General features: G+C 37.3%; 37 protein-coding genes, 4 tRNA genes, 3 rRNA genes and 2 pseudogenes (2 of these 46 only partly in view). 13 read left to right on the top strand and 33 right to left on the bottom strand.

Annotated features, from left to right (window positions below; all coding sequences use genetic code 11):
• The 9 genes from ACNC7R_RS02670 to ACNC7R_RS02630 all read right to left on the bottom strand — a co-directional run.
• Nucleotides 1-909, bottom strand: the 5' end (the start) of a protein-coding gene (locus ACNC7R_RS02670) for a glycoside hydrolase family 127 protein (RefSeq protein ID WP_417939470.1). The gene continues 1,116 nt to the left of window position 1, outside the view; only the first 909 of its 2,025 coding nucleotides appear in the window; its start codon is at nt 907-909; its stop codon lies beyond the left edge, outside the window.
• Between the two features lie 92 nt (nt 910-1,001).
• A complete protein-coding gene (locus ACNC7R_RS02665; protein WP_417939469.1) occupies nt 1,002-3,467 on the bottom strand; it encodes a pectate lyase family protein in 2,466 nt (821 codons plus the stop codon).
• On the bottom strand, nt 3,464-5,794 hold the full coding sequence (locus ACNC7R_RS02660; RefSeq protein WP_417939468.1) for a DUF5703 domain-containing protein: 2,331 nt from the start codon (nt 5,792-5,794) through the stop codon (nt 3,464-3,466). The genes ACNC7R_RS02665 and ACNC7R_RS02660 overlap by 4 nt, the downstream gene beginning before the upstream one ends.
• A 289-nt stretch (nt 5,795-6,083) precedes the next feature.
• A complete protein-coding gene (locus ACNC7R_RS02655; RefSeq protein ID WP_417939467.1) occupies nt 6,084-7,514 on the bottom strand; it encodes a sialate O-acetylesterase in 1,431 nt (476 codons plus the stop codon).
• 131 nt (nt 7,515-7,645) lie between these two features.
• Entirely contained in the window at nt 7,646-11,032 is a 3,387-nt protein-coding gene (locus tag ACNC7R_RS02650; protein WP_417939465.1) for a glycosyl hydrolase, read from the bottom strand.
• Between the two features lie 89 nt (nt 11,033-11,121).
• Nucleotides 11,122-14,430 carry a glycoside hydrolase family 2 TIM barrel-domain containing protein gene (locus ACNC7R_RS02645; RefSeq protein WP_417939464.1) on the bottom strand — a complete coding sequence of 1,103 codons (3,309 nt, stop codon included), beginning with the start codon at nt 14,428-14,430 and terminating at the stop codon, nt 11,122-11,124.
• Between the two features lie 174 nt (nt 14,431-14,604).
• On the bottom strand, nt 14,605-15,729 hold the full coding sequence (locus tag ACNC7R_RS02640) for a glycosylase (protein WP_417939463.1): 1,125 nt from the start codon (nt 15,727-15,729) through the stop codon (nt 14,605-14,607).
• Nucleotides 15,730-15,873: 144 nt separating this feature from the next.
• Nucleotides 15,874-17,499, bottom strand: coding sequence for a hypothetical protein (locus ACNC7R_RS02635; protein WP_417939462.1), 1,626 nt, complete (start codon nt 17,497-17,499; stop codon nt 15,874-15,876).
• 225 nt (nt 17,500-17,724) lie between these two features.
• Nucleotides 17,725-19,908: an alpha-rhamnosidase gene (locus tag ACNC7R_RS02630; protein ID WP_417939461.1), complete on the bottom strand. Its 2,184-nt coding sequence runs from the start codon at nt 19,906-19,908 to the stop codon at nt 17,725-17,727.
• Between the two features lie 254 nt (nt 19,909-20,162).
• Here ACNC7R_RS02630 and ACNC7R_RS02625 point away from each other — a divergent pair.
• Nucleotides 20,163-20,660: pseudogene (locus tag ACNC7R_RS02625) on the top strand (MFS transporter); the annotation flags it as partial.
• Between the two features lie 285 nt (nt 20,661-20,945).
• On the opposite strand, the gene ACNC7R_RS02620 reads toward ACNC7R_RS02625, so the two are convergent.
• The 9 genes from ACNC7R_RS02620 to ACNC7R_RS02580 form a co-directional block, all read right to left on the bottom strand.
• Complete coding sequence (locus ACNC7R_RS02620; RefSeq protein WP_417939460.1) at nt 20,946-21,812, bottom strand: hypothetical protein; 867 nt, start codon at nt 21,810-21,812, stop codon at nt 20,946-20,948.
• 50 nt (nt 21,813-21,862) lie between these two features.
• Complete coding sequence (locus ACNC7R_RS02615; protein WP_417939459.1) at nt 21,863-23,377, bottom strand: right-handed parallel beta-helix repeat-containing protein; 1,515 nt, start codon at nt 23,375-23,377, stop codon at nt 21,863-21,865.
• Between the two features lie 260 nt (nt 23,378-23,637).
• Nucleotides 23,638-23,943 (bottom strand): hypothetical protein, encoded by a 306-nt coding sequence (locus tag ACNC7R_RS02610; RefSeq protein WP_417939458.1) that lies wholly within the window; start codon nt 23,941-23,943, stop codon nt 23,638-23,640.
• A 221-nt stretch (nt 23,944-24,164) separates the two neighbouring features.
• Nucleotides 24,165-24,719, bottom strand: a complete 555-nt coding sequence (locus ACNC7R_RS02605; protein ID WP_417939457.1) for a hypothetical protein — start codon at nt 24,717-24,719, stop codon at nt 24,165-24,167.
• 281 nt (nt 24,720-25,000) lie between these two features.
• Complete coding sequence (locus tag ACNC7R_RS02600) at nt 25,001-25,561, bottom strand: transcriptional regulator (protein WP_417939456.1); 561 nt, start codon at nt 25,559-25,561, stop codon at nt 25,001-25,003.
• Nucleotides 25,558-25,899, bottom strand: coding sequence for a type II toxin-antitoxin system HigB family toxin (locus ACNC7R_RS02595; protein WP_417939455.1), 342 nt, complete (start codon nt 25,897-25,899; stop codon nt 25,558-25,560). Before ACNC7R_RS02595 ends, ACNC7R_RS02600 begins: the two co-directional genes overlap by 4 nt.
• Before the next feature lie 221 nt (nt 25,900-26,120).
• Nucleotides 26,121-27,701 (bottom strand): sodium:solute symporter, encoded by a 1,581-nt coding sequence (locus tag ACNC7R_RS02590; RefSeq protein WP_417939454.1) that lies wholly within the window; start codon nt 27,699-27,701, stop codon nt 26,121-26,123.
• Entirely contained in the window at nt 27,698-28,762 is a 1,065-nt protein-coding gene (locus tag ACNC7R_RS02585; protein WP_417939453.1) for a Gfo/Idh/MocA family protein, read from the bottom strand. The genes ACNC7R_RS02590 and ACNC7R_RS02585 overlap by 4 nt, the downstream gene beginning before the upstream one ends.
• An 80-nt stretch (nt 28,763-28,842) precedes the next feature.
• On the bottom strand, nt 28,843-31,365 hold the full coding sequence (locus ACNC7R_RS02580) for an L-rhamnose mutarotase (protein ID WP_417939452.1): 2,523 nt from the start codon (nt 31,363-31,365) through the stop codon (nt 28,843-28,845).
• 403 nt (nt 31,366-31,768) lie between these two features.
• Between ACNC7R_RS02580 and ACNC7R_RS02575 the strand changes: the two genes are divergently transcribed.
• Entirely contained in the window at nt 31,769-33,457 is a 1,689-nt protein-coding gene (locus ACNC7R_RS02575; protein ID WP_417939451.1) for a glycoside hydrolase family 28 protein, read from the top strand.
• 70 nt (nt 33,458-33,527) lie between these two features.
• The gene (gene pelA, locus ACNC7R_RS02570) at nt 33,528-34,736 is read left to right on the top strand and encodes a pectate lyase (RefSeq protein ID WP_417939450.1); all 1,209 of its coding nucleotides are present in this window, start codon (nt 33,528-33,530) and stop codon (nt 34,734-34,736) included.
• An 86-nt stretch (nt 34,737-34,822) separates the two neighbouring features.
• Here pelA and ACNC7R_RS02565 read toward each other — a convergent pair whose 3' ends face one another.
• From ACNC7R_RS02565 to ACNC7R_RS02535, 7 genes are all read right to left on the bottom strand, one after another.
• A complete protein-coding gene (locus ACNC7R_RS02565) occupies nt 34,823-35,209 on the bottom strand; it encodes a hypothetical protein (protein ID WP_417939449.1) in 387 nt (128 codons plus the stop codon).
• Nucleotides 35,210-35,252: 43 nt separating this feature from the next.
• Nucleotides 35,253-36,086, bottom strand: a complete 834-nt coding sequence (locus ACNC7R_RS02560; protein ID WP_417939448.1) for an amidohydrolase family protein — start codon at nt 36,084-36,086, stop codon at nt 35,253-35,255.
• Nucleotides 36,087-36,091: 5 nt separating this feature from the next.
• Nucleotides 36,092-36,889: an SDR family oxidoreductase gene (locus ACNC7R_RS02555; protein WP_417939447.1), complete on the bottom strand. Its 798-nt coding sequence runs from the start codon at nt 36,887-36,889 to the stop codon at nt 36,092-36,094.
• A gap of 193 nt (nt 36,890-37,082) precedes the next feature.
• Entirely contained in the window at nt 37,083-38,096 is a 1,014-nt protein-coding gene (locus ACNC7R_RS02550) for a zinc-binding alcohol dehydrogenase family protein (protein WP_417939446.1), read from the bottom strand.
• 1 nt (nt 38,097) lies between these two features.
• Nucleotides 38,098-38,952, bottom strand: a complete 855-nt coding sequence (locus ACNC7R_RS02545) for a fumarylacetoacetate hydrolase family protein (protein WP_417939445.1) — start codon at nt 38,950-38,952, stop codon at nt 38,098-38,100.
• 96 nt (nt 38,953-39,048) lie between these two features.
• On the bottom strand, nt 39,049-39,813 hold the full coding sequence (locus tag ACNC7R_RS02540) for an SDR family NAD(P)-dependent oxidoreductase (RefSeq protein ID WP_180907605.1): 765 nt from the start codon (nt 39,811-39,813) through the stop codon (nt 39,049-39,051).
• Between the two features lie 17 nt (nt 39,814-39,830).
• A complete protein-coding gene (locus ACNC7R_RS02535) occupies nt 39,831-41,018 on the bottom strand; it encodes a glycoside hydrolase family 88/105 protein (RefSeq protein WP_417939444.1) in 1,188 nt (395 codons plus the stop codon).
• A 285-nt stretch (nt 41,019-41,303) separates the two neighbouring features.
• Here ACNC7R_RS02535 and ACNC7R_RS02530 point away from each other — a divergent pair, with 285 nt between their 5' ends.
• The 8 genes from ACNC7R_RS02530 (at nt 41,304) to ACNC7R_RS02495 (ending at nt 50,181) form a co-directional block, all read left to right on the top strand.
• A complete protein-coding gene (locus ACNC7R_RS02530; protein WP_417939443.1) occupies nt 41,304-42,443 on the top strand; it encodes an ABC transporter substrate-binding protein in 1,140 nt (379 codons plus the stop codon).
• A gap of 4 nt (nt 42,444-42,447) precedes the next feature.
• Entirely contained in the window at nt 42,448-43,590 is a 1,143-nt protein-coding gene (locus ACNC7R_RS02525; RefSeq protein ID WP_417939442.1) for a CaiB/BaiF CoA transferase family protein, read from the top strand.
• 4 nt (nt 43,591-43,594) lie between these two features.
• On the top strand, nt 43,595-44,731 hold the full coding sequence (locus ACNC7R_RS02520) for a CaiB/BaiF CoA transferase family protein (RefSeq protein ID WP_417939441.1): 1,137 nt from the start codon (nt 43,595-43,597) through the stop codon (nt 44,729-44,731).
• Nucleotides 44,732-44,733: 2 nt separating this feature from the next.
• Nucleotides 44,734-45,957 carry an extracellular solute-binding protein gene (locus ACNC7R_RS02515; protein WP_417939440.1) on the top strand — a complete coding sequence of 408 codons (1,224 nt, stop codon included), beginning with the start codon at nt 44,734-44,736 and terminating at the stop codon, nt 45,955-45,957.
• A gap of 2 nt (nt 45,958-45,959) precedes the next feature.
• Nucleotides 45,960-47,024: a Gfo/Idh/MocA family protein gene (locus ACNC7R_RS02510; protein WP_417939439.1), complete on the top strand. Its 1,065-nt coding sequence runs from the start codon at nt 45,960-45,962 to the stop codon at nt 47,022-47,024.
• 199 nt (nt 47,025-47,223) lie between these two features.
• Nucleotides 47,224-47,664 carry a MaoC/PaaZ C-terminal domain-containing protein gene (locus ACNC7R_RS02505; protein ID WP_330911414.1) on the top strand — a complete coding sequence of 147 codons (441 nt, stop codon included), beginning with the start codon at nt 47,224-47,226 and terminating at the stop codon, nt 47,662-47,664.
• 20 nt (nt 47,665-47,684) lie between these two features.
• Entirely contained in the window at nt 47,685-48,989 is a 1,305-nt protein-coding gene (fucP, locus tag ACNC7R_RS02500; protein ID WP_417939438.1) for an L-fucose:H+ symporter permease, read from the top strand.
• An 88-nt stretch (nt 48,990-49,077) separates the two neighbouring features.
• On the top strand, nt 49,078-50,181 hold the full coding sequence (locus ACNC7R_RS02495; RefSeq protein WP_417939437.1) for a pectinesterase family protein: 1,104 nt from the start codon (nt 49,078-49,080) through the stop codon (nt 50,179-50,181).
• A 57-nt stretch (nt 50,182-50,238) separates the two neighbouring features.
• On the opposite strand, the gene ACNC7R_RS02490 is transcribed toward ACNC7R_RS02495, so the two are convergent.
• Nucleotides 50,239-51,006, bottom strand: a complete 768-nt coding sequence (locus ACNC7R_RS02490) for a response regulator transcription factor (protein ID WP_417939436.1) — start codon at nt 51,004-51,006, stop codon at nt 50,239-50,241.
• 106 nt (nt 51,007-51,112) lie between these two features.
• Here ACNC7R_RS02490 and ACNC7R_RS02485 point away from each other — a divergent pair, with 106 nt between their 5' ends.
• Both ACNC7R_RS02485 and ACNC7R_RS02480 read left to right on the top strand, forming a co-directional pair.
• The gene (locus ACNC7R_RS02485) at nt 51,113-51,865 is read left to right on the top strand and encodes a DUF1349 domain-containing protein (protein WP_417939435.1); all 753 of its coding nucleotides are present in this window, start codon (nt 51,113-51,115) and stop codon (nt 51,863-51,865) included.
• A 287-nt stretch (nt 51,866-52,152) separates the two neighbouring features.
• A pseudogene (locus ACNC7R_RS02480) lies at nt 52,153-52,329 on the top strand (transposase); the annotation flags it as partial.
• Between the two features lie 146 nt (nt 52,330-52,475).
• On the opposite strand, the gene ACNC7R_RS02475 reads toward ACNC7R_RS02480, so the two are convergent.
• From ACNC7R_RS02475 to ACNC7R_RS02445, 7 genes are all read right to left on the bottom strand, one after another.
• Nucleotides 52,476-52,561 (bottom strand) — tRNA-Leu (locus ACNC7R_RS02475).
• Nucleotides 52,562-52,567: 6 nt separating this feature from the next.
• A tRNA-Phe gene (locus ACNC7R_RS02470) sits at nt 52,568-52,640 on the bottom strand.
• Nucleotides 52,641-52,689: 49 nt separating this feature from the next.
• Nucleotides 52,690-52,799: ribosomal RNA gene (gene rrf / locus ACNC7R_RS02465) — 5S ribosomal RNA — on the bottom strand.
• Between the two features lie 175 nt (nt 52,800-52,974).
• Nucleotides 52,975-55,856: ribosomal RNA gene (locus tag ACNC7R_RS02460) — 23S ribosomal RNA — on the bottom strand.
• A gap of 164 nt (nt 55,857-56,020) precedes the next feature.
• Nucleotides 56,021-56,094: transfer RNA gene (locus ACNC7R_RS02455), tRNA-Ala, on the bottom strand.
• A 91-nt stretch (nt 56,095-56,185) separates the two neighbouring features.
• Nucleotides 56,186-56,259 (bottom strand) — tRNA-Ile (locus ACNC7R_RS02450).
• Nucleotides 56,260-56,388: 129 nt separating this feature from the next.
• Nucleotides 56,389-57,671 (bottom strand): 16S ribosomal RNA (locus tag ACNC7R_RS02445) (it continues 231 nt past the right edge of the window).
• The 16S, 23S and 5S rRNA genes sit together here with 4 tRNA genes alongside, the layout of an rRNA operon.

Genomic DNA, 57,671 nt, shown 5'->3' with positions numbered 1-57,671 from the left:
TAATTCTAAATTATCCAGTAATTTTTTCTCTCCGGTTTCAGCATATAAATCGGCTACACCGGCATACAAATAATTCGCTCTTACCGCATGACCCATTGCTGTTGTCTGCTGTCTGAACGGAATCCTGTCCTGATTATCATCTGTTCCGTCATCTGTAGTTCCTCTAATGTCAATCAGATTATTAGCTAATTCGAGATATTTCGGATTTTTCGTGGTGCGGTACATTTCAACAATTCCCATATAATGCGAAGGGCAAATGGCATTTCGAGCCAATTCTGGTGATGCTTTTTTGTAGAAGTCATATAAGAAGTCTGCAACACCTTTGGCAATATTCAGGAAATTTGTTTTGCCCGTGGCACGATAATGAATGCAGGCTGCCGTCATCAAATGCCCCATATTGTATTTTTCGAAACCTAATTGTTTCTTCACTTCTTCCGGACCAAGAGTCCCCCAGCGTTCATCGATCAAAACCGGAGTGTGCAAGTAACCATCTTTGCGCTGTGCCTTTTCGAAAAGTGCAATCGCTTTATCCATTTCTACATCCAGCTTTTTATCTTTAGTAACGGCATACGTTGCTGCCATTCCCTCAAAAATCTTATAAAAGTCCCCATCATGAAAAGAAGGCCCTTTGAAAGTTCCTTTGCTTATTCCGGCAGCAATTTCGAAATTTTTGTATGCATGGGAAACCTCATCGTTATGATACAAATCCAACATGTACGGAAGCGTATTTTTGGTTTCTACATCAAACTGTTCTTTCCAGAAGCCACTCGTCCATTTGACATCTTGTAAACCTACACTTTGTAATTTCGAATAAGGGCTTTCTGAATTCGCTACTAAACCTTTGTTTTGACCAATCATAAAAGTGCTTATAAACAAAAGTCCCAGAGAAACATTTAATAAATTTTTCATTTCATTATTTTTTTTGAACCATATAAGTAATTGAAGTTCATTTAAGCTAAACTTATATTTTCTTATATTACTTATATGGTTTGATTTTTATTTTACTTCACAAGAAAATTAATCGTTCTGCTCATTGTATCTCCATCGGCATCTTTAACTGTCAGGACAAAAGAGGCCAATCCTGGCTCAATAGGCGTAAACTGAACTTCTTTTCCTTTTAAGACTACTCTTCCATTTGTAAGATCCGAAAAGGTAAATACCGGACTTGCTTCGTATCCTTTAAAATAATCCGCAGCATTTAAAACGGTTTGCTCTCCTAATTTCACAAAGAAATGCGGCTGTGCCATCCAGTCTAAATAATTGTCCAATTGCGTAAATCCGTCTTCGTCTAAATCCGTATTAGCATCTGAGAAATCTCCTGCTTTTGAATTTTCATTTAAACCAAAAGCCTGCTCCCACCAGTTTGGTAAACCATCATGATCCGTATCCCAGTCTGCCGGACGGGTTTCTGATGGAAAGTTTGGCCATCCTCCTGCATCTTCTTCATTATCAATCATTCCGCCTAAACCGCTTTTACTTCCTTTATAGGTAAAAGTTCCTTTTAAAGTTTCCTCTACAATTCGGTTATCATGCTTATCAAAAAATGGCTGATTCGCACCAACATCCGAAAGTACATTTTTATAAGCTCCATCTGCTGACTGCGTATTTACATAAGACTCGAAGAAAGGTTTATCTACAAATGTCTCATAGTCAACTTTATCGTTGTTAGTAATCGTTGTTTTTCTGCCTTTTTCCTGAGATTTTTCATCAAAATAACCCGGCATTACATTTCCGTCAAAGAAATAACGCTGCATTCCTTTTCCAACACCTTCGTGCTGTGCATTTAGTGCTACGAAAATTCCAGTTGAAGCTCCGGGTTTATAGAAATTATTGACGAAATTAACTTCATTTGCTCCACCGTCAGTAGTTCTTTTCCCCCAGTTGTAAACGACATTGTTTCTAATGTCAAGTCTTCCTGTATAAAAGCCGTCACCACTCAAGCCTCCTCCAATACTCCAGTTTCTTCCGTAGTTATGTGCTAACAAATTATGGTGAAAACTTCCGATATCACCCCCAATAGTCGCTGCATAACCGTGCATTTTTCCGGCTTCGTATTTATCATGCCCAGCTACATTTAAAGCTTCTGAAATTAAAGTTCGCTGTAACGTGATATGATGCGCACCACGCGAACTAAACGATTCATCAATGGTCCAGCTGATAGAACAGTGATCGATAATACTATAATCAGCACCTGTTAATCCCATTCCGTCAAAAGTAGTTCCGCCTCCGATTCTTACTTTTAAAAATCGAATTACGCCATCATTCCCAGTTAAACCAATTGGCGCACGGCTAATCGTAATTCCTTGGCCAGGAGCTGTCTGTCCTGCAATAGTGATATAAGGCTGATTGACTACTAACCTTGATTTCAACTGAATGTCGCCTGAAACATTAAACACAATAGTTCTCGGCCCGATTTGCTGATTAATGGCGTCACGTAAACTTCCAGGTCCGTCATCGTTAAGGTTGGTTACTTCAACAACTTTTCCGCCGCGGCCTCCAACAGCAAAACGGCCATAACCTTCAGCTCCCGGAAAAGCAAGCTGAGCCGGTTTAAATGACCAGACATTTCCTAATGTAACGTTTCCTTTAGCATCTACTTCATCAACACGCCAATAATACGTTGAACCGCTGTATAAATCAGAAACCAAAAATGTTTTGTCAGTCAGTTTCCCTTTAAATTCTTTTGAAGATTCAGTAGCATTTGCCACCGCATTTTTATCTTCTCCAAAAAACAATTTATGTGCCACTGCATTTTTTGAAGCATCCCATTCCAATAAAATCTTTTTGTCAGATGTTACAACATGCTCATTTGCATTTTCCGGTTTTGGAGAACGCGCCTGATTCATTAAATTTGGCGTATCAAGTTCAAAACCATTAATCACAATCTGCTTTACAATATCGGGATTAGTTGCAGGTTCAATTTCAAAACGAACTACTACATCTTTTCCTTTTTCAGCATTGAAAGTGATATAAGCCATTGCGGCATCAATTTTTGCATTGGCTCTCTGACTTGCATTTACCGTTTCCTGAAGTTTCCCGTTAACAAAGATTTTTATAGGTGATAAAGTTTTTCCGGCGACAACATCAAAAGCATTGTGAAAGGTTAAAAGCGTGTGTTTTCCTGGTCTCAACCCGCTGATTTTCATTTCTAAATTTTCAGCTGTAACCAGTCCGTCAGCCCCTAATTTATTGTAAAACGGAGCATTGATCCCTACTTTATACCATTTAGAACTAAAATCCCCTTTCAGTTTAAATATTACACCATTAAACGTTTTTTGGTCTTCTTTCATTTCATTTACCACCCACGAATCATAGCCCGGAGCATGAACTTCTTCCAGTCTTCTCTGGAAAAAATCAAAATCGACTTTTATGATTTGTTTTTCAGCTGTTTTTCGAACTGATTGTGCCTGTACATTTGCTGATAAAAGCGTTGCCAAAACAGCAGCACTTACTAATTTTTTAATCATCTTGCGGTATTTTTTTCTGTTTCTGTTTCCCCTAACAGATTAATAATGTGTGTTTTTCTCTCTTCTGGAACTACTTTTAAAACCTTTAATTCTCCATTAATCAATTCGGCTTCAACCGTAGTATTATGTTTAGCGTGTAATTTAAAATGAACGTTCCATTCTTTTGGCCATGCTGGAAAAAGATAGATTTTTCCGTCTGCTTCCTGCAACAGCATTTCCTGCATGCCAATCATTCCCGAACCGCCCCAGTTGTGATCTGGAACCCAGTCAAAACCCGGTCCCCAAAATGCGGGAAAACGTCTTTCCGAATTCGCCATCTTGAGCAGATTGTATTTTTTTGCTTCATCAGTCACACCTAAACGTGCGGCAAAAATATTGTCCTGTTTCCACCCCACATGGCTTCTGAATTTTAAAGCATCCGAATCGTATTTCCATGTATTTAAGGCCTTTTGTAAATCTGGTTTCCCAACGCCGTAAATTCCCCACGGATAAACTGGATACAATTGTGGCACTTCCGTATTATTAACTCGCTCCCAAGTTTTAGCAGGAAGCAAGACTTTATGATTTTCAATTTGTCCAAAATTCAAAGGCGGAATTCTATTTTGAAATGCTTTTAAATAGTCAACCTCTTGTTTTGACAATTTATCCGTCGAAAGGGTTAAAAGGCTTTCTGTAATAACTTGCAAAGCCGAAATTGTGCTATTGGCATTATTCGTCATTTTATACGTTTCAGCAGCTGAACCCGGAAAAAGAATTAATTTACCGTTTCCATCTAAAGCCTTTCGGCCTCTTTGTTTGGCTAAATATTGGTAATGTTCATCAAAAAACCGAAGACAACTTATGATAAAGGGATTGTATTTTTGAATGTCTTCTCCTGCATATTCCCTCTGCTGAAGCATCATTTGACAGAATTCCAAAACAGTGTCCCATTCGTATTCAAGCCAGGCGTTATATTCCATGCCCGGATCATAATCTGCGGGACGTTTCCATTCGTATTCTGCCGGATTTGGCAATCCGAAATTTTCTAATTGTTCTGTAAAAGAAGCACCGTTGTGTTTCCAATAGACTTTACTGCGTAATTCGGCATTTTTTTGAAGACTTACATAATAATCCAACTGCGATTTCATCATGTCAAAATCACCGCTTTTTACCATCGGAAAATAAACCAATCGCTGGTTTTGAGCTGTCATCGTTCCTCCGCCCCAATTTCTAAAATCGGGTGTAAAATTCAAGTCTTTATTGGTGTGAACAGGATCAACCGTAAACAATCCGCCGTTGAATTTTGTTGGATATTTCCCGTATGCATTGCATCCGAGCATGTATCGGAACAATTGATAATTCTGTCCGATTTGATACACCGAATCTTTCTCAATCGATTGATTTTTTTGTGTAAAAATAAAACTGCGGTTCCAGAAATTATTCCACCATTTTATCGTGTTTTTTTCGGCTTGTTTTGAAGTGTTTTTATTGGATAAAACCAAACTTTTTAACCCATTATCCCAAGTAGAAAAATCTGATTGATTGCCATTTAAATAAATTTCTAATGACTGTTTTTTGGATGGTTTTATACTTGATAAATTGAAACCTTTAAACTCGGTATCCTGATATTTCCCTAAATAAGTCCCATCTGCTTTTAAGTTATCGCCTTTCATGAATCCTCCGAAAGTTAAATTGGCAATCGGATTCATCATTTGGTCTTTAACCGATTCCATTTTTTGCTGTTTAACCGCTACATCAAAAACCGTATTTTCTCGATTTCTGTGGTAAAATTTGATACCGTTATTTTCAAAAGCAATCGAATCTTTAAAATTGATAATATCGCCCTGAGGTGCCCATTTATAGGAATTGGCATTGTTTTCTTTTCCTTTGGAAACACGATTTTGATGACGCCAGTTTTCATAAGAAGCCGTCATTTTCAACGGATTTTTACTTTCTAAATCAACATGAATAATCGGTTTAAAAACATCCACCCAAAGTTTGATTTTAGTATCATTCTGTCTAACCAAAACATAACCCTCTTTCAGTTTCAGTTTCTGATGAAAACCTGCCGAACCATCAAACGGATTGGGACTTAAAGCAATTTTTACTCTTCCTAATTTCAGTAGAGTATTATGTTCGTCGAAAGTTCCGCTTCGCGAAAAATAGAAATACAAATTTCCCTTTTCAACCCAGACATTCATACCAATGTCACCTCCACCCAAAGGCATAGATTCGGATGAATTATTGCTTTGCGTTGTCCAGATTTGATTGTAATTATCAAGCACAGGGATTTGCGCTTTGAGGCAAAGCGTGGTGAAGAAAAGTATAAACAGTATATTATTTTTCATTTTTTACGTTTCCCTGGAAGGTTTCCAAAACCTTGTAGGTATATATTTTTTTAAATTTTCTCTCGCGGATTTAGCTGATTAAGCAGATTTAATTTTATCTCCAAAATCTGCCAAATCTGCGAGAGTTATAAATTAAGCCTCCTTAAATCTTTGTCGAGCTACTTGCGGAGATTTGCTTCGCCTATTCGCTATCGCTCGGGTCTTCTTCGTCGAAATGACAAACCAGGCGTTAAACTCGTACTTCAAAATACCTACAAGGTTTTTAAAACCTTGCAGGAGCAACCGTGTATTACCATTCATCCGTTCTAAATGAAGAAACCGGTAAACCTCCCGCACTAAACAATTCTGCTTTTGCGAAGTCTTTCCACAAATAGCGTACCGCAACTGGTTTGACAACTTTATCCGAAGTCAGAACCACTGATTTTCTTCTCACTACCGTTTTTGCAGGATAAAAAACTTTGTCTTCTCCTGCTATTTCAAAACCTAAAACTTCTTTATCATAAGACGTAATTCCGTTTGCTACATCATCAAAAGAAACGGTTACTGAACCGTCTTTAATTTCCATCGACTTATATTTCGGACTTTCAAATTCGAAACCTTCCATTCCGTAGGTTCTTGCCAAAGCCTGAAAAGCCAGACGATTTCCTCCTTTTTCCTTGTCCATTGGGTGAATGTTGTTTTCTTCTCCAACATCCATTAAAACGGCCATTGCCGAATTCGGAATTTCCTTCGAAGCCTTAAACTGCGCCTCTCTCAAATAAGCCGAATTGTATTTTTCCTGATAATCATTTGGGTGAAAAGAAGCATAATTAAACGGTGCGATCTGAGCGAAATAAAAAGGAAATTCTCCCTGATTCCAGATTGTTCTCCAACTGCTTACCATTTTCTTCATTAAAGCAGTGTATTCATTTGCTCTTTCGTAATTCGATTCTCCCTGATACCAGATACAGCCTTTGATTCCGTAACCAATTACAGGCGAAAGCATTCCGTTAAACAAAGTTGTTGGAACACGATTTGGATCTTTTGCCAATTCTTCTTTTGTGGTCGGAATTTTAGCGCTGGCAAAATCTTTCAGCATTTCCTGGTTCATCCACGCCTCCATACTTGAACCACCGTACGAAACATGAATCAACCCAACCGGAACATTTAAAACTTCCTGCAATAGCGATCCAAAATACCAAGCCGTAGCACTAAAATTGGATGTTGATTTCGGAGAAGCTTCTTGCCATTTTCCTTCAAAATCGTCTTTTGGTTCTAAAACCGTTGCTCTAGGAATAGTGATCAAACGAATGTTTTTATTGGTAGATCTTACAATGATTTCGTTTCCGTTTTTTACGGGCTGTCCCTGAAATCCTTTTAATGGCATTTCCATATTCGACTGTCCGGAACAAAGCCATACTTCTCCCAACAAAACGTTTTTTATGATTACTTTTTCGTTTCCTTCTGAAACTTCAATGGTGTATGGCCCACCAAAAGTGGAAGTTTGTAATGCTGCTTTCCATTTACCAGAAGCATCGGCTTTTACTTTGTAAATTTTAGAATTCCACGATGTTTTGATTGTAATGTTTGCATTCTTTTCTGCCCAGCCCCAAATTGGTGCCTTTGATTTTTGCTGCAACATCATATTGTCTGTAAACAATGCTGGCATTTTGATTTTTGCATTTATTTGAAGGCTTGCTAAAATCATTGCTACTACAAGAATGTATTTGATATTTTTCATTTTATATTTTTTCTATTTTAACTTCCTTTTCAAACCTTTTACGGTGCAAAAGTCATTGTGAGTAACGAAGCAATCTCAGTAGTTACTCTCTTATGTGATTGCCTCGTTCCTCGCAATGACTCACATCCTGATTATTTCTCCTTCACAATCGTAACTGGTCCTAATAATCCCGCTTTCAACAACGGATTTCCTTCCAATCTAAATGGTGCTGTTGTCCACGTTAATCTTTCTTCTTTTGGCAATTTTTGATCACCAATTAAGCGGTTTGCCCATGTATTCGTGACTTTTATTACGATTGTATTTTTTCCTTTTTGTAATACCTGTGAAATATCAGTTTTAAATGGGAAAGTCCAAAGTGTTCCGCAATCTTTTCCGTTGATTGAAACTTCTGCGATGTTGGCAGTTTCACCCAAATCAAGCCAGATTTTACTGGTGTCTTTCCCTTTCCAGACAAACTCTTTTTTGTAAATAACAGTTCCTGAATAATATTTTATCTGCTCATTTTCTAAAGTAGTCCAGTCAAAAAGTTTATTGATTTTTACGACTTCTTTCGGTCCTTTAAATTCCGGATCAAACTGGAGTTCCCAGTTTTCATCTAAAACCTGAACTTTTTCAAATTCAGACACTTTTCCCTGAGCTAAGACTTCTTTGGTTTCTTCTTTAAAAATCACGAAACCAGATTCGTTAGCAGCTAAAGTTAACAGAACAATTGTTCTGCCATTCTCGATTTTCCAATTGGCTAATGCCGAGGTCTTATCGGTAACTGGATTGTACCATTGCGGCACTTTTCCAGCTATTCTGAAAGAAGTCTCAAATGTTCTTTCTTGTTCTTTTTGATTCGAAAGAAAATAGATTTCTTCGTTATCTGCTTTTCGGTGCGCCCATGCAATCGTTTCTGAATCAGCTCTGTTTAGATTTGGAAAATAAACGTCTTGTGTAATTCCGATTGAGGTAAAATCATTTTCTAAATAAGGCAATCTGACAACAGTTCCTTTTCCGATTTTCCAAGAAGACGAATTCCCATTTTTCCATATTTCATTAATCACATGCTGCCATTTCTTTTGATCGGGTTCAGATTGAATTCCGGGCTGAATCGTTGGTTTTTCATCCACAAAAATGGTTGCGCCATCTTTTAGCAATTGTAATATTTTTTCGGCGGAAGCCAAAGACAAAATCTTATTTGGCGCCATTTTATGACTCCCTGGAAATAGTAAAACTCCGTATTCAATTCCGCCTTCAAAAGTTACTTTTCCGTTTACTACTTTCGCTCTATTGATTAAAACATCAGCATTAAAAGAATCATATTGATAACCATTTAGCGGATTAATCCATTGCGATAAATCGGTGATGTTTTTAGAATAGGTCACTTCTTTTGGCATTTTTGCTGTTGGCTGACCTTCATTTTCTAAACGGATTTTCTCACTTTCGAGTCTTTCTTTTCCAAAAACATTTGGAATAAAAGGTATCAAACGATCTGGAACGAAAGAACGAGAAGGAAAATCTTCACCAATAAAAACTGCCAGATCAATTACTGGTTTTCCTTTTTGCAATTGAAATTGTACTCTTTGGCAGTAATCAAACCAAGCTTTTCCGGGTTTCCACCAAGTTTGGTCCCTTTGGAAAAAAGTTCCGATGTCGTCTAAAGTCATTCCCGGCTTTCTGTCTGTCCACGGATTATGTACAAAAACGTGATAGAATAGTCGGTTGATTCCCAAAGCATAATTTCTGTCGGCTGTCGTTTTAAGATTTCCCGGATGTTCGTCCCAATCCATTCGCAAAGCCGTGAAAGATTCTGCCTGAATAATATCTTTTCCATAAATATGTCCGCCCGAAATGGCATCCACCATATCAAAAGGTTTGTCGTGCGTTGGGCTTTTCAACCAAAATTCACCCCCTGGATAATCAACATATTTATAATGAAGCAATGCGTCACTCATCATGGTTGGTGCAACATTTTCAGAACTTAACTTTACCTTATATTCTTTAGCAATCTGAGCTACAGTTCCGTAGAAATGATCTGCTACTAAATCTCCAATTGTTTTACGAACATCATATAAAACTTTTTCTGAGAAATCAGCACTTTCCAAAGGAATTCCGGCCATAACTGGAAGATAATCTATAAGATCATAACCGCGTCTCTTTTTAAATTCAGACTGAAAAACCGAAGACCAGTTTTGGCTTCCACATTCCCAGCTGTCAAAATGCAGGATTTCTAAAACTCTTGAAGCTACTTCAGGGCCAGAAGAACGTACCGCTTCTCCAAACCAATGATCTAGTTGAAAACGAATTAATTCCGAATTAAATTTATCCACTTCCAATCCTTTTCCTGCTCCACCAGTTGCATTTTCATGTCCTGTAGCAGTATGTCCCATTCGGATAATTTTCCATTTCCCTTTTGGAACTTTCCAATTTAAATTCCCATCAGCATCAACAAAACTCGAAATATTGATGATTTCTGATTTTTTGAATGCATCTACATTCGGAATTTGTTTTTCAGTTGTTTCTGGAGTCAAACGCCAGATTGCTCCTGATTTTCCTTCATAATTATTAATCAACGACTGATTCGAAAGTGTAATTTTACTTACTTTCAAATTTTGTTTCCACTTTGCAAAATCCAAATCTTCGGCGCCTGGTTCCGTTCCAACTGGATCATACACAAACCTGAAATATTTTGCTGTAACTGGAATAATAGCATGCGTGTTTGGGAAATCCATATCCTGCCAGCCGTGACGCGGTGCAATGAGTCTTTCGTGGAATTTAAAATGAACGCCGTCATCACTGACTTCGACAATCAGACGTTGTGCCTGATAATCTCGTCCTTTGGTTTCAATTACAATCGATTTGCAGGTAAAAGACTGTTCAAATTCGTATTGAATCCAACCGGCATCGGCAAATTTGAAGTTCTCCTCTTTTTTAGGATCAGCTAAAAACGAAGCATCTGTATTGTTGGATGTCGTTACTTTTGGCAGTTGCATCTGCGAAGTAATTTGGTACTCTTTTATCGGAATCGCAAAAGTGGCAATGTCTTTATAATAGTCTTTGTGATGCGCTGGAACTGGTAATTTTGAAGTAACTTTTTTACCTCCCAAAACTTCCGTCGTTGACCAGACTACTTTCTGCATTGCCATTTCTGGTGTAATCCACGGTCCACCTGCAACGGCAAATCCGTCTGCTCCGTGAAAAGCGAGTTTCAAACCTAAACGATCTGCTTCATTAAACGCCCAACTAATCATATCCCAAAATTCGGGTGTCAACTGTAAAATTGGCGGGTCTATCAACGGAGGATTTGCCGGCCCTTTAATGGTCATTAAATACGCACCCGCAATTCCGTTTTGTTTCATGGCTTCTAAATCGGCTGTGATTCCTGCTTTAGAATAAGCCGATTTCATCCAATACCAATACACCCAGGTTTTGGAGGATTCTAGTGTTGGCTGAAAAGATTCTTTTTTATGGACTTCCTGCGCATAGACGAAACTTGCGAAAAGTAGGATAAAAAAGAGGTGTTTTTTTTGAAACATTTTATCGTTGTTTTATCATTGCGAGGAATAAAGTAATCCCATTTAGCTGCTCTCATTATGAGATTTCTTCGTTACTCGTAATCAATTTATCAATATTTAAACTTCTTCAAACTGCTTTCTAATTCGTTTTTTGAACCGCTGAAAGGCATTAAATAAAAACTATAATTATAATTCTTAGCCTTAATCAGATATTTATCCAAAGGTGCCGCCACAGGTGACCAACTGTCATTTCCGCCCACACCCATTTGCAACAAATCGATATTTAAGGTCAAGTATCCGGGATTTATCAAATCATAAGTATGTTTGGCTTCGCTTAAATTAGCTTGTGAATACGGCCAGACACTCATTTGTAATTTTTGGTCTTTTTGGGATACTAAAATTCCTCTATTTTTCACGTCAGTAGTTAATGCCATCCAACGCACCTCCATTCTATTTCCATTTTCCTGCGGTTTTATATACGGCTCGATGAATTTGTCGATTGGTAACGAATAGTGTCCAACAGTAAACCCAAAACTTCGGTCGCAATAATTTTCCAGCTCTCCTTTTCCGTACCACGAAATTTGTTTGAACATATTCGGAACACCCATTTGCATTCCAACCTTAGGAATATTAGGCATCGGTTTTTCAATTTTTAATTGATAATCAACCTGAATGATTCCGTTAGCTTGTACCCAATAATCAACACGCACCGAGGCACTGTCTTTAATAATTTCGTAATCACTGCTGATTTTAATTTGGCTGCCCAAAGTTTCCGAACTTATTTTTTTCAGTTTTGGCACAGCAGTGTACCATTGTTTCATCAGTTTTTGGGGTTTCCAGCCTTTGCGATCATTATCAGTAAGCGGACGCACAAAATTAGGCAACAAAGGTGCTAAAACCTGTTCTTCTTTTTTAAATACATACGAACTCAAGGCTCCGTTTTTCTTGTCAATTCTAATATCAAAATCAGTGGCAAAAATGCTAAATTCTTCATTTGTTTCTTTAAGCTGTACATTTCCTTTGGCTATCAAATTCGGACTTTGACCTTTTTGCAACAAAAACTGATCGGTCGAAACTGCGTATCCTTTATTTGCCCAGAACTCATCCTGAGCTAATTGAAATTCGATATTCAGGAAGTACTCAGCTCCGTTTTTAAATTTCAGAATGTACTTTTTCACATCCAAAACATAATCGGCTCCAGCCGGAATATCCAATGGTTTTAAGACTTCGGTTCTAATGAGTTTCCCGTTTTCCAAAATGCTGATTACCGGAATAAAATCGCTTAAATTCTGAACCACCTGCCGGTTATGAATTTTCAAAGTCGTGTTGTTTTCTAAAGTTGAAACAGCAGGCTGATAAATCCATTTATTTTCGAACATCGCTGCTTTTGGTCTTCCATCGGCAGCAACCATTCCGTTAATATTAAAATTAGCATCGTGTTTTTTCTCGCCAAAATCGCCTCCATATCCTAAATATTCCTGTCCGGTTTTGATATCTTTACGAAGCAAACCCTGGTCTTTTAAATCCCAAATACAGCCTCCAATAACACGTGGCGTATTTCTAAATTCATCCCAAAGTTCTTTTAAATTTCCGGTTGAATTCCCCATAGAATGAGAGTATTCTACAAACAAAATGGGGCGTGTATCCTTATTTTGATCAACCAAAAACTTAGGGGTAAAAACTCCAGGATAAAAACGGCTCACCACATCTACATAAGGTTCATCCTGCGGGTTTTCGAAGCGGTGCGAATGATCTACAGTTTTGGGATAACGCGAATCCAATGGGTCTATATATCCGTCTAATCTTGGATTCCCCTGTGCCGGCTCGTAATGCACCGGACGGGTAATATCATAATCGTGTGTCCAGCCCGCCATGGCAGCATGGTTAGGTCCTTTTCCGGCTTCGTTACCCAAACTCCACATCACTATACTCGGATGATTTTTATCGCGCTCCACCATTCGGGTCATACGGTCTAAATAAGCACTCGTCCAGGTTTGATCGTTGCTCAAAAAACCTCCCAAACCGTGTGTTTCCAAATTGGCTTCGTCCATCACCATCAAACCGTATTTATCGCACAATTCGTAAAAATAGGGATCTTCAGGAAAGTGACTCGTACGTACAAAATTGAAATTGAATTTTTTCATCAGCTTGACATCTTCTTCCAAATCCTGATGGTTCACTGCCTCTCCTCGTGTGGAATGATGCCCGTGATGATTTACACCATACACATAGGTTTCTTTTCCGTTAATGAGCATTTTTCCGTTTTCTTTTGAAAATTCAATCGAACGGAAACCAATTTTTAACGTTTTTACCTCACTGATACTTCCATCGGGATTTTTTAGTGTCATCACCAAAGTATACAAATTCGGTTTTTCGGCACTCCATTTCAACGGATTTTTGATAGTTTCCTGAAAGAATCCGAAACGTACCTTATCCAATCGTGGCGATACTTCGCTAATAATATCAATCGCTTTGCGCACCAATGGTTTTTCAAACAATGTTTTGTTTTCTGCATCGTACAATTGCACTTCGAAAGTATGATTTTTAATGGTGTCTCCAGTGAAATTACTCAAACGCGGACGCAATTGAAAAATGGCATCCTTATATTGTTTATCTAATTTAGTTTGTACAAAAAAGTCCTGAATGCGTAACTTTGGCTCTGCCATAATATAAACTTCACGCTGGATTCCGCTCAAACGCCAATGGTCCTGATCCTCCAGATACGAGCCATCACTGTAGCGAAAAACACGCACCGAAAGTATGTTTTCGCCTTTTTGTAAATAAGGCGTAATGTTAAATTCGGATGAATTGCAACTGTCTTCTCCATAACCCAAAAACTTTCCGTTTAACCAAACCTGAAAAGCCGAACTCACCCCTCCAAAATGAAGCGAAACGGTCATTCCATCCCAAGTAGCAGGAACGGTAAATTTACGTTGATAGGAACCAATCGGATTGTCATCTTTAGGTACGAAAGGCGGGTTTACGGGACGAAACGAATAAACTGCACTTTTGTAAATAGCCTGACCATAACCTTGCAATTCCCAATTTGAAGGTACCGGAATTTTATTCCAGCCTTTTACTTCGGCTTTATAAAAATCCTGCGGAGCCTCCTGTAAATTCTTGGCAAATTTAAAATCCCAATCGCCATTCAAAATTTTTATTCTGCTTTTTAAGCGATTCCCTTCCAGAGCATCAGCTACCGAAGTGTACGAATAGCCTGTTGCACGTGCCGGCTGACGATTAATTCCAGAGACCAAAGGATTTTCCCAAGGCGCATCAGAATATACCTGAGGAACGGGAGGCACACCGGCAGGTTCTCCTGTGACTAATTGGGCATTACTTCCGCAAATACCAAACAAGCAGAATAGTATCGAACATCGAAACCTAAAAAGGTGATTATTTTGAATTGGCTTGAACATTACTTCTTTATTTTTTTTATTGTTTTTGGTCATTCTGAGTGACTGGGAGTGACATAACGTGAGTAGAAATGTGATTTATCTCCCTGGTCGAAATTGACAAACTTTGTCTTTTTTACCTTTTATGATTATAAGCCCCAACAGGTTTTAAAACTTGTTAGGTCTAAAACTTGCTATTTAATTCTTTCTAACCTTCTCCGGCGGAGCCACAAAATACAATGGGCTTTTACCGATATCTTTTGACGTTGCCACGGCTATTCCACGTTGATCGGCTTTGTTCACAGCACAATAAAAATGATATACCACGCCGTTGTATTTTACCACAAATGATTTGTGTGCAAACTTATCATCATAAGGTTCAGATGATTTGATTAAATCGTCACCTTTCCATTCTGTCCAGTTCACTAAATCATTCGAAACGGCAAAACGATTAAATGCACCCTGATTCCAGCCTGTCCAAAAAGCTCCAAAATAAAACATCACCCAAGTCTCATTAATTCGCTGAATATAGGCATCTCCCGAAATTCCTTTATGATGATTGATTAAGGGTTTATCGCCATAACGCTTCCATTCTTTCATATCATTTGATACTGCCATCGCAATACGTTCGGCACCTTTTGCAGGATTTATACTATCGCCACGGGCATTGTAATACATAATAAAATTGTGTCCTGTTACTTTATCCTTATCACGAATGACACTGTTTTTATACATCGTACTATTATCCCACCATCTGACGTCTTTGTCTTTTGGCGTTAAAACCGGATTTTCTAATCTTTGAAATTCGTGTGGTTTTGTCGGCGTTTCTTTGGTATATGCCATTCCGATTGACAAGACTCCTGCTTCATAACCTTTGCTGTCTCCACCAAAATAACTCATCCAGTATTTGTCATCGTATTTTTCCCATTCGTAACTTCCGCCCCAAGTTAGGTCTTGAAGTGAAATATATCCTGCTTTTTGGTTAACATCCCAGTGTTTTTCATTTTCTGAGAACGACATCACTTTTCCAAGATGTTTCCAGTCTAAAAGATTCTCGCTTTCCGCCAACCAAGTTTCGTAACCTCTTCCGTTGTAAATTAAATACGTCATATACCATTTTCCGTCTTTTCTAAATACACTCGGGCAATCCATTTTGTATGAGTTGTCGGTAGGAACCATCACCAAACCGTATTTATAAGGTGTTTTAATTTCCTCATAAATCTCCTGCATTACACTTTCGGTAATTTCTCTTTTCTTGTATTTCGTGGCGCAGCTTGTTATCGCAAGTGCTGAAATGGTTAGAATTAGGTATTTAATTTTCATTTTTATGTTTTTTTGCCTTTTAGGCGCTATCTCGATAGCTATCGGGACTAAGTTTTTTTATTTTTTGTTTCACGCAGATTTGGCAGATTATTAATTGATTTTTATCTGCGTCAATCAACTAAAATCTGCAAAATCTGCGTGAAATTATTTCTTCAATTCCTTTAAACGCAAATCCATCACATCTTTGTTCAATTTTACTTTTACCATTCCGGTTGGATGAAATCTTCTCTTTAAGTCGATTGCATTATACACTATTGTATAAACGTCATTTCCTTCTGGGATTAAACATAATGGCGTTCTCATAATATCCCACCATTTATCTACTTTAGTTTCGATTGGTAAATAATGTGCTTCTGCCCAATTAACGCCGTCTGCAGACAATGAATATCCAATCATATTTGGTAAATGATGCCCCCAACCGTCTGGCCCACCATCAAAAATTGCGATGTATAGACCATTTGGTAATTGACTTACGATGGGATTTTCAACAAAAATCGGATGAATGGTTTTAATGGGTTCCAGACCTTTGTTCATTCTTAACCAAGGTCCTTCTAAACTTTTGGATTCGGCTAAAGCTACGAACCAGCCTTTTCCTGATTTCTTTGGATAATCTGCCCATGAATTAAACGGATACGCACCGCTATAAAATCCGAAATATTTGTCGCCCACCTGATACGGAAAAAATGAAGCGACTCCTTGACGTCCTTCCCAAGGCTGAGAATCTAGTCCTGGTTCCATAATGATTCCCATATCTTTATAAGGTCCGCCAATTCCGTTGATTCCTTCTACAGTCGATTCGCATCGCCAGATTCTTCCGAATGAATGATTTGGTTCTATTTCTTTGCTAACCGTATAAGCTAAATAATAGCCATACCATTTGTTTGCTTTTTCGTTGAAAATTGGCATATACGACCAAATTGCGGCACGGCGATCATTCATCGGATTATCATCTTCGGTAACGGCATACGTTCCGCTGGCTTGATAAATGGTTGATTCTCTTTTCCAATGAATGGCGTCTTTACTTGTCCAATGTCCTATTTTGGTTTTTACACGATCGTAATAATAATCAACGCCTTTTTCACCAGCTCTCTCAGTTGGAAACATATGATACGTATCACCGACTTTTACCACACGTCCGCCTTCAAAACCTCCCTGAATTCCTTCTGTACCCGACATTCCTTCATCAATGACTGGTTGGTTTTCTCCGCCGATAATTTCAAAAAGTGGTTTTTCATCTGAAAACCCTTCAACGATAAAAGTTGGATTCCAAAGTTTTCCGTCTGGAAAATTGGCATTTCTTGATTGTAGATTTTCAGATTTTTTTACAACTCCTAAAATGGCAAATAATCCTTTTCCGAAATTTAATGTTTGAGTTCCTTTTGATAAAGAAACTGCATAAATATTTACTGAAGACAATCCCGTTATAGTGGCACCATTTTCTAAAACTAACTTCGCATTTTGAAGTTTATCAGCTTGAAGATATTCTGAATTATTTTCCTTAAAAACACCAATTAAAACCGTAACATTTTCTTTGAATTTTAATTGTAATGGAGCATTAGTTCCTTTTTTATATTGATCTAAAGGAAGTTCAATTCCAGTTAAACCTTGTAATTCTGGAGCTAAACGAACAATATTGTGTTTGCTTCCTGAAAATACATGAGTGTATTGTGTCGTTTTGAATGTTTTGTAATTTGATTTTACAATTTCAAATGATGCTGGTTTCCATGCGGTGTTTTGTGCTGTGGCTTGGATGCAGACGGTTAATAGCATTAGGAAAGCAGTTTTTACTTTGATATTGTATTTTTTATTTTTTGAAAACATTGGTTTTTTATTTTTTTGTTCTGATTTTGCGTCATTGCGAGGAACGAAGCAATCATATTTCTATATCAAGCTTTGCGCAATCATAGTGAGGTTGCATCGTTCCTCGCAATGACAAACTAGACGTTTAAAACTTAACGACTAATCACTAAGGACTAAGGACTAATCACTAAAAACTCACAAAGCCTTATAATTCACTTTATACTCCACATTTGGTTTCACAATCAATTGATATTTATTTTTTGCTAATTCTGTAATGGTTCCTGAATTCGTTTTGGGTTTGCTGGCACTCTCAAAAATCAATTTTCCTTCACCTTCACCTGCTTTTACTTTGATTTCTTTGGTACTGCAATACACGGCCACTTCTCCGTTTGGTGTTGGCACTTTTCCTTCCATCCATTGTAAACCTCCTAAATTGGGTTTGATTTCATATTGAGCATAACCCGGAGCGGTTGGTTTTACACCCAAATAATATTTTCCTAATAAATAAATCGGACTTGCGCCCCAGGCGTGACAAAGGCTTTTTCCGTAAGGGCGACCATACATCGTTAAATGTTCCGTTCCTTTTTTGTTGGGATTGTATTCTTCCCAGAAAGAGGTTGCGCCTTCATTTAGCATTCCGCCCCAATACTCTTTCATTTCTTTTAAAACATAATTCTGTTCTCCCATCGCACATAGCGCTTCCAACTCATAAAAACGCATATATGGAGTTGTAATTTGAAGAACATCTTTATTCAGCAACACTTTATTTTTTACGCTTTGCTTTTGTTCTTCATTAAAATAATTAAAGAAAATACCAAACATATTAGCATATCTGGTTACAATATTTTGCATTTTGCCATCGATACGCTGGTGTTTCATGACGTTTTCTTTTTTATCCCAAAACACATCAAATAATTTGGTTTTTAAGTCATCACCCAATTTTTGATATTGCTTTTGGTCTTCGGTTTTACCAGCTATTTCTGCACTTACCGCCATCGCTTCAAGGCTTCTCGCTAAAAGCATTTGCTCAAAACTAACCTCGCCCGTTTTTGGCAATCCATCTGCCCAGTCAATAAAAACCCAGTCGCCTTCTAATGGTTCGAGGAATCCGTTTTTGTTTCTTCTTTCTAAACAGAAATCCATAAGTGATTTCATTCTTGGATAAAACGTTTTGATGAATTTCGTATCGCCCGTGTGCAAATAGTAATCGTAAACACCTACAAACCAATAGAGCGAATAATCCATTATGATATTAACATGAGCTGTTACAGGATCTTTTCCACGAAGTGCTAACAATGTTCGTTCTACAGAAGCCGAATCAAAGAACAAATAATAATTCATTAAATAACTTTGATACGCATCACCCGACCAAACCCAACGGTCGCGTTTAATTCCGTCTATAAAAAATTCGCGAGACGTTAAATGCATCGTATAAGCCGACACGTCCCAGATTTTATTCAATTGTTCATCCGAAGATTTGAATGCGCCACGATAATCTAATGGCAGATATTCATACAACATCGTAATCGAATCGTATTTTACTCCTGCATCTGCTTGTACCTGAACATAACGGAATGCTTTCGAGCCATCGTGCGTATACGTTTCAGATTGTTTTCCGTCAAAAGATAAATGATCTAATGTTTCACATTTAGCAGAATCCAGTGCTTCTTCTCGAGATTCTCCATAATAAAGTGCAAGTTTGCCTTTACCTTTTAAGCCGTGAATTTTAATATAGCCAAAAGTTTCTTTACCAAAATCTACCAACTGACCTGCTCCTATTTTTTCGGTTTTCTTTGCACTTAAAGGTTTTGTTGTTAGTTTAAAATCAGAAGGTTTATTTTCTGGCGAATCAAAATTCCAGGAACCAACAGAAACCCAAGGCGTACCAGATTGCTGTGCTTTTCCGGTTTCATCAATCCAAAGTTTATCTTCGTTGGTTACTTTCCAGGATGCATCAGATTTAACATATTGACCAGAAATATAAATAGACGGCAATACTTCCTGATTGTAAACTTTAAAAGAAATTTTGTGTTTTCCGGCAGGAACTGTTATTGATTTTGGCTGTCCATAAATCTGAACGCCATCTAAAAGTAATTGAAAAGGTCCTTCTGAGTAGATTTTCACCTCGTCTGGTTTTGGAATATCTACTTCTGTTTGAAAAGTGACTAGAGCATAAGGACTGTAATATTGCCAAAGTGGTGGAAATACGGCTTCTCGTTCTGTACGTCTCACCTGCATTTTATTGCTCAACCAAACTTCAAAATCACCTGGATACCAAATCCATGTCGCAGGCTTATTTTCCTGAGCAAATACAAGAGCGGAGGAAAATAAAATAATAAAAACAAATAATTTTTTGAAATTTAGAAATCGATTTCGCATAAAAAGATATTTTGGGTTTAAAGATAAGTGTTTCTTTTACATTTCATAACCTGCACTGTCCTGTACCATCCTGAAATTAACAAATTTCTATGTTTTTGAAAGAATTTTAAAACACAATTAGAAACAGCTGTTACACTAAAAAAATAAAACCTCATAAAGTAAAACTTAAAAACAGAAATTGCAACAAATAAAACTATATATGAGATGAAGAAAGAATGTATAATAGCGCAATTTATGATTTTCATTTTAGCCATTTTATAATTACAAGTTATTATACGTTCTTTTTGATTGATAAATTCCACATTTCTATTCAGCAGTCACAAGTGTATTTATTCTTGTTCTCTGGAGTTGTTGCTGCCGGAACTTTGATTGGCGGACCAATTGGTGATCGCTTTGGAAGAAAATATGTAATCTGGGTTTCTATACTGGGTGTTGCGCCTTTTACGCTTTTATTACCTTACGTTTCTCTATTCTGGGTTGGAACTTTATCTGTAATTATTGGCCTGATACTTTCATCTGCGTTCTCTGCCATTTTAGTTTACGCTACCGAATTACTGCCGGGAAAAGTGGGTCTTGTAGCTGGTCTTTTCTTCGGGTTTGCTTTTGGAATAGGCGGGTTAGGTTCTGCGGTTTTAGGAAAAATTGCTGATGCCACCAGTATCGAATATGTTTTTAAAATTTGTGCCTTCCTGCCGTTGATTGGTATTATTACCGGATTTTTGCCGAATATTGAAGGGAGAAAAAAGGCCTAATTTTTTAATCTCGCAAAAGTCGCGAAGACATAAAGGTTTTCTTTTTTAAGTTGAATTGCGTCCAGCTCAGCTGGATGAGAAAATAATCACAAAGCTAAAGGCTTTAGCCGAATTGTAACTGATTTGGCTAAAGCCTTTTTCTATACTTGCTGAATTCCTCCAGTTAAAACTGGAGGCAACTTATAAAAAACTTTACCTCGAAAAAAGCTTAATTTTTAATCTCGCAAATTTCAGCATTTCATTTAATCAAAAAACACATAGCCTTTTGAAGCTATGTGTTTTTTATTATTCCTGAAGCCTGATACTGTCATTATAAGTCACGACATATTCCCTTTTGTCTAATAATTTTCCGATTCCTTTTTGAGTTAGAAAATTGGGACTAAAAGCAACTTCAGTGCCTCTGAAATTATTTTTGTTTTTTTCGTCCTGTTCATGATAATAAACGTTGAAAACAAATTTAAACCAGTCATTGTCGGCTGTGTCCATCAAACCCAGTTCAATTTGCGAATCAACTTTTTGACCTGGCGCCACCCAAATTGCTTTTTCATTAAGTCCCGAATAATTAGCAAAAGTTCCATCCGCATGTTCTATAACAACTCGTTTCCTTTGTATAGTCGTTACCTTTTTAGTTATTTCGTCGTAATTAGACTCCGAAAAATCTCCAATAAAAACAACAGTCCCTTTTCTCATGCTGTAAATAGTGTCCTGACTTTTTGAATACACAAGATAACTTTTCCACCTTTCCGGGCTCACATCATTTCTGGTGATAGCATAAATTTTCACAACTTTTCCTTCTTTAAAAGGAAGCGAATAAGTTATATCCGGATTTACAGTCGGATTTAAATATCCCTGTGTTGCAGAATAGCTGTACGAAAAATCAATTTTTTTATTTTTATTGATTGGCTTTAACGTAAAAAGCAATCCTGAATCTGCAGTTGCATTAAACTTTGTACCACTCACTTCTGTATTTTGCAACTTCCCGAAATTAAAATTCACAATATAACTGCCTGCTGCTGCTTTTGTATAGGTAAAGTCAACACCATTGTCAGCATTTTTAATCGGTACAATAATAACTTTTCCTGATTGCGAGTATATATGATTAGTAACAATTACAGAAAAAATTAGTACAATTAACACTTTATAATTCGACATATTTTTCTTATTTAATTTTTAAAGTGAAAATAGTAAAAATTTACAGATGTCTAATCTTTAATAATGCGTTTACTAATTTTATTTCCATTAGTTGTTAAAGTCAAAATATAAGCTCCTGATGAAAGATTTTCTAAATCTAAGTTTTGCGTCTGTACATCCACAGTTTTAGTAACAATCAATTTACCAGACAAATCAAACAACTGAATTATAGCTCCTTCTGCCATTTCATTATCTAACTCTATCGTAAGGATGTTTTTTACCGGATTTGGATAATAATTAAATATGAAATCAGAGTCAGTACTTTCTATTGTTTCCACATTTAGATCCGTATTTATTTTTTTAGCGGTTGTAAAGTTACTTTCGGAATAACCTAAATCAGGATTACTGCCTGAGTAAGAAAGACCAACATTGGTTCCTTTGTCAATTAAATCGCTTCCCTGAACTAATTTGAAAGGCAAGTTAGTTGGAAGATCACCATTTGACTGGCGGGCTCCGATGGCAAGTGAAGTACTGGTACTTGTAAAATCGGCAGTGCTTACAGTGACACTTAAATTCCATGAGTTATTTTGCTCCGTAGCATTTGAAATAGATATAGTTCCGGATAATGAAATATTATTTTTGAAAATATGTTTCTTTCCCGATTGCACCGGATTTCCAAAACCAAAGTTGATGTTGTTTCCGTATCCTGTACAATTGTATACTGTTATGCTTCCGGTATTGTTGTTCTGATCGAATCCTTTTTTGGGATGTCCTATTGCAACACATTTGGTCAGTACATTGTCAGCCGGAACAGAATTACCTCCTACTTTAAAACCATTTCCGTTTCCGGTAAAGCCTCCGTAATTCCATATATCTACACCGTTTCTGATCGCCCAGCAGTTTTCGAAAGTTACTTTTTGGGTACTGTCAAAACAATCGTATCCGTCATCTGAATTTTCCCAGGCACGGCAGTTGATGAATTTATTTCCGGGTCCCTGTTCTTGTTTTGGACCAAAACCATCAGCCATGCTTCCCTTCTTTTTGGGATCATAATTTCTGTACGCATCGCAGTTTTTTACCGTGGTATTCGAACCTCCTTTGTTAATTTCGAGACCGGTATTTCGATTGTTGTAAAAAGCACAATTTTCAAAAGTAGTATTAGAACCTGTTACATACGCACCCTGATAACCTGCTCTTGTAATAGCGATTCCTTTAAAACTCCAATAAGACCCTGTAATGCTAAAACCATACGAATCCTGTACCCATTCCTGATCCGGAAACGAAAAATCTATTACGGCTCTTCCGTTGTTTACACATTCTACCTTAATAGGACTTGAAGAAGTTCCTGATTTTGTAAACGAAATAGTGTTTTTTGCACCGGCAGTATACGCAATAGTATACGTTCCGGCTTGTAATAAAATAACATCTCCGGCAACAGCTTTGCCCACAGCTGTTTTAAAATTCATAGCGTTAGTAAAACTCGAACCCGAATTAGTAGCACTTCCGGTTGGTGTTACATAATAAGTTGCTGCTGAAACTGATCCCGATACTAAAAGGGACAGCATGAAATAGTAGATTTTTTTCATAAGTTTTGTGTTAGTTTGAACAGCACAAGGTACTTATGGTTTTTTATAAAAATATTGAATTAATTCAATGGTTTTGAGGAAATTGAAATTGATTTGAAAATTGGGGGAGATTGTAAAGTGGCTTTTTTTGTGTTTCTGTCGCTCTTAAGCGTTTTAGGTTTATGAAAAAAGAAAACTTTAGGTTAATAAATTATCTTTAAAAATGATAATCTAATAAATACAAATTTTCATTATAAAAAAGCTTGTCATGAAAGACAATATTATTGTACTCTTGTTGTTAAAATTTCTCTCATTTTTTTTATATGTAAATTTACTTCCTTCTTTAGTTCTTTTTTGTTTGCTCCATTTTTCCTAAAACGCTTTTTTAATATGTCAAATAATTTATCATTCCATTTTTTATCAATTTTAGTATCAACAACTTCAATCAAAATTAATTCATCAGTTACTTTAGAAACTTTGTCGCCAATAACACCGTAACCTATGTACAATCCTCTAGATTGAAAAATTGCATCTACAATCGAATAATGTTTTTCAATTTCAAATTCTATATTAAACTCGAATTCCATTGGTTTTGTTAAGCGTCCAGATTTTGTTTCTTAAAAAGATATTTAATGGTGAACCCCATTGAACAGTAACATCTCCTGAATCTGTGTTTAAGTGGATGTTAATTAAATCTGACAAAGTTGAATTATGTTTACAATTTAGGACTACTGCTGGAATCATTCGACCTTCTCCCAATATAGAACTGCCAATCAAACCATTTTCTTGAATTGAATAATTTGGACACTTAGTTTTCTTTATTTCCATAGATTATATCTTTTATTAAATTGCAATTAACATGCGCTGAATTATTAGATCCATCTTTTACAATAATCTTATAATTTTCAATTTTAGTATTGTGTAGATTTTCTGGATAATTAAAAATTAACCATCCTGATTTTATTTCTTTCTCATCTATTCTTATGTCTTTAGGAAATTTTGTTAAATTTTCATGAAATTCCTTATCGAATAGTTTTGGTTGATGATCTAATTGAATTTTGATCTTTTCATTTGAAGAATTTAAATATTCCAATTCTAAAAATCCAGCAAATGAATTTTTTGTTGAAGAAAAATTAGTGATCTTAATATCAAAAATTAAATTTTTAGTTTTCTCTTCTTTTACGTTAGTTCTAAAAAAATTTTCAAGATACAATGAAAATTTCGCTTTTTTATTTTCAAATTCTATCCTATCAAATTTATGCTTCCTTCTATTTATTATATATGTTTTATACACAATTATAACAGTAATAAAACTAATGACGATTGTTATATTTTCTTTGAAAAACGTTACTATGTCTGTCATATTCATAAATTATTTATACTAATTTTTTTATAGGCAAAACGATTATCGAAATTTCGACTAATAATAAAGTTCTACGAAGTTTTTTCCTTTTAAATTTCTCCAAATATAATGGATTTCTTATCATTTTCAACTCAAACTTACCAATCATCCGAGTATAAAAAACGCTTTCTTAAAAAGAAAGCGCTCTTGAAATTATGCGTTTAAACTCTATTTAACCCCCATTAAAAATAAGACTCAAAATAACCAAACTCAATACTCCAAATAATATCTTCACACATTTATCAACCTAAAACCAAATCATCGCTTGCTAATTTCACTTTCGGTTTCCCAAGTTTTATGACAGCTTCCTTTACCTTAATTTGATCTTCTTTAGAAAGAAATACAGGAATCAATACAGCTATTTCAATTTTCAACAGTCGATTAATAATAATTAAATCTCGTAAAGTAAAAGGTTTAATACCATTCATCAGCTCCGACATGTGCGTCTTGCTTTTATGCCCCAAAATAGAACCCAGATTTTCCTGAGTCAATTCCAATTCTTTGAGTTTTTTTCTGATGGCTTGTTTTCTGTTTTCCAGAAATACTCTTTCTAGATCGGCAATCTGTTCTGCTTTGTCACTTTCTAAAAGTTTGGCATCATCAATTTGGTCAACATCACTCCATTCTGCATTTTCATATTTTTCAATTATGTCACGCAGTTTAGTTCTTAGCTTTTTAAAGTTGAAATCTTCCTTTGCCAGAAGTCTCAATTTCCTGTCGGCAATAAGCGCTCTTTCATAATCCAATTCGTTTGTGATTACGCCTTTTTCTATTAGTTGCTCTATGTCAAAATGTGTTTTCATTCTATATAGCCGTTTTTTCTCAACCATTTTTCAATAGTCGATTTTGTATTTTTAAAAGTCGATTCATATTCCTGATGCGTTCCGGCCCAAACAATTGTAGCTTCACCGTCCTCATCAAACTCAATTAATATAAGTGTTCTGTGAACGTGAATATCAAAAAAATAAAATCCGTCATTATGAACACAGTCTGCATCATTTCTAATGTCATTGATATTTTCTTCGTTAGGATTAAACTTTTCTAAATCTGTGATTAACTTATCGATTTCAATACATAGCTTTTTATTGCCTATGTTTTTCTTTTTGATCTTTAAGATTGTCTTTTTCCCTATAATCCTCATACTAATGACTTTGCAAATATAAATAAAGTTCTGATATAAACCGAACTTTTGTTTGTTCGATTTTTATATCAGGAAATAGTTTCAAACATTTCCATAACGACAAACCTAACTATTTTTTAATATAATTATAAATATTTACTTACTTTTTTTTGCATCAAAGCATAAAAAACGCTCCCTTAAAAAAGAAAGCGTTCTTGTAATTATATATTTAAGAAACTATTTTAATTCCCATTAAAAACCAAATACAAAACCAAAATCACCAACCCCAACAACCCAAACAAAAGCTTCACCTTTTTACTAGTTTTAGGAATATCCGTTTCATCTGAAAAATTAACTTCCGGATTTTTATCGGTTAATGAAATAATCACTGCCGCAATTAAAAGCACAGCAAAAATGTAAAATGAAATTAATAAAAAGTGTGGCCAAACCGGGTATTTATCGGCAGGAAAAATCCATAAATACAAAACTCCTACGAATAAACTGAAGGCTGATCCCCAGGACAAAGTAGCATTTACGGCTTTTTTTGTAGTGCGTTTCCAGAAAACACTCAACAAAAATACCACAGATAACGATGGCGCCAAAAATCCCAGAACCGCCTGAAAGATGTTGAATAAATTCTGCCCTTTGATATTGTCAATCGCAATGGCAATCAGGATCGCAAACACACAACCTGCCCCAATTGTCAATCTTCCAATTTTGATCTGTTCTTTTATAGAAGCTGTCGGATTCATTTTCTTTACATAAATATCATTCGTAAAAACGGTGCTTAAGGCATTCAATGAGGAACCAATAGTTCCTACCAAAACGGCAATCATAACACAAATTACCAAACCGTTCATCCCGCTTGGGAATAAATTCGTCACCATGGTCATATAAGCCAAATCCGAGTTTTTTCCCAATTCAGGAAACAAAACCGAACACAGGATTCCCGGCAAAATAAACAGCGGCAAAGCCAGTACTTTCAGCCAGCCGATGAAGTTGACTCCCAATTGTCCCTGTTCCAGATTTTTGGCTCCCAAAACACTCTGCACCATCGACTGGTCGGTACAGAAAAATGCAACTGCCGCCACAGGATATCCTAATAAAATAGCAGGCCAAGGATAATGGGCATCGTTTGCAGGCTGAACCAAATTCCAGAAATTAGAAGGTGTTTTAGCAATCAAAGCTTCGATGCCGCCTACTTTCTGTAATCCTAAATACGATAAGGTAAGCGAAACGACAATCAATAAAATCATCTGAAAAACATTCACTTTGGCAATGGCTTTCAATCCTCCGGCATAAGTAAAAATTCCCGAGAAAATCACTAAAACGGTCACACTCTGCCACATCGGAATTCCCAAGATCTGGCGTACCAAAATTCCTCCGCTGAACAATCCCAGTGACAGCCAGCTTACCAAAATTTTTACCATAGCATACCAAGCCAAAATTGTCTGAGTACTGTCACCATAGCGTTTCCCCATATATTCGGGCATGGTGCTGACTTTACTCGCAATATATCTTGGTGCAAAAACGATCGCTAAAAGCAATAAAAACACAAAGGCATACCATTCGAAATTTCCGGCTACAATTCCGGTTGCATAACCAATACTCGCAAAAGCCAATAACGACGATGGTCCCACATTGGTACCCCACATATTGAATCCGATGTTGTACCAGTTCAGGGAATTTCCCGCCATAAAAAGCGTTTCGTTCTTTTTACTCTGCTTCACGCTCACCACATAACCAATGACCAATAAGGTCACCAGATAGACAGCGACAATCATAAAATCTAAGGCCGTTAACTTATCGTAGATGCTGTTCATAGCCCGTATTCGTTAAGAACATCAGCAATTTTTACTGGCATTCCGGTTTGTAATGATTTGTCCATTGCCTGTAATAATGCCACGGTTCCAATGCCTTCTTCCATATTTGGATAGGCTTCAAAATTCTGCTCGATACTATCCACAAAATATTCCAAGTAATTTTGATATTCACCGCCGTGATGACTCTGCCCTTCAAAACGGAAATAATATTTTATAGTGCTGTCGCCCCAGGTGATTACTTTCTCTTCACCGGTTTTATCTGTAACAGCATAACGTAATTCGTGATAATCGGCCTGACTCGCACCTTCTGTTGCTCTTAAAATTGTGCTCATTCCACTGTCTCTTTGAGCTGGCTGTGTTGGCGAAGTATAGACTCCGCTTACTCTGGCAATTCTTCCATCTGTAGCTTTGAAAATAAAATGCATCGTATCTTCGTTTTTTAAGCCTGCAACAGCTCCGTTACTGCTGATCATTCCATACCCCATTACTTCCTGAATATTTGGAAGATACCAACGAATGAAATCTACAGGATGGCTCAAACCTCCGTACAGCCATTTGAAAGACTGCAATAATGACCATTCTTTTTTCAAAAACCATCTGTGGTCTGCGTGATATTGCGCTTCGATTGTAATTAAATCACCTATTAATCCGGCTTCATAATCGGCTCTTTGTCTTTTTGCCGGTTCAAAGAAACGTGAACTTTGTCCGATAAATACTTTTTTTCCTGTGCTTTTGCTCAGTTCTAATAATTCCTTCGCATCCGAAAGATCATCGATAAACGGTTTTGTACAAACGACATGTTTCCCGTGTAGCAAAGCCTGCTTCACATGTTGCGCGTGCAAATGATCGGGTGTATAAATCGCGATGATATCAATAGAATCATCGTTTAATAAATCGTCGTAATTGGTTGTGTACGAATGAAAATCGAATTCTTTGGCTCTTTGCTTGCAGATTTCTTCGTTTCTGTCACATACTTTTACAAGTTCTAATTTTGAACTTTCTAAAGCGGCCGACATGGTGCTTCGTCCTTCTCCAAGTCCCAGAATAGCTATTTTTAACATGAGGTGTGGTTAATTAAGATTGTTAGTTTTATTTTTCACGCAGATTAAGCAGATTTTTTCTTTATTCTTTGCTCTTTATTCTACTTTTTCTCTTCTGCTTTAACTTTGTTCAGGAAAATCCAAACTTCTCCCGGCTTTGCGCCTTCGATTCCGGTTTGGTATTTTTTCATTAAGTTGTTCCAATCGTCTACACGCGGATTGTTTTCGGTTGTTTTTGGATTTAGTTTTTCTAAGCTTTCTCCTTTCGGGATGCTGATGACCAACATTAATTGTCTTCCGTTTTTGAAAACCTGTAACTGCTGGAAATCGGCATTACAGAAACCTTTGGCGATTTCAGGCCATTTTTCGAATTGGGTTGTGTGATAATCTACGTACTCCTTTTGCAGTTTTTCGTCTTCTACCAAATTCGCAGTCAAAACGATATTCTCCCATTCAGAAACTACTTTAGCATCTTTACATCTTTGGAAATTCTGAAAATCATAAACCGGGTTCTCGTAGATTTTAATTTCCAGTTTCGGAAAAGCCAGAGCCAGTTTACGTTTGGTTCTTTCAGGTTGGTTCATCAATCCGTAAATAACCAGATGATTTTCCCATTGGTACAATTCTTCGCCTACGATTCGGAAGCCTTTTATGGTCGATTTGATTTTTTCGATATCCAGATCTTTTCCGATTACTTCAATCGCTACCGATTTTGGCATTTCCTGTAATCCCCAGGCTTCGTCAACAACCACTTCTTTCGCTAATAGGTCGTTGTATGGCGCACGAATTCCTGCATTTTGTTTGATTTTTGGATCAACAAAAGCATAATTATCCTGCCAGATGTTTCCTTTAGGACCATTGTTATTTTTCAATATTTTCTGAATCGGAATCCAGTTGTTTTTAATCGTAAAGCCCTGACTTCCTTCATCGGTATACAAGTACAGCCATAAAAATGGATCGTGTGCATACGGACTGTTGTACACTTTATCAATATAGTTTTCTTCTATGCTGCTTTCAGGCTGTGATGAAAGCGTATAAATTCCGGCTACATCGTGTAAATGTTTGGCGTAATGATGAATTTTATTTCGCTGAATTTTATTGTTACGCATTACGTTTTCGGTGTGTGTCCAGCCCCAGCCCATTGAAATGCCGCTGTAGGCCACATCCGAAATTTCGTTGTGTTCAATCGTCAGATTTTTTATAAAACCGGCAGCAATTCCCAGACATCCCCAATCTTCGTTGGCTACGTTAGTAATTAAGTTATCAGCAATCAATTCGTCTGAACAAACTATTCTTTCGTCTTTTACAGTATAAGGCAAATGTGCCTCGAATGATTCTTCAGAGAAAACACCCAGATTGATTCCGTTGCCGCCAATGTCTTTGAAGAGATTTCCTTTCACAATATTATGATTCGTTCCTCTGTGCAAATCCAAACCTGTAGAGGACAAATGCTCAAAACTACAAAATTCAAATTGTGTATTATTGGCATAATTTACCTCAACAGCTGCTCTTGGTCTTCCTACCCATCCCTGATTTTCCAAACTCGCCTGATTTGGCGTCCCCGGAGTTTTTAATTTATAGGCATCCAATAAATACATTCCCGCCTGCAAAGGCACATGACCCTGTTGTGAGGGACGAAGCCAGTTGCTATATTGGAATGAAATTCCTTTAAAATTAAAATGATGCACCGGAGTATCCAGAGTTCCTTCCATTTTCACCAAATTTTCTAAAACCGGTACAGTTACTTTAGCAGAAGCCAAATCTTCTCCTTTTCTTGGAATGTAATAGATTTTACCTTTTTTTCTGTCCAGATACCATTCTCCGGGTTCGTTGAGCATTGAAATCCCATTGTTTAAATAGAATGCTGAATTTCCGTTGTTTTTAGAAATCCACGGAGCCGGCCAGGGGTGCTCGCTCTGGATTCGGCTTTCAGGCTGCTCGAATGAAAGTCTTGCGCTGTCTTTTTTGATTTCGATATTTTTGATTCGAAGATTGGCAATCGCCCACCATTGTACGATGAACATTTCCATTCCTGTTTCAAACTTAACCGATTTGTCTTTGAAAGGAATCCAGCAGGTTTCGGTAGCAGCATCCCAGGACAAAATTCTGTCCATTTGGTTTCCAGAAGTACTTTTCGCTCTAACGGCTTTTTTTCCGTTTACCCATAATTGTCGGTAATTGATAATTTCACCTGCCTGCTGAGGAGCATTGGCTTCCCAAATTGTTCCGGCTTTTAAACCGTTTATAGCAAGTGTAGATTTTTTCCAGTCTTTAATTTCGATACCTCCGCTTAATATTGGTTTGGCATTGGCATCCGCTTCAATGATCGTCGGACTATCGGCTGTTCCGGAATCTTCAGGTCTTATAAATAAAGGTTCGTTTAAAGAATACGTTCCGTTCATTACAATAATACGGATTCCACCATTGATGGATGCATCTTTCAGGCGGCGTAATTCTCTGGCTTTTCGCACGGCCATCTGAACAGTTGCCAGCGGACTCGATTTCGTACCTGCATTAGTATCTTTCCCTTGTGGAGAAACCCAGATTTCAGCAGCTTTTAATGAGAATGTACAAATTGTTATTAACAACAGAATTAGAACTTTTGTATAGATCTTTAAACGCATTTTTTTCTTTTTTAAGGTAAATCTGCAAAGGTTATATATTTCTTAACAATATAACACTTTCAAATAAATGTATTTTTCACACTTTTTGCGAATGACGGGTACAATTTAACAGAACATAAAAATATAAGTGTCCTGCACACTCCTGTATATTTTAAATTATACTTACTTTATTGGTATAATAATGAATTACAAATCAACTTCGTTACAATTAACAATACTATAGAATCAGTATTAAATTAAATATATTGTTAATATTTTTTATAAATTTGTGCAATCGATTACATTATTGTATTTTCGTTTTTTTATGAAACTTATTTTGCAATTTGTAAAATAAGTATTATCAAGATAAATATATCCTATTATTTTGATATCAAAAATCTAAACTTTAACTAATTCAATAAGAATGAAAACTAACCTAACACAATTTTCTCGTATGCTTTTGGCTGTCCTGACCATTAGCTGTGCAGGAAAAGCGGTAGCCCAAAAGTCAAAATCCAATGGTACTTACGACAACATTGAATTTAAAATGGCAAAAGTCAATGAACCAAAAATTCCGAAAAACATTGTAAATCTTAAAGACTTTGGCGCTGTAAACGGAGGATATGTTTTAAACACAAAAGCTTTCGAAGATGCCATCAGTGCGCTTTCAAAAAAGGGTGGCGGAAAATTAATCATCCCTCCCGGAATCTGGTTAACTGGCCCAATCATCTTAAAAAGCAAAATCGAATTACATGCACAAACTGGAGCATTGATCAAATTCTCCCCTGATAAAAGTTTATATCCAATTATCGAAACCAGCTTTGAAGGTTTAAACACCTGGCGTTGTATCTCTCCACTTTACGGGAAAAATCTTGAAGATGTTGCCTTTACAGGAAATGGTGTATGGGATGGTTCAGGCGAAGTTTGGAGACAGGTTAAAAAAAGTAAACTAACAGAAAGCCAATGGAAGAAATTTGTCGAATCAGGCGGTGTGCTTAACGAAAGTAAAACGAGCTGGTATCCATCTGAAACTTTCATGAAAGCTTCTGTAGGAGCAGATCAGAATGTACGTCTGGATTTAAAAACTAAAGAAGAGTTTGAAGCGATTCATGATTTCCTTCGTCCGGTATTGGTGAGTATTCAAAATAGTAAAAGAGTATTGTTTGACGGACCTGTATTTCAAAATTCTCCGGCATGGAACATTCACCCATTGATGATTGAAGATTTGATTGTTCGAAATATAACGGTTCGTAACCCTTGGTTTTCACAAAATGGAGATGGTCTTGACGTAGAATCCTGCAAAAATGTAATCGTTGAAAATTCAAGTTTTGATGTGGGAGATGACGCAATCTGTATCAAATCAGGTAAAGACAAAGACGGTCGTGACAGAGGTGTTCCGTGTGAAAACATCATCATAAAAAACAACATTGTGTATCATGGTCATGGTGGTGTTACGGTTGGAAGTGAAATGTCCGGAGGCGTAAAAAACATGCACGTTTCGAATTGTACTTTTATGGGTACTGATGTTGGGCTGCGTTTTAAGAGTAACCGTGGACGCGGAGGTGTTGTAGAAAATATTTTTATTTCTGACATTTTCATGACCGATATTCCCTCTCAGGCGATTTCATTCAACCTTTATTATGGAGGAAAATCCATTGCTGAAACTTTGGAAGAAGGTGGTGCGAAAATTGTCAATCAAAAAATGCCTGTAGATGAAAAAACGCCTCAGTTCAAAAATATTTCGATAAAAAATATAACAATCAAAGGGGCACAACAAGCTGTATTTTTACAAGGACTTCCTGAAATGAACCTGGAAAATATTGAAATTTCTAATCTGATTGCAAAAGCAGAAAATGGATTTACTATTGTTGATGCTAACGGAATTAAAATTCACAATGCAAAACTAGATATTGAAAAACCAAATGTAATTGATATTTACAACGGTAAAAACATGTCGTTTAAGGATATTGAATTCAATTCTACTTCATCTAAAGCCATTACTATTAATGGAGAAGCTACTGAGAATGTAGAATTTGTTTCTTCAGCGAATTCAAATTTTGACAAAAAAACGGTTATAGGAGAAACTGTTCCAAAATCTGCGGTAAAACTATAGTTAATTAAACCATTATCCTTCAGTTGTGTCTAAGTTCAAACTAAACACAACTGAAGTTCATCAAATTACTATGAAAACATCACAAAGTCTGTCCAGAAATAAGAGTTTATTATTTGGCATCCTACTCACCTCTTTTTCGTTTCTTTATTCAGGCGCTCAATCTGAAAAAGACAAAAAGACGACAGTAATCAGTACAAAACCATTTAGCGACAGTATGAATCACTGGTATGGTATTGCCGATAAAAACAATATTGTCAATCCGATTCCGAATCAGCCAAAATATGAAGAATCCGAATACACCAAAATTGCGGATAACATCATCTATTTTCAGCGCGATAATGGCGGATGGCCAAAAAATTATGACATGCGTGCTATTTTGACAACTGAACAAATAAATGATATTGTAGGTTCAAGGTCAGTTTTGCATACCACTTTTGACAACGGCACCACTTATACTCATGTCTATTATCTGGCGCAGGTTTATACACTGACCAAAATAGAAAAATACAAAACAGCTTGTCTGAAAGGAATTGATTTTATTTTAGAAGCGCAATATCCTAATGGTGGATGGCCTCAATATTATCCACTCGAAAAAGGATACAGCCGCCATATTACTTTTAATGACGGTGCTTATATGGGGATTATGAATTTGCTGGATAAAATAGTAAATAACGATCCTAATTTTAGTTTTATAGATGCTGAAACAAAAAGCAAAGTAAATACAGCTTATGAAAAAGGAATTGACTGCATTTTAAAAACACAAATTTCTGACCATGGAAAACTGAGTGCCTGGTGCCAGCAGCATGACGAGGTAACTTTACTTCCGGTATGGGCGAGAAAATTTGAACCGCCAAGTGTCAGTAATGCAGAAAGTGTTGATATTGTCTTATTTTTAATGAAAATTGAAAATCCTAGTGAACAGGTTATAAGAGCGGTACAAAGTGCCGTTAAGTGGTTTGAGGATTCTAAAATATACAATACCAGAGTAGAAACTTTTGAAGCTCCGGAGATGGATTCAAAATTCAAAAAAATTAAAGACGATCGTCGTGTTGTAAATGATCCGACAGCACCACCAATCTGGACCCGTTATTACGAATTAGGAACAGGAAAACCTTTGTTTTGTGACAGGGACAGTGTATACTTATATTCATTAGCAGAAGTAAGCCGCGAACGCCGAACAGGTTATGCCTGGTACACCTACAATCCTGAAAAAGTATTGAAAAAGTATCCTGAATGGCAGAAAAAATGGACTCCTGAAACTGATGTTTTAAAAAAATAAAAAGTCTAAACTGATCATAAAAAAAGCGTGAATTGTAGAAATTCACGCTTTTTTTTATATTACAATATTATGGAATCTTAATCCAATCACTTATTAATATCATCATATGTTAAATAGTCTTTTCTACTAATAGTAAATATTTGCAATCCATTACCGTCCATAATTAATCCTAGACTTTCGTCATTTTTGGGAAAATAAATTTGATAGTTCTGACCATTATTTAATAGAATTTTATAGGTATCAACAGACTTATCTGAAGAACCATGATGCCCCATTCCGCTTTGAATATAACTATGAATTATAGACTTCCCTGAGCTATCTTTTATAGTAATTTCTTTTTGCGAAAAAGTAATTTGATGTTTTTTACCTTTTAAATCTAATGCTTTCCATTTACCTTGATAAGCATCTGATCCTTCACATGATAGAATTAACAATAGTAAACATATACCCAAAACTAATTTTACTTTTTTCATGACAATAATTTCTGTGTATAGTTTTCCAAAGATTGCATACAACTTAGTCATTCAACTTATAAAATGATTTAGCATTTTCAAACCAGATTTTATTCTGATCTTCAATTGAAAGCTGTGATATGTAATCTTCTAATGTTTTTACCAGTTCCTTATAATCAGAAGCTACATTGCAAACCGGCCAGTCGGATCCGAACAGTATTTTATCTGCAGAGAAGTTTTCAAAAATCACATCCAGATACGGTTTTAAATCGGATGGTTTCCAATTGTTCCAATCGGCTTCTGTAACCATTCCGGAGATTTTACACCATACATTTTCAAATTTTGAAATTGCTTCAATTCCTTTTTTCCATGATGTAATATCACCCGATTTTATATCCGGTTTTGCAATATGATCAATGACAAACTTTTGTTCAGGAAATGTTTTTACCAAATCGATTGCAGCTGGCAACTGACGATGAAAAATCAAAATATCATAAGTAAAGTCAAACTCTTTTAAGGCTACGATTCCGTTACGGAATTCCTTTCCGAACATAAAATCATCAGGTTCTCCCTGCACAACATGCCTGAACCCTTTTAAGGTTGAATATTTAGAAAAGTGTCTTAATCGGTCTGAAATGTTTTCACTTCTTAAATCAACCCAGCCTACAACTCCTTTTATAAAATCATTTTTTGAAGCGAGATCCAGTAAAAAATTAGTTTCTTCTTCAGACTGACTTGCCTGAACCGCTACGCATCCCGAAAATTGATTTTCTGAAAGCAATGGCGACAAATCTTGGGGTAAAAAATCCCTTTGAATCTTTTGCATCGAATCATCAATCCAGCTATCTCTAACCGGATCAAATATCCAAAAATGCTGATGGGAGTCAATTCGATTCATACCAATTAATTTACATCACTGATTAAAGCACGATCCAAATGCACATAACCTCCTTCTACGAAAACAAATTGTCCCGTAGTATGGGAAGATCGATCTGAAACAATAAAAAGCGCCGTATCTGCAATTTCTACTGTTGTAGTCATTCTGGACTCAAACGGAATACTTTTATTGATTTTTTTCAAAACTGCTTCACCATCCGGTACTGTTTTGATCCAGTCTTCGTATGCCGGTGTGTAACATTCAGCAATAATGATCGCATTAGAACGAATTCCGTACTGAATCAAATCCACTGCCCATTCTCTCGTAAGTCCAAGAACACCGCCTTTTGCAGCAGCATATCCTGACGTTCCGCCTTGTCCCGTCAAAGCTACTTTTGAACCAATATTCAAAATGTTTCCTTTTGATTCTTTTAGGTATGGAAGTGCAAATTTCACCAGCAAAAAGTAACTTACCACATTAAGCTTTAATGAATCCATAAACTCTTCGTAAGTAGCATCTAAACCCGCACCGTCATTTACACCTACGTTATTGATCACAACATCTATTCTGCCGTATTTTTTCGCAATCTCAGCAACTGCTTTTTCCATCTGGACAGGATCAGTCACATCCGTTTGTACAAACAACGAATCGATTCCTTTCTTCTGCAAAGCTTCCGCATAACCAAAGCCTCTGCTGTTTCTGTCCACCAAAACCGGAATAGCACCTTCATCCGCTAATCGATTGATGATGGTCTCACCAATACTTCCTTCTTTTCCAGCCGATCCTGAAACGACTACAATTTTACCTTTTAAATGTAAATCCATTTTTTGTGTTTATTTATGGTTTTAAATAGCTGTAAATATTTTAACACATAGAAACATAGCTTTAGAAACATACGAAAAAGGCGCTTCACTTGCATACAAACACATAGCTATGTGTGAGAAACTAGTTTCTTTCAACTCTCTTTCAAAAAATAAAAAACCTATGTTTCTATGTGTTTAAAACTATAGTTTAATCTTAATTTATCTCGATTAACGCTTTAATAGTATTATTTTTTGGATCAATCCATTTTCCAAATTCACTGATCATATCCTCAAAATCAGCTCTGTGCGTGATGTACTTCTTGGGATCAATTTTCCCAGCTTTCAGGCATTCCATTACATATTCAAAATCTTCCATGGTAGCATTACGGCTGCTCATCAAAGTAGATTCCCTTTTATGAAAATCAGGATGACTGAAGCTCAATTCTCCTTTTTGAAGTCCCACCAATACGAATCTTCCGCCATGCGAAATATAATTAAAGGCACTGTTCATCACTTTTTGGTTTCCGGTAGCATCAATCACTACGTTTGCCATATCGCCATTGGTCAGTTCTTTTAATCTTTCGGCCACATCTTCATTTAACGGATTGATGGTTTCATCAGCATTCAGTTCATTTTTACAAAAACCTAATCGGTAGTCATTGATATCCATTACAATCACTTTAGCTCCGGCAATCTTAGCAAACTGAATCAATCCAATTCCGATTGGTCCTGCACCCATTACCAAAACGGTATCGGTTGCTTTTACAGCCGCTCTTCTTACTCCGTGTGCTGCAATCGCTAATGGTTCAACTAAAGCCAGTTCATCATAATCCAGACCTTGTCCGTGCAGTAAATACTGTTCCGGAATCGTAACATACTCGGCCATTCCGCCGTCAATATGCACGCCGAAGACTTTGATATTGGCACAACAATTAGTCAGACCATTTCGACAGGCAACACATGTTCCACAGCTGAAATAAGGAATAAACGTTACTTTATCGCCCGGCTCGAAACCTTTTGCATTTCCTTTTATATATTCAGCAGCCAGTTCATGGCCTAAAATTCTTGGGTATTCAAAATAAGGCTGTGTTCCTCCAAAAGCGTGAATATCGGTTCCGCAGACACCTATCCTTCTAATTTTCAAAAGCACTTCGCCTTCCTTTGGTTCTGGCATTGGTTTCTCTTTGTATAGAAACTCCTGCGGTTTTTCACAAACAATATATTTCATTTTATTTAGAATAAGCTTTAGCTATTTGTTTACTTGATCCCAGACCGTCCATACCCAATTCGATAACGTCACCTGGTTTGATATAGATTGGATCCGGCTTGATACCTAATCCAACTCCAGGAGGTGTTCCTGTACTAATGACATCACCAGGAAGCAACGTCATAAACTGACTTAGATAATGCACTAAAAATGGAATTTTAAAAACCAGATTAGAAGTATTACTGTTTTGGAATTTCTTTCCGTTAACAGTTAACCACATTGGTAAATTATTTACATCAGCGATTTCGTCCTGCGTAGCCAAAAATGGTCCAAGAGGAGCGAAAGTATCACAACCTTTTCCTTTTGCCCATTGTCCACCCATTTCGATTTGGAAAGCTCTTTCGCTGTAATCATTCAATAAAGCATATCCTGCTACATAGTCTAAAGCTTCTGCTTCTTCTACATAACTTGCTTTTTTACCTACTACAAATGCCAATTCGATTTCCCAGTCTGTTTTTTCACTGTTTTTTGGGATAACCAAATCATCATTTGGGCCACATAAAGAGGTAGTTGATTTGAAAAAGATAATGGGTTCTGTTGGAATCGGAGCACCAGTTTCATGACAATGATCTACATAATTCAATCCGATACAGATTATTTTTGAAGGTCTCGCAACCGGAGAACCTAAACGAACATTTGCATCGACTTCTGGTAAAACCGGATTGCTTTCTAAAGCTTTTTTTAATTTTTCCAAACCATTGTCTTCGAAAAAAGCTTCGTTAAAATCCGAAACAATTGAAGAAACATCATATCTTTTTTCCCCAATAATAACACCCGGTTTTTCTTTTCCAGCAGCTCCAAAACGTATTAATTTCATTTTCTTAATTTTTTAAGTTACTAAGATTCTAAGGTTCTGAGTTTCTAAGGCTAAAATCTTAGCAGCTTAATATCTCAGAACCTTAGCATCTCTTTTTTAATTATTTAATTTTATAAATCCTCCATCAATAGGATAATCACTTCCGGTAATGAATCCGGCTTCATCACTACATAAGTAAAGTGCCAGTGCAGCAATTTCGTCTGGTTGTCCCATACGTCCGATTGGCTGCGACTTAGACAGTTTTTCAAAAATTTCAGCTTCTTTGCCTGGATAATTTTTATTGATAAATCCGTCTACAAAAGGTGTATGCACCCTTGCAGGTGAAATCGAATTGCAGCGAATCCCTTCATCTATGTAATCTCTCGCCACTGATAAAGTCATTGCCATTACAGCTCCTTTAGCAGTTGAATAAGCGAAACGATCCTGAATACCGACCCATGATGCTATAGAGGCCATGTTCAAAATGACACCTCCATTTGACAATCTAAATTGCGGAATCGCAGCATACAAACAGTTGTAAACGCCTTTTACATTTACATCCATCACTCTTTGGAAATCGATTTCCAAAGTTGTGTCTACTTTTCCAACATGGGCAATACCGGCATTATTAATCAAAATATGGATATTTCCAATTTTTTCAAATGTATCGACTACCTCTTTCTGATTTACTACATTGCACGCATATGAAAATACTTTTCCACCTAATTGCTCAATATCAGCAACTGCATCCTGAGCACTTTCAATAGTTAAATCAATAATGTGAATTTCTGCTCCTTGTTTCGCAAACAAAGTTGCAATAGCCCTTCCTATTCCACTTCCTCCGCCGGTTATGACGGCTTTTTTATTTTGTAATGAAAACATATTTTTAAATTATAGTATTATTTATTTAGTTCTAAAGCAGCCAGAATAAAAGGTCCGGTTACTTTAGGATCATTATCTTTTCTTTTTTCATTAATATAATATTCATACGAACCATCACGATATGGATTTCCTCCTAAACCAGCAACAGCACAGGCATTCGTAATTTCAATTTCTCCATTTGGATATACTTTAACAAATTTTGAAGTAATACCATCAAAGGCCTTTTCAGCAATTTTTTTGAATTTTTTAGACAAATATCCTTTTTTTGCTCCCTTCGCAAAAGCATAAGCAAACATAGCCGTACCAGAAGTTTCTAAATAATTGCCTTCTCTTGTTCCCATATCGGTTACCTGATACCATAAACCTGACGGATCCTGAAATTTGACTAATGCGTTAGAAATGTTATTCAAATACAAAATCAGTTCGTTTCGTTTTGGATGATTTTTAGGAAAATAATCCAGAACATCTACCAATCCCATCACATACCATCCCATTGACCGGGACCAAAAGTTAGGTGAAACACCAGTTTCTTTATTGGCCCATGGCATTTGTTTAGTCTCATCCCAGGCATGGTATAACAATCCTGTCTTTGAATCCGTTGCCTTTTCCTGAATCAATTCAAATTCATGAGCAACATCATCTAACTTAGCTCCATTTTCGAACGTAAAGGTATATTCTGCATAAAATGGTTCTCCCATATACAAGCCATCCAGCCACATTTGGTTGGGATATATTTTTTTGTGCCAAAAACCACCACTTGGGGTACGAGGCTGCTCTTCTAATTGTTTACGCAGGGTCTGCATGGCAGTTAAATACCGTTTGTCTTTAGTCTGTTCATAAATATCAAACAAAATTCGGCCTGTAGGGATATTATCTATATTAAAGGACTCGTATTTATAGGTTTTAATGTTTCCGTCGGCATCAATCAATTCATCAGCATATTGTTTGGCATAAGCTGCATATTTTTCATCATTTTTTTGCTTGCCTAATTGTTGAAAAGCATAGGTAACCAAACCATGAACATAACTTATATGTGCTACTGGAGCATCATCAATCATATACGATTGAGGATGACGCTGCATTAATGTTAAAGCCATTCTTTCTGACCATTTTAGCTTCGTTGGAATTGTATTTTGAGCATTTGAAATTGCCGTTACAAAAATCAGTAAGACAATCATTTTGGAAAGAAAAGAAATTTTAAGCATACTGCTACTTTAAAAATTGTATTATGAAAAATTGGCATAAAATAAATGTGATTTCCACATTTACAAATATAAAACTTAATATGAATACCCGGCACTTATTTTAAGAATCAGTCCTTAAAAATAGATATAATTAAAAACAATATCACATTTTATGTGTAATTTGTACAAAATATAAAAAAAACCTGCACTATTTGAGAAAAAATAAATCATATAATCTTAGCAATTGAATCTAATTTCTATATTTGTAAATGTGGAAATTACATTTATTAAATTTAGACTATTAAAATGAAAAAACTAAAAGGGATTACGTGGAACCACACCAGAGGATTATTGCCGATGGTGGCCACAGCTCAGCGTTTTACAGAGCTGAATCCTGATATAGAAATAAGTTGGGAAAAAAGAAGTTTACAGGAATTTGCAGACGCTTCTATTGAAGATTTAGCTAAAAGATTTGACCTCTTGGTTATAGATCATCCCTGGACAGGATTTGGTGCCGATACCAAAACAATTTTACCTTTATCAGATTATCTTCCTGCCGAATATATAAAAGATCAGGAAATCAATACCGTTGGTAAGTCTTACGGAAGCTACGTCTTTCACAATAAATTATGGGCATTACCAATAGATGCAGCAACTCCTGTAGCAGCCGCAAGGTTAGATATTTTGGAAAAAAATGGGTTAAAAGTTCCGCAAACCTATGATGATTTATTGGCTTTAGCAAAAAAAGGATTGATCGCTTTTGCAGGAATTCCGGTAGATTCGCTAATGACTTTTTACTCTTTTTGCTGCAGTTTAGGTGAAACTCCTTTTCAGTCTCAGGAAAAAGTAATTTCTGTGGAAACAGGAAAAAAAGCTTTGCAAATGCATCGTGAACTTGCTCAATTAATGGATTCGGCTAATTTTAACCGTAATCCGATTCAGGTATATGAAGCTATGGTGAATTCGGATGAGATTGCTTACTGCCCTTTTGCGTATGGCTATTCTAATTATTCAAGAATTGGTTACAGCAAAAATCTGCTTCATTTTTATGACTTGGTAAAATTGAATGACAAACCGATGATTAGTTCTTTGGGCGGAACCGGTTTGGCTGTTTCTTCTTTCAGTCAGCATATTCCGGAAGCAATAAAATATGCTGAATTTACAGGGTCTCCTCAGGTACAAAAAAATATTTTTTCAGATAATGGCGGACAACCGGGGCATTTGCAAGCCTGGAAAAATGACCGAATTAACGGCATAACCCATGATTATTTCAAAAATACATTACCTGCTTTAGAAAGAGCTTTTTTAAGACCAAGATATTCCGGACACATGTATTTTCAGGATCATGCAGGAGATGTGGTTCGTGATTATTTAATGAATGGAGGCGATGAAGAAGTTGCTTTATCCGCAATGGATGCTCTTTACATCAAGTCTTTAAACCTATAACAGCATGAGACCATTAGAAGGATTAATTGTATTGGAGTTTTGTCAGTTTTTGGCAGGGCCTTCTGCCGGATTAAAATTAGCTGATTTAGGAGCGAGAGTAATTAAAATCGAACGCCCTGTTAAAGGTGAAGCCTGTCGCCAATTGAGCATCAAAGATCTTTTTGTGGATGACAGCAGTTTGTTGTTTCATACCATTAACAGAAATAAAGAATCATTTGCAGCTGATCTTAAAAATCCTGAAGATTTAATTTTAGTAAAAAAAATAATCGCCAAAGCTGATATTATGACGCATAATTTCAGACCGGGCGTAATGGATAAAATTGGTTTGACATTTAACGATGTTTTAAATATCAATCCAAAAATAATCTACGGAACTATAACCGGTTACGGAGACAAAGGGCCATGGGCAAATAAACCCGGACAGGATTTATTACTGCAGTCACTTTCAGGATTAAGCTGGCTGAGTGGGAGAAAAAGTCAGGGACCCGTTCCGTTTGGTCTGGCTGTAGCCGATTTGATGTGCGGAAATCATTTTGTACAGGGAATTTTGGCTGCGTTATTGAAAAGAGCCAAAACAGGAAAAGGGGTTTTGGTAGAAGTAAGTTTACTCGAATCTGTTTTGGATGTTCAGTTTGAAGCCATAACTTCCTATTTAAATGACGGCGGACAACAGCCTCAAAGAAGTGATGTAAAAGGAAGCGCTCATGCTTTTCTAAGTGCCCCTTATGGTGTTTACCAAACTAAGGACGGTTACATTTCTTTAGCAATGGGAGATTTGCTTTTTATTGGAAGTATTTTGGAAATCGATTTCCAAAATTACACTGATAAACACAAATGGTTTTCGCAAAGAGATGAAATCAGGGAATTATTAGCCGAAAAACTGAATACTAAAACAGCAGATTATTGGATTGAATTACTTCAAAAACAAGGAGTTTGGTGTGGCAAAGTACTTAATTACCAGGAATTAGACAGCCAATCCTTTGTGAATGAACTGCAATTGAAACAAACGGTACAAAATTCGGCAGGCGAAAAATTGGTTACAACAAGAAGCCCAATTCAACTGGATGGTGAAATTTTAACCAGTACCAAAGCAGCACCTAAAGTTGGCGAAGACAATTTAACAATACACGAACAATTTTTAAACTAGCAGGATGAAACCATTAGAAGATTATTTAATAGTAGATTTTAGCCAGTTTCTTTCCGGTCCCTCAGCCAGTTTACGCTTGGCAGATCTGGGTGCCCGTGTGATAAAAATTGAGAAACCCGGAACTGGAGATATCTGCCGAACCTTATATACGTCTGATTTGATTATGAATGGAGAATCTTCTGTATTTCATACCATCAACAGAAACAAAGAATCATTCGCTATCGATTTTAAAGACCCGAATGAACTCGAAAAGCTAAAAAAATTGCTGGCTAAAGCCGATGTTGTCATGCACAATTTCAGACCCGGCGTAATGGAACGTGTAGGTTTGAGTTATGATGAAGTCGCAGTAATCAATCCTAATATCATCTATGCCGAAATTTCAGGCTACGGTACAAAATCCAAACTAAAAGATTTACCCGGACAGGATTTATTACTGCAATCGCTGACAGCCTTAACCTGGCTGAGCGGGAATCAGGAAGATGGTCCGGTTCCGATGGGATTATCGATTGTAGACATGTTAGCGGGAGCACATTTGGCACAAGGAATTTTAGCTGCTTTATATAGAAAAGTAACTCATAATATCGGGGCGAAAGTTCAGGTAAGTATGCTGGAATCTGCTTTTGATTTTCAGTTTGAAACCATTACTACTTATTTTAACGACGGTGGTGAAGTGCCTGTTCGGACAAAATCCAACAATGCTCACGCTTATCTGGGTGCGCCTTATGGAATTTACAAAACTCAAAATGGCTACTTAGCGCTGGCTATGGGATCGATTCCGGTTTTGGCTTCGCTTTTAAAATGTGATGAATTATTGCAGTTTCCTGAAAATAAATTTGAATTGAGGGATGACATCAAGAATATTCTAGCCGAACATTTGCAAACTCAGGAAACGCAACACTGGCTGGATATTTTGGAGCCCGCTGATATTTGGTGTGCCAAAGTCCTGAACTATAAACAGCTTTTTGCAGAAGAGGGTTTTCAGGTTCTGAATTTCGTGCAGCGAGTTGAAATGCTGGACAGCTACACTTATAAAACAACCCGATGTCCTATTAGAATTGACGGAGAAATTTTCACATCAGGTAAAGGTTCTCCAAAATTAGGACAGGACAACGAGCGAATTATTAAAGAATTTATAGCTTAATAATGGAAAAGTTAAGAATCGCTGTCAGGAAATTTGATCCTTTTGAAAGTACACTGCAAAAGCTGTGGGATTTGTTCTGCCTGAAAAACAGTATTACTATTGAAGCAGAAATGATTCCGCTGGAACTGCACGATTTATACGAAGAAACCATTACCAATAAAGGTTTAATAAACGGAAACTGGGATATCGCGCATATCAATACCGACTGGATTTTTGATGCTGCGAATGAAAAAGCGGTTCTGGATTTGACTTCATTAATTACTGAGAATCCTCCTCAAAATTATCCTGAAGGCTGGCATCAGTCTCTATTGCATTTACAACAGATTAATAACGGGACTTACGGGCTTCCTTTCCACGATGGGCCGGAATGTCTGATTTATAGAAAAGATTTATTTGAAAATCCGACTGAAAAAGAAAATTTCAAAAAGGAATTTGGATACGAATTACTTCCTCCCAAAACCTGGGAACAATTCACTCAAATTGCTGAATTTTTCAACCGCCCTGAGCAAAATTTATACGGTTCTGTTTTTGCACATTATCCTGATGGTCACAATATGGTTTTTGATTTTTGTCTGCAATTATGGACCAGAGGCGGCTCTTTATTGAATACTAAAAATCAAATCGACATTAACCATAAGGCAGCGATTGATGCTTTGGATTTTTACAGAACAATAGCCAACAATAAAAAAGCCATTCATCCGCAATCAAAAAAATTTGGGTCAGTTGAAGCCGGTATGGCTTTTGCCAAAGGAGAAGCGGCAATGGCCATCAACTGGTTTGGATTTGCCTCCATGTGTGAAGTGATTGAAGAATCAACTGTAAAAGGAAAAGTAAATATCACAGAATTACCACATGATGAAAACCATAAAACGGCTTCGTTAAATGTATATTGGCTATATACTATTGGAACAGGAAGCAAACATCAAAAACTGGCATACGCTTTTCTGAGATTTGCAACAACCCCTGAAAGTGATAAGTTATTAACAACTGAAGGTGGAATCGGTTGCCGTAAATCTACGTGGAATGATGTTGAAATCAACACTACTATTCCGTTTTATCATAAACTGGAAACATTACATGAAAATGCTTTGACACTTCCTCAAACTCCGGTTTGGCCAAAAGTAGCCGAGCTTATTGACAAGATGGTTTTAACATCATTAGAAAGCAACATCCCATCCGAAAAATTATTAGAAGAAACACAGAATCTTATTCTGCAAATTATATAATTATGACTATTCCATATAAACCCTTATTACCAGAAACAACCCAACCGATTATTATTATTGGAGCAAGCGGTATCGTAAAAGATGCTCATCTTCCAGCTTATAAAATGGCTGGCATGAGTGTTTTTGGTATTACCAACAGAACGCTCTCGAAGGCGCAGGATATGGCAAAACAATTTGGCATTCCGAATGTGTTTGAAAATGTGGCTGAAGCAGTAAAAAACGCTCCATCGAACGCAGTGTACGACATTACCGTATTACCTGATCAATATATAGAAATATTAGAACAGCTTCCAGATGGTGCTGCAGTGCTGATTCAAAAACCTATGGGAAATGATTTGGCCCAGGCCAGAGAAATTGTTGCCGTTTGCGAAAGAAAAAAATTAGTCGCTGCCATCAATTTTCAGTTGCGTTTTGCCTCTTTTGTCAGTGCAGCACGATACATAATAAATCAGGGTATGATTGGCGATTTGTATGATTTAGAATTTAAAGTTACGGTAAATACCCCTTGGGAATTGTTCCCACTGATTAAGGAGCATCCAAGATTGGAGATTCTATTTCACAGTGTGCATTATATTGACTGCATTCGTTCGTTTTTAGGAAACCCAAAAGGGGTTTATGCCAAAACGACTCATCATCCTTTGAAAAAATTATCTTCGTGCCGTTCTTCGATTATTTTGGATTATAGCGATTCGATGCGTGTGGTTATCAATACCAATCACGATCATCATTTTGGCTCTAAACACGAAGAAAGCTACATCAAATGGGAAGGAACAAAGGGAGCAATCAAAGCCAAAATGGGCTTGTTGATGAATTACCCTGACGGTATGCCGGACGAATTTGAAGTTGCTTTGGAAAAAGATGGTACATACGAATGGGAAAAAATCAATTTGGAAGGTTCCTGGTTTCCGGAGGCTTTTATTGGTACCATGTCAAATTTGATGCGCTTTAAAGAAGGTTCCGATGACAAATTATTAGCAAGTGTTCAGGATGTGCTAGATACGATGAAGGTTGTTGAAGCTTGTTACATCAGTAATCAAAAAGGTGGAATTCCACTAAATGAGTTATAACAATAGTTGCCCGCGTTAACGATTGAAGCGGCATCCTTTTTTGGCTTTTTCTGCCAAAAAAGATACAGCGGGAAGCGTGTTAAAACGCCCAAAAAAATTATATAAATATAGTAATTAGTCGCTAGTCCATAGTAATTAGCTAATCACTAAGAAATAATCACTAAGGACTAATCACTAAGGACTTAAAAACTAAAAAGATATGTATTTCAAATCGACATTTTTCGAAGACTATCAACTTAATGATAAAAGAGTTACATTAGGCAGAACAATTACAGAAACAGATTTTGTAGTTCATGCGGGACATACCGGCGATTTTTTTCCGCATCACATGGATGAAGAATGGTGCAAAACTCAGCCTTTCGGACAGCGAATTGCCCACGGAACAATGGTTTTCAGTATTGGCATTGGTTTAACAGCATCTGAAATAAATCCGGAAGCTTTTTCTAAAGGCTATGACCGAATGCGATTTGTAAAACCGGTTCATATTGGTGACACTATTCATTCTGAAATTACGATTTCTGAAAAAGGAGAAGCTAAAAAACCCAATATGGGAACCGTGACCGAGCATGTAGAAATCATCAACCAACGAGGTGAAGTGGTTCTCGTATGTGATCACCTTTTATTAGTAAAAAAGAAATAATCCTAAAATAAAATCTAACTATGCAAGTAACCAACCAAACGGGAGACCAACACGAAGTTCCAACAGAAGGCGGAAAAGGAAATCAATATCTTTTGCCTTTTATTTTAATTACCAGCTTATTTTTCCTTTGGGGAATGGCGCACGGACTTGACGGTATTTTGATTCCACATCTAAAAAAAGCCTGTCAGCTCAACAACAGAGAATCAACATTGATTGATACGTCTATCTATTTTGCTTATTTTATTATGGCGATTCCCTCTGGAATGCTTATTAAACGATTTGGTTATAAAAACAGTATTATCACTGGATTATTAGTTTTCGCAATTGGAGCTTTTCTTTTTGTACCTGCCGCAAACAGCAGAACTTATGAATTATTTTTGTTTGCCTTATTTGTAATTGGTTGTGGCTTGACTATTTTAGAAACCAGTGCCAATCCTTATGCAGCTATTTTAGGTCCTGCAGAATCTTCTTCATTTAGATTAAATCTGGCTGCCTCATTTAATGGTTTAGCAGCCATGTTAGGCCCCATTTTGGGAGGTATTTTTATACTTTCAGGAATTAACTACACCCCAGCAGAGATGGCCGAAATGCCAGATACGGCAAAAACAGCCTACTTATTAGAAGAGGCTTCGGCAGTAAAATTGCCTTATATTATTTTAGGCAGTGTTCTGGTCTTGGTAGCTATAATATTTTATTTTATGCATTTGCCATCAATGAAGTCTAAACAAACAGAAAACGAAGTTAAACCAGGTTTTTTCTCTGTTTTAAAATTCTCTCATTTAAGTTGGGCAGTTGTAGCACAGTTTTTTTATGTTGGAGCACAGGTATGTGTAACTAGCTTTTTTGTCCGAATAGCTCAAAAAGAAGCTGGATTAGATGAAAAAACAGCTGCTTATTACCTTGGCATATATGGACTTCTGTTTATGATAGGTCGTTTTAGTGGAACATTCTTTTTGAAATTTGTCAAAGACTATGTTTTACTTTCTATCTATTGTATAATTAGTGCTTTGCTTTGCTTAGTAGCGATTTACGGATCAGGAATTATAGTCATTTATGCCTTAGGCGGAATTGGATTCTTTATGTCTATTATGTTCCCAACTATCTTTTCTTTAGGATTAGTAGGTTTAAAATCTAATACAGAAACTGGCTCATCCTGGCTGGTAATGTCTATTGTGGGTGGAGCAATCCTTCCTTATGCAATGGGAACTTTAATTGACATGAAACATGACGATATTCAGTCTGGTTATATAATTCCGCTAGTATGTTTCGTGATTATTCTTTATTTCGGAATATTTGGGCATAAAGTAAAAAGCATCGTTTCTTAGTTCAATTTCAATTATTTTTATAAATTTCCAAGGTTCAAAATTTGTTCCTTGGAAATTTATTTTTTAACTGATATCATTCAAATCTAATATGAAAAAAACGCTACTTCCTTTTTACTTCTTGCTCATTAGTTTCAACGTGGTTTTATACGCCCAAAAAAACAAAACTGCTTATGATATTGTAGTGGCTGCTGATGGAAGCGGTAATTATACTAAAGTTCAGGATGCTTTTAATGCTGTACCTGATAATAATACTAAACAGACAATCATTTTTATAAAGCCCGGCACTTATAAAGAAAAACTAAAATTAACTAAAAACAAAAAAGTAAAACTTATAGGTGAATCATACAAAACTACCATTCTCACTTTTGATGATTATGCTGAAATTGCAGGAGGCACCAGCAAGTCTTTTAGTGTATTGATTGAATCGGATGATTTTTTTGCAGAAAACATCACTTTTGAAAATACCATTAGTAGTGAGCTCCCTGAGTATAAAAAAGGTGGTCAGGCTGTAGCTTTAATGTTAAATGGCGATAGAACAATATTTCACAAATGCAAAATGAGCGGTTTTCAGGATACTTTTTATCTTAAAGCAAATAAGAGAACCTATATCAAAGATTGTATCATTGATGGAACGACAGACTTTATTTTTGGCGCAGGGATAGCCTTGTTTGAAAACTGTGTTATCCAATGTCGAAAAGACTCTTATATCACTGCCGGAAACCATGAAGCCGGAAAAAGCCAATATGGCTTTGTATTTAAAAACTGTTTGATAATGAAATATCCAAAAGCAGCTGTTTCAAAAGTGTCACTTGGAAGACCATGGGGAGCTGGTGCAAATACGGTTTTTATTAATTCATACCTGGAATCAATCATTATTCCCGAAGGCTGGTCAATTTGGTCAAAAGATCCAGAACATAAAGGATACGACAATTGGAAAACGAGTTTTTATACGGAATACAATTCTTTTGGCCCAGGTTCAAAATCTGATAATCGAATAGCATGGTCTAAACAGCTAAATAAAACCGAGGCCGAAGAATATACCAAAGAAAAAATATTTGCAGCCAACACAACAACTGCAAGTAATCTTGAAGGAGACTGGAATCCTGTAATTGAAAAAGACAAATGCGATTCTGTCTTACCTTCAAAAAAAGCCAAAAATGCCGATTCAAATTTTGAAAAAGCATTTAACTAATAAAAAACATAAAAACCTTTAAGCTCATAACGTTTAAAGGTTTTTATATTTTCAAACTTATACATTTATTAGTCCCATAACGAAAGCTGTTTTTAAAGCTTCGGTTGTATTCGCAACCTGCAGTTTTTGAATTATATTCTGTCTGTGACGACGAACTGTATAAACCGAAATATTTAACAAGTTTGCAATCTGATCACTATTGCTTCCCTTTGCTACATGAGCCAGAATTTCTAATTCTCTTTTAGAAAGCAGGCTTTCTGTATAAGGTTTATATTTTTCAGATGATATGATTTCTCCTGTTTTAATATTTACAATTTTACCTTCAATACCGTTTCTAAATTCTGAGTTAGTTGATGGTGCATACAAACACAATGCAAATAAAATACTCCCATTTGGTGATCTTTTAAGATACATCGTCCGATGATTAATATAATGCATGTTAGTCTCATCAGAAGAACGTAAACGGCTAAAAGTACTGTAATTTCTATATTCTTCTTCAGGCAGATTTTTAAGGTATTGAAAAAAATGAAGTTCTAAAGCATGGCGTTCGAGCACATCCTCCGAATTTAGCTTATCAAATATGCAGTCTTCAAAAGCAGAATCAATAAACAAATCACCTGAGAGTCCGAGCAATTTACCAAAATTACCCGCATAAATATAACTACAGTCAGCCTGAAAATCCGAAAGTACAGCGACACATTGCTCTATAGATACATAAGCAGCAGCCATTTTTTTATAATCTTCTACATCTAACGCTTCTTCATCCAAAAAAGTTTGTTTCAATAAAGTAGAAGTTAACTGATCTTCAATGGATCTGTCTGTCATAGTGGTTCAAATAAATTTGGTTAATTTTACGTATTGCCGTTATTAGAAGCAAAATGTAAATTTGAAAAACTAAGTTAGACTATTTATACTTTTAACAAAAACATTTATGAAATCTAAATCCCTTATCTGTTACAGTCTATTTCAAATTATTTTATTTACAGGTTGTAATAATGTTTCCAAAGAAAATAAAACAGCGAAAAATACTGCAACAAAACCAAAAGACTCAGCGATTGTCCGTGGAGTTCCATGCGATATCAAACTAAGCCAAATACATTTTACAAAATCAATTAATGGAGCTGATACGCTAGCAAAAGTAGATAATAAAGAAAACATACTATTTCATGTGGGAGAGAAAAAGGATTATTTCTCAGATCCAAATAATAAACTATCAAATAATTCGGCACCTATTCTTTTATCTAGAGTTGATAACACAAAACCCTTTACGTTAACAGCAAAAATAAGCCCGAAATTCACTAAAAACGGTTTATACAATGCTGGTGTATTATACCTATATGTAAACGACAGTTTTTATCAAAAATTTTGCTTTGAGCAGGATGAACGCGGTAATCACAGAATTGTAACAGTTCGTACCATAGGAACCTCAGACGATAATAACCATGATGTTGTCAATGCAAAAACTGTTTACATGAAAATTTCATCAGATACAGAAACAGTTGCCAGCTATTATTCGCTTGACAATAAAAATTGGCAAATGGTTCGTTTATATAAAAACAATTATCCTGCAGAAATTTGGACAGGAATCAGTGCACAATGCCCGGTAGATATAGGAACAACAAGTTATTTCGAAGATATTTACTTAGAACAAAAAAGTGTAAAAGATTTTCGTTTAGGAATCTAGAAATACGAAAAGGTTCTATTACAAAAGTGGATCTATATAAATTATCTCTTTTCTAATAGCACATATTTAAATCATTAAAACTCTTCTTAGATTTTATTTGTTTGATTAAAGCATTTTATCTTTTTTAAATACTAATTTTATTATGGGGAGCCCCCATAATAAAAAGGGACTTCCAAACTTACCGCTTATAAGTCCCTTTTTATAATGCGGTCGGGCTATCCAGGCTACTTCGGTAGCTTCTTCCTATCCCTCTCCTGACTCCGTTTTAATCACAAAAGTCTTTCGGTACAATCTCTCGTACAATTATGAATCATTATCAAACCATCTTAAATTATTTTGATAACAGAAGTACTAATGCTTCTGCAGAATCATTCAATGCCAAAATAAAAGCATTTAGATCAAAATTTAGAGGTGTTAGAAATATAGAATACTTCCTTTTTAGGCTAACTAATATTTATGCTTAATTTTTGCATCCCCACAGGTTTTTGCTTTGATCCTTAGTTTACATAATAATTTAGGAATATCTCATCCTTTGATTATTTAAAAGCTTTCATAAAACAAAAAAACGCAATTACTTAAGTTATAGTAATTGCGTTTTTTTAGGGATTTGTACTCAGAGCGGGACTTGAACCCGCACGGACATTGCTGTCCACTGGATTTTAAGTCCAGCGTGTCTACCAATTTCACCATCCGAGCATTTTGTGGTACCTCCAGGGATCGAACCAGGGACACATGGATTTTCAGTCCATTGCTCTACCATCTGAGCTAAGGTACCTCATTTTAAACAAAAAACCCTATTCTTTTTCAGAATAGGGTTTTCAAAAGAAAGGCGACGACATACTCTCCCACAAAACTGCAGTACCATCTGCGCTGGCGGGCTTAACTTCTCTGTTCGGAATGGGAAGAGGTGAGCCCCGCCGCAATAACCACCTTAAGGTTGTTAGTAATTAGTCCTTAGTGCTTAGTAATTAGTTTTTAAGCTAATCACTACTTACTCTTTACTAGTTACTTTCCGCGTACGGACAATATCTTAACATACTGAGATAAAGAAAACTATTATTCTATTAGAAAGTGCTTCCCTCCCGTCTTTTACACGGGAGGAAAAGGGTGTACATAAGCTTACGGATTATTAGTACTACTCGACTATGACATTACTGCCTTTACATCTATAGCCTATCAACGTGGTCATCTTCCACGATCCTTAAAAGAAATCTCATCTTGTGGTGGGTTTCGCGCTTATATGCTTTCAGCGCTTATCCCTTCCCAACGTAGCTACTCTGCGGTGCCCCTGGCGGGACAACAGATACACTAGAGGTTAGTCCAATTCGGTCCTCTCGTACTAGAATCAGATCCACTCAAATTTCTAACGCCCACAGTAGATAGAGACCGAACTGTCTCACGACGTTCTGAACCCAGCTCGCGTGCCACTTTAATGGGCGAACAGCCCAACCCTTGGGACCTTCTCCAGCCCCAGGATGTGACGAGCCGACATCGAGGTGCCAAACCCCCCCGTCGATATGAGCTCTTGGGGGAGATCAGCCTGTTATCCCCGGCGTACCTTTTATCCTTTGAGCGATGGCCCTTCCATGCGGAACCACCGGATCACTATGCTCTACTTTCGTACCTGATCGACCTGTATGTCTCTCAGTCAAGCTCCCTTATGCCATTGCACTCTTCGCACGGTTACCAAGCGTACTGAGGGAACCTTTAGAAGCCTCCGTTACTCTTTTGGAGGCGACCACCCCAGTCAAACTACCCACCAAGCACTGTCCTCTTCTTCGAAGAGTTAGGCCTCAGATAAACAAAGGGTTGTATTTCAACAATGACTCCACAACGCCTGGCGACGCCGCTTCATAGTCTCCAACCTATCCTACACATCATTTATCCAAGGTCAATACTAAGCTATAGTAAAGGTGCACAGGGTCTTTTCGTCCCACTGCGGGTAAACGGCATCTTCACCGTTACTACAATTTCACCGAGCTCATGGCTGAGACAGTGTCCAGATCGTTACACCATTCGTGCAGGTCGGAACTTACCCGACAAGGAATTTCGCTACCTTAGGACCGTTATAGTTACGGCCGCCGTTTACTGGGGCTTCAATTCAATGCTTCTCCGAAGATAACATCTCCTCTTAACCTTCCAGCACCGGGCAGGTGTCAGGCCCTATACTTCATCTTACGATTTTGCAGAGCCCTGTGTTTTTGATAAACAGTCGCCTGGACCTCTTCACTGCGGCCCCGATTGCTCGGGGCGACCCTTCTCCCGAAGTTACGGGTCTATTTTGCCTAATTCCTTAGCCATGAATCTCTCGAGCACCTTAGGATTCTCTCCTCAACTACCTGTGTCGGTTTACGGTACTGGTACTAATTACCTGAAGTTTAGAGGTTTTTCTTGGAAGCCCTTAGGCGCACTATCTCTTTGTCCGAAGACTCCGAGTACTATCGTATTTCACCATTCTCTACGGATTTGCCTATAGAGAATATAGCTAGGTACTTTAACGAACTATTCCGTCAGTTCGCGGCGCTTTCATCACTCCGTCACCCCATCACAGTAATTAGTAGTACGGGAATATTAACCCGTTGGCCATCGACTGTCCCTTTCGGGTTCGCCTTAGGACCAGACTAACCCACAGCTGATTAGCATAGCTGTGGAAACCTTAGTTTTTCGGTGTGCGGGTTTCTCGCCCGCATTATCGTTACTTATGCCTACATTTTCTTTTCCAGCCAGTCCAGAATACCTTACGATACACCTTCAACCCTGCTGGAATGCTCCCCTACCACTTACAGTAAACTGTAAATCCATAGCTTCGGTAATATGCTTATGCCCGATTATTATCCATGCTCGTCCGCTCGACTAGTGAGCTGTTACGCACTCTTTAAATGAATGGCTGCTTCCAAGCCAACATCCTAGCTGTCTGGGCAGACAAACCTCGTTCTTTCAACTTAGCATATATTTGGGGACCTTAGCTGATGGTCTGGGTTCTTTCCCTCTCGGACTTGGACCTTAGCACCCAAGCCCTCACTGCTGTAAAACATTATATAGCATTCGGAGTTTGTCAGGAATTGGTAGGCGGTGAAGCCCCCGCATCCAATCAGTAGCTCTACCTCTATATAACTATTATCAGCGCTGCACCTAAATGCATTTCGGGGAGTACGAGCTATTTCCGAGTTTGATTGGCCTTTCACCCCTACCCACAGGTCATCCGAAGACTTTTCAACGTCAACCGGTTCGGACCTCCACACTGTGTTACCAGCGCTTCATCCTGCCCATGGGTAGATCACACGGTTTCGCGTCTAACACTACTGACTAAAGCGCCCTATTCAGACTCGCTTTCGCTACGGATCCGTGACTTAATCACTTAACCTTGCCAGCAACGTTAACTCGTAGGCTCATTATGCAAAAGGCACGCCGTCACCCCACCAAAGGGCTCCGACCGCTTGTAAGCGTATGGTTTCAGGATCTATTTCACTCCGTTATTCACGGTTCTTTTCACCTTTCCCTCACGGTACTGGTTCACTATCGGTCTCTCAGGAGTATTTAGCCTTAGCGGATGGTCCCGCCAAATTCAGACAGGGTTTCACGTGCCCCGCCCTACTCAGGATACCACTATCTATTATACTTGTTACCCATACGGGGCTATCACCCTCTTTGGCGCTACTTTCCAGTAACTTCTGGTTCCGTGTACATAAAATATCGTGGTCCTACAACCCCAACATTGCCATAACAACATTGGTTTGGGCTAATCCGCGTTCGCTCGCCACTACTTACGGAATCACTTTTGTTTTCTTCTCCTCCGCCTACTTAGATGTTTCAGTTCAGCGGGTTTGCCCACCTATCGGTGTACTATGTCTTCAACATAGTGGGTTGCCCCATTCGGGTATCTGCGGATCAAATGGTGTGTGCCCATACCCGCAGCTTTTCGCAGCTTATCACGCCCTTCATCGCCTCTGAGAGCCTAGGCATCCCCCATACGCCCTTATTTTGCTTATTGTACCAATCTTGTTACTTAAAACAAGACCGTTTTTTTTGTTTTCTTTTATTTGTATTACTACTAATAATAAAAAACGCTTTCTACTTTTTAATTTTTTCTTATCTCAATATGTCAATGAACTTTAACAATTAATAATTATCAATTGATAATTTTCAATTATTTCGTGGAGAATAACGGAGTCGAACCGTTGACCTCCTGCGTGCAAGGCAGGCGCTCTAGCCAGCTGAGCTAATCCCCCCATTTTTTAGTTGTCAGTTAACAGTTTTTAGTTAACAGTACTTAAAACGGTTACTCAACCTCTAAAATTTCCTTTTTTTTAAGTTAAATAGTAGTCCCGGGCAGACTCGAACTGCCGACCCCTACATTATCAGTGTAGTACTCTAACCAGCTGAGCTACGAGACTCTGTTTTTACTTAATTTTCATTATTTTTTTAAATTAACAGCAAGAGTAATCAAATCTTTCAATTCAGAACTTTATAAATAATCATCTTTTATCCCCAACGTGTGTATCCACTAACATATGAGGCTCTAGAAAGGAGGTGTTCCAGCCGCACCTTCCGGTACGGCTACCTTGTTACGACTTAGCCCTAGTTACCAGTTTTACCCTAGGCAGCTCCTTGCGGTCACCGACTTCAGGCACCCCCAGCTTCCATGGCTTGACGGGCGGTGTGTACAAGGCCCGGGAACGTATTCACCGGATCATGGCTGATATCCGATTACTAGCGATTCCAGCTTCACGGAGTCGAGTTGCAGACTCCGATCCGAACTGTGACCGGCTTTATAGATTCGCTCCTGCTCACACAGTGGCTGCTCTCTGTACCGGCCATTGTAGCACGTGTGTAGCCCAAGGCGTAAGGGCCGTGATGATTTGACGTCATCCCCACCTTCCTCACAGTTTGCACTGGCAGTCTTGTTAGAGTTCCCGACTTGACTCGATGGCAACTAACAACAGGGGTTGCGCTCGTTATAGGACTTAACCTGACACCTCACGGCACGAGCTGACGACAACCATGCAGCACCTTGTAAATTGTCTTGCGAAAGTTCTGTTTCCAAAACGGTCAATCTACATTTAAGCCTTGGTAAGGTTCCTCGCGTATCATCGAATTAAACCACATGCTCCACCGCTTGTGCGGGCCCCCGTCAATTCCTTTGAGTTTCAAACTTGCGTTCGTACTCCCCAGGTGGGATACTTATCACTTTCGCTTAGCCACTGAACTTGCGCCCAACAGCTAGTATCCATCGTTTACGGCGTGGACTACCAGGGTATCTAATCCTGTTCGCTACCCACGCTTTCGTCCATCAGCGTCAATCCATTAGTAGTAACCTGCCTTCGCAATTGGTATTCCATGTAATCTCTAAGCATTTCACCGCTACACTACATATTCTAGTTACTTCCTAATAATTCAAGTTCAGCAGTATCAATGGCCGTTCCACCGTTGAGCGATGGGCTTTCACCACTGACTTACTAAACCGCCTACGGACCCTTTAAACCCAATGATTCCGGATAACGCTTGGATCCTCCGTATTACCGCGGCTGCTGGCACGGAGTTAGCCGATCCTTATTCTTACGATACCGTCAAATTCCTTCACGAAGGAGTGTTTCTTCTCGTACAAAAGCAGTTTACAATCCATAGGACCGTCATCCTGCACGCGGCATGGCTGGATCAGGCTTGCGCCCATTGTCCAATATTCCTCACTGCTGCCTCCCGTAGGAGTCTGGTCCGTGTCTCAGTACCAGTGTGGGGGATCTCCCTCTCAGGACCCCTACCCATCGTAGCCATGGTAAGCCGTTACCTTACCATCTAGCTAATGGGA

It is taken from the genome of Flavobacterium adiutor (assembly GCF_048282555.1).
Taxonomy (GTDB): domain Bacteria; phylum Bacteroidota; class Bacteroidia; order Flavobacteriales; family Flavobacteriaceae; genus Flavobacterium.
This window is presented reverse-complemented; position numbering and strand designations above follow the sequence as displayed.

Coding starts and splice junctions, on each gene's coding strand:
- ACNC7R_RS02665 (WP_417939469.1), bottom strand. CDS start 3,467: ATGATTAAAAAATTAGTAAGTGCTGCTGTTTTGGCAACGCTTTTATCA.
- ACNC7R_RS02660 (WP_417939468.1), bottom strand. CDS start 5,794: ATGAAAAATAATATACTGTTTATACTTTTCTTCACCACGCTTTGCCTC.
- ACNC7R_RS02655 (WP_417939467.1), bottom strand. CDS start 7,514: ATGAAAAATATCAAATACATTCTTGTAGTAGCAATGATTTTAGCAAGC.
- ACNC7R_RS02650 (WP_417939465.1), bottom strand. CDS start 11,032: ATGTTTCAAAAAAAACACCTCTTTTTTATCCTACTTTTCGCAAGTTTC.
- ACNC7R_RS02645 (WP_417939464.1), bottom strand. CDS start 14,430: ATGTTCAAGCCAATTCAAAATAATCACCTTTTTAGGTTTCGATGTTCG.
- ACNC7R_RS02640 (WP_417939463.1), bottom strand. CDS start 15,729: ATGAAAATTAAATACCTAATTCTAACCATTTCAGCACTTGCGATAACA.
- ACNC7R_RS02635 (WP_417939462.1), bottom strand. CDS start 17,499: ATGCTATTAACCGTCTGCATCCAAGCCACAGCACAAAACACCGCATGG.
- ACNC7R_RS02630 (WP_417939461.1), bottom strand. CDS start 19,908: ATGCGAAATCGATTTCTAAATTTCAAAAAATTATTTGTTTTTATTATT.
- ACNC7R_RS02620 (WP_417939460.1), bottom strand. CDS start 21,812: ATGTCGAATTATAAAGTGTTAATTGTACTAATTTTTTCTGTAATTGTT.
- ACNC7R_RS02615 (WP_417939459.1), bottom strand. CDS start 23,377: ATGAAAAAAATCTACTATTTCATGCTGTCCCTTTTAGTATCGGGATCA.
- ACNC7R_RS02610 (WP_417939458.1), bottom strand. CDS start 23,943: ATGGAATTCGAGTTTAATATAGAATTTGAAATTGAAAAACATTATTCG.
- ACNC7R_RS02605 (WP_417939457.1), bottom strand. CDS start 24,719: ATGACAGACATAGTAACGTTTTTCAAAGAAAATATAACAATCGTCATT.
- ACNC7R_RS02600 (WP_417939456.1), bottom strand. CDS start 25,561: ATGAAAACACATTTTGACATAGAGCAACTAATAGAAAAAGGCGTAATC.
- ACNC7R_RS02595 (WP_417939455.1), bottom strand. CDS start 25,899: ATGAGGATTATAGGGAAAAAGACAATCTTAAAGATCAAAAAGAAAAAC.
- ACNC7R_RS02590 (WP_417939454.1), bottom strand. CDS start 27,701: ATGAACAGCATCTACGATAAGTTAACGGCCTTAGATTTTATGATTGTC.
- ACNC7R_RS02585 (WP_417939453.1), bottom strand. CDS start 28,762: ATGTTAAAAATAGCTATTCTGGGACTTGGAGAAGGACGAAGCACCATG.
- ACNC7R_RS02580 (WP_417939452.1), bottom strand. CDS start 31,365: ATGCGTTTAAAGATCTATACAAAAGTTCTAATTCTGTTGTTAATAACA.
- ACNC7R_RS02575 (WP_417939451.1), top strand. CDS start 31,769: ATGAAAACTAACCTAACACAATTTTCTCGTATGCTTTTGGCTGTCCTG.
- pelA (WP_417939450.1), top strand. CDS start 33,528: ATGAAAACATCACAAAGTCTGTCCAGAAATAAGAGTTTATTATTTGGC.
- ACNC7R_RS02565 (WP_417939449.1), bottom strand. CDS start 35,209: ATGAAAAAAGTAAAATTAGTTTTGGGTATATGTTTACTATTGTTAATT.
- ACNC7R_RS02560 (WP_417939448.1), bottom strand. CDS start 36,086: ATGAATCGAATTGACTCCCATCAGCATTTTTGGATATTTGATCCGGTT.
- ACNC7R_RS02555 (WP_417939447.1), bottom strand. CDS start 36,889: ATGGATTTACATTTAAAAGGTAAAATTGTAGTCGTTTCAGGATCGGCT.
- ACNC7R_RS02550 (WP_417939446.1), bottom strand. CDS start 38,096: ATGAAATATATTGTTTGTGAAAAACCGCAGGAGTTTCTATACAAAGAG.
- ACNC7R_RS02545 (WP_417939445.1), bottom strand. CDS start 38,952: ATGAAATTAATACGTTTTGGAGCTGCTGGAAAAGAAAAACCGGGTGTT.
- ACNC7R_RS02540 (WP_180907605.1), bottom strand. CDS start 39,813: ATGTTTTCATTACAAAATAAAAAAGCCGTCATAACCGGCGGAGGAAGT.
- ACNC7R_RS02535 (WP_417939444.1), bottom strand. CDS start 41,018: ATGCTTAAAATTTCTTTTCTTTCCAAAATGATTGTCTTACTGATTTTT.
- ACNC7R_RS02530 (WP_417939443.1), top strand. CDS start 41,304: ATGAAAAAACTAAAAGGGATTACGTGGAACCACACCAGAGGATTATTG.
- ACNC7R_RS02525 (WP_417939442.1), top strand. CDS start 42,448: ATGAGACCATTAGAAGGATTAATTGTATTGGAGTTTTGTCAGTTTTTG.
- ACNC7R_RS02520 (WP_417939441.1), top strand. CDS start 43,595: ATGAAACCATTAGAAGATTATTTAATAGTAGATTTTAGCCAGTTTCTT.
- ACNC7R_RS02515 (WP_417939440.1), top strand. CDS start 44,734: ATGGAAAAGTTAAGAATCGCTGTCAGGAAATTTGATCCTTTTGAAAGT.
- ACNC7R_RS02510 (WP_417939439.1), top strand. CDS start 45,960: ATGACTATTCCATATAAACCCTTATTACCAGAAACAACCCAACCGATT.
- ACNC7R_RS02505 (WP_330911414.1), top strand. CDS start 47,224: ATGTATTTCAAATCGACATTTTTCGAAGACTATCAACTTAATGATAAA.
- fucP (WP_417939438.1), top strand. CDS start 47,685: ATGCAAGTAACCAACCAAACGGGAGACCAACACGAAGTTCCAACAGAA.
- ACNC7R_RS02495 (WP_417939437.1), top strand. CDS start 49,078: ATGAAAAAAACGCTACTTCCTTTTTACTTCTTGCTCATTAGTTTCAAC.
- ACNC7R_RS02490 (WP_417939436.1), bottom strand. CDS start 51,006: ATGACAGACAGATCCATTGAAGATCAGTTAACTTCTACTTTATTGAAA.
- ACNC7R_RS02485 (WP_417939435.1), top strand. CDS start 51,113: ATGAAATCTAAATCCCTTATCTGTTACAGTCTATTTCAAATTATTTTA.